Here is a 56006-nt window from a genome sequence, read left to right as displayed (position 1 = left end):
GTGGAGACCTATGGCGGGATGATTGTGAACAGCTGGCTGGACCGCGACCTCGGCCTGGCGGGTCGAGCGGCGCTGCGTTCCGGCAGCGGCACACAGACCCAGCTGTTCCGGGTGGACGACCCGATCCTGCGCATCTCGCGGCTTGCCGTCCATCTGGACCGCGGAATCAGGGACAAGGGCGAACAGCTCAACGCGCAGCAGCATCTTGCGCCGCACTGGGGGCTGGGCGACCAGCCCGGCGACTTCCGCGGGTTCCTGGCCGAGCAGCTCGACGTCCCGGCCGCCGACGTGCTGGCCTGGGACGCGATGACCTTCGACCTGCAGGCTCCTGCACGGATCGGACGCGATCGGGAGCTGGTAGCCAGTGCGCGACTCGACAACCTCGCCACCAGCTTTGCCGCGACACGGGCGCTGATCGATGCCGTCCAGGCGCCGCCCGCCACACCGCATACCCAGGTCATCGCCCTCTTCGACCACGAGGAGATCGGCAGCATGTCGCAGCGTGGCGCGTTCTCGGCGCTGCTCATGACGACGCTGGAGCGCATCACCCGCTCGCTGGGCGGGGATCGGGAGCAGCTGCATCGGGCACTCGCGGCCAGCGTGATCGCCTCAGGGGACATGGCGCACGCCACCCACCCGCACTATGCCGACCGGCACGAGCCGCAGCACCAGGTCGTCATGAACGGCGGGCCGGTGCTCAAGATCAACACCAACCTGCGCTATGCGACGGACTCCGTTGGTGCCGCGGCTTTCCGTATCGCCTGTGAGCAGGCAGATGTGCCGTGCCAGAACTTCGTGATGCGCAGCGACCTGCCCTGTGGGTCGACCGTAGGCCCGATGACGTCTGCGCTCACCGGAGTCACGACGGTTGACTTCGGCGCACCCACCCTGTCCATGCACTCGGTGCGTGAGCTGGCCGGTGCGCAGGACCAGCGGATGTATGCCGCGGCGCTGACCGCGTTCCTCTCCCCCGCCTGACCGGCCGGAGCCCGGCCGATCAGCGAGCGTGCTCGATGCTCGACGAGGACCCGGCGCCGGCGGGCCGACTGGACCCCGCCGCGTCCGGCCCGGCTTCCGGCGGTTGCTGTCCCGCTGCAGCCTGCGCCCGGTCGGCCTTGGGGTGCCCGGAGCCGGTCAGGCGATAGACGTCGAACACCCCGTCGACCTTGCGGATCGCCTTGATGAGGTGCTGCAGGTGGCTGGTGTCGCCCATCTCGAAGGTGAACTTCGACACGGCCACCCGATCGCGCGAGGTGGACACGGTCGCGGACAGGATGTCGACGTGCTGGTCGGACAGCACCCGGGTGACGTCGGACAGCAACCGGTTGCGGTCGAGCGCCTCCACCTGCAGCTGCACCAGGAAGACACTGGCCGACGACGGTGCCCAGGCGACGTTCAGCAGCCGCTCGGGCTGCTTGAGCAGCGCCGCGGCGTTCGTGCAGTCGCGCCGGTGCACCGAGACCCCGTTGCCGGTGGTGACGAACCCGATGATGTCGTCGCCGGGCACCGGCGTGCAGCAGCGGGCGAGCTTGACCCAGACATCGTCGGTGCCCACGACGGTCACCCCTGGGTCCGACACGCGCTTGCGAACCTCGCGGGGCGTGGTGGCCTCGGCCAGCTCCTCGCCGGTGCCCGCCTCACCGCCGAAGAGGGTCACCAGCTGTTTGACCACCCGCTCGGGGGACACGTGCCCGTCGCCCACCGCGGCATACAAGGCATCGATGTCGTGGTAGTTCAGCTGCGCGGCGACCTCGGTGAGCGACTCATGACTCATCAGGCGCTTGACCCCGAGCCCGCGCTTGCGCAGCTGACGGGCCAACGAGTCCTTACCGGTCTCGATGGCCTCCTCCCGGCGCTCCTTGGAGAACCACTGCTTGATCTTGTTGCGCGCACGGGGACTCTTGACGAAGTTCAACCAGTCCCGGCTCGGGCCGGCGCCATCGGCCTTGGAGGTGAGCACCTCGACGACGTCACCGTTCTCGAGACCGCTCTCCAGCGGCACGAGTCGACCGTTGACCCGGGCGCCGATCGTGTGATGCCCGACCTCCGTATGCACCGAGTAAGCGAAGTCGATGGCCGTTGATCCCGCCGGAAGCCCGATGATGGCGCCCTTGGGTGTGAATACGTAGACCTCGCGCGACCCGATGTCGAAACGCAGCGACTCCAGGAACTCCCCCGGGTCGGTGGTCTCGCGCTGCCACTCGAGCAGTTGGCGCAGCCACGCCATGTCGTTGATCGGCCCGGTCGACCCCTCCTGCGCGAGTGCATCGCCGTTCGCGTCCTGCTTGTACTTCCAGTGCGATGCGACGCCGTATTCCGCACGACGGTGCATCTGGAAGGTGCGGATCTGGATCTCGACCGGCTTGCCCTCGGGTCCGATGACCGTCGTGTGCAAGGACTGGTACATGTTGAACTTCGGCGTGGCGATGTAGTCCTTGAACCGTCCCGGCAACGGGCTCCATCGGGTATGCAACGTGCCGAGCACCGCGTAGCAGTCGCGGACCGACTCCACCAGGACGCGCACGGCCACCAGGTCGTAGATCTCGTCGAAGTCACGTCCCCGCAGAATCATCTTCTGGTAGACGGAGTAGTAGTGCTTGGGGCGGCCGGTCACGGTGGCCTTGATCTTGGCGCTGCGCAGGTCGGCGCCGACCTGGTCGCGCACTCCCCGCAGGTACTCCTCGCGCGCCGGGGCCCGCTCCGCGACCAGGCGGGCGATCTCGTCGTACACCTTCGGATAGAGGGTTGCGAAGGACAGGTCCTCCAGCTCCCACTTGATCGTGTTCATCCCCAGCCGGTGGGCCAGCGGTGCGTAGATCTCGAGGGTCTCGGTGGCCTTGCGCTGCGCCGACTCGACCGAGACATAGCGCCAGGTGCGCGCGTTGTGCAGTCGGTCGGCCAGCTTGATGACCAGCACTCGGATGTCTCGGGCCATGGCGATGACCATCTTGCGCACGGTCTCGGCCTGCGCCGCGTCACCATAGGTGACCTTGTCCAGCTTCGTGACGCCGTCGACGAGCATCGCGACCTCGTCGCCGAACTCCTCGCGCAGCTTGCCCAGCGAGTATTCGGTGTCCTCGACCGTGTCGTGCAGCAGCGCCGCGGCCAGGGTGGGCGGCGTCATGCCGAGCTCCGCGAGGATGGTGCTCACCGCAAGCGGGTGGGTGATGTACGGGTCACCACTCTTGCGCATCTGCCCGCGGTGGAACCGCTCCGCGACGACGTAGGCGCGCTCGATAACGCTCAGGTCGGCCTTCGGGTGGGTGGCGCGCACCGAACGCAGCAACGGCTCAAGGACGCGGTTGCCGCTTGGCCGTGGTCCGCCGAGGCGCACAAGCCTGGCCCGCATCCGAGACGTCGCCGGACCCGACGGCGTGCCCGTGCGCTCTTCCTGGCTCATGACCAGAGTCTAGTCGGGGCCTCGCGAAGTATCGGTGGCGAGGCAACGGGCGGAGAACTTCGTGGGGTGGCTCCAGGGCGCATCCGCCGTCAGGCCGGCACGGCCTGCCCGGAGAGGTGGGTCACACACAGCGACGGGGTGACCAGCGGGTCCAGCCGATCAGCTGTCAGGGATGTGTTGAGCTCCCCGAGCGCTCCGCGCATCAGACCGAGGTGCACGGCACACACGACCTCTTGATTCTCCTTGGCGGCCTCCAGGAATGGACAGTGATGCAGCAGCACCTTGCGGTCCCGCACCTCGTCGGATCGCTCGGGTGCGAAACCCAGCTCGTCCAAGGTCTTGACCAGCGTGGTGGTCGCAGTGTCCTCGTCGGTCTTGGTGAAGGGTCTGGGCCGCTCCACCAGAAAATGACCCCAGGCCTCCCCCGCCTCGAGCGCCGCTCGGCCCGGATGGGGGGTGTGCGAGGTGAGATAGCTGCTCAGGATCTGTGCCAGCAACTGATAGCTGCGGCGCCCGGTGCCGATGCTTGCCGGGCCGGCGGTGTAGAGCCAGCGTGGTCGGCCGGGCACATCGCGCTCCTCCCGAGTCCGCTCGGCAAGCGCGGACTCGGTCAGCGCGTCCAGGTGGAAGCGCGCCGTATTGGGGTGCAGCCCCACGAGCCCGGCCACATCACCTACGCCGAGTGGCTCATCCGCAGCCTGGAGGGTCTCGAGCACCCGCCTGCGGCTCTCTCCGACATAAGGCTCATGCTGCAGATCTTGACTAGCCATAACTCCATATTTTCACAATCGGCTGGTGGAAACAATCACCTCGGACAATCACCTCAGGCAATCTGCTGCTCCTTGACCGGCCCGAGGATCTCGTGCATGCCGACCAGCATCCTACCGAGATCCAGCTGCGCGCGGTCCAGTGCCGGCAGCAGCAGGTCATCCTCCTTTGCCACGTGCAGAGCAAAGACCTCCCGCGCCGAACTGGCCGCCGCGGCGATCTCGACCGTGGACGAAGCCACGCCCAGCCGAGCGACGAGCGACACCAGTGCCCGATGCTCCTCGGTCATACCGGCCACCAGAAGGCAGGTGGCCTCCAGGCTCCGGCCGGCCGCATAGAGGACATGCTCCTCCGCGACGATGTGCGGGATCAGCTCGGTGCGGTACCACCGGCACAGACCGTCTCGCTGCCGATCGCCTCCGCCGCGCCGCGCCGCGTCGACGACGGCGTCCGTGCGGCCGCTCAGCTGCGCGGCCAGGACGCCATGATGCTCGAGGGCTGCTCGCATGACCTGGCGGTTCATCACGCCGGCTCCACCCGACCGATGCGGACGCGCCAGACCTCTGGGCCTTCCTCGAGGTATTCCCACGAGTACGAGCCCGCGTGCTCCGCCTCGAACTGGTAGTACAGCGGCTTCGGGTCGTGGTCGTTGACGAGCACGTAGGCCGACCCCGGTGTCAGATCGGTGAAGGTCTCGAAGATGAGCTCGTGACGGCGCTTCGGGATCTCGGTGCGGACGTCAAGGATGCGATCGTCGGACATGGTGTGGTTCCTCTCCTAGTGATGGAGATCCGGTCGGTTGCCCGACCAGATCGGGGGTCTGCTCAAGTCGTGCGATGTAGTGCATCGCACCATCCAGCCGTAACGCCTGCCGCGGATGCTCGAGCCGCAGAGCGACCCAGCCGTCTGCCGCCAATTGCCCCGCCTGCTGCGGAAACCCGGCGTCACCGAGTGCGCGGCAGGCGCGCGCCAGGACGTGGGTCAGCGCGTCGAGAGCCTCGTCAGTGGGCACGAGTGATGGAGATCCGCCACTGCTGCGGACCGGACTCGAGGTAGGTCCACTCGAAAGTGTCCGGCCACAGCGCCGAGGCCTGGTAGCGCAGCGGTTTCGGATCGTGGTCGTTGACGATCACCAGCGACTCGCCGGCGGCCAGGGCCTCCAGTCGTCCGAAGATGACGGTGTGCCGGTCGGCGTGCGGTAGCAGCCGCACGTCCAGGTCACCACCCGCCTCGTCTACTCCGGTCGACCGGGACTCGTCGTGCTCTGACATGGTCTGCTCCTCATGGATTGTCCGATGCAAACTCCGTAGTCTTGTTTTTACATCATTATTGGTGCAAACTAAAACCATGAGTTCCGGGCCGCTGTCGATCACGTCTCTGCTGGACCCCGGGAGCGAGGCCGATCAGCTGCGTGAACAGCTCCACGAGGTCATCGATCCCGAGCTCGGGGTCGACATCGTGTCGCTCGGTCTGCTCTACGGCCTGGAGCTGCATGAACGGGTCGCCGCGGTGCTCATCACCACCACGACGCCGGCGTGCCCGATGGGCTCGTACCTCACCGAGGAGGTCGAGCGGGTGCTGCTGGCGTCCGGGTCGGTGGACCGCGTCATGGTCGAGATGACGCACTATCCGCCGTGGACCCCGGAGATGATGTCGGCCGACACCAAGGCGAAGTTCGGCTGGTAATGCCGCTGCCCACCCTGGCTATGCCCACCCCGGTGGGAGTGGCTCAGACGCGCGCCATCGAGCGGATCGGGCGGTCGGTGAGCCTGCTGCGGCCGTTCAAGAAGGTGAGCTCGAGGAGCATCTCGATCCCGGCCACGGTTGCCCCGGTCGCCTCGACCAGCTCACAGGCCGCGGCGGCCGTGCCACCGGTCGCGAGCACATCGTCCACGAGCAGGACCCGCTGACCGGCGCCGAAGGCATTCGCCTGCACCTCGATGGTCGCCTCGCCGTATTCCAGGGCATAGCTGCGGGACAGCACGTCCCCGGGCAGCTTGCCGGCCTTGCGCACCGGAATGAAACCGACGCCGAGGGCCAGCGCAACGGGCACGGCGACGATGAAGCCACGAGCCTCGATGCCGGCCACGACATCGACCCTTCCGCGGTTGCGTTCGGCAATGTCCCTGGTGACCTCGGCGAAGGCGGCCGCGCTCGTGAACAGCGGCGTGAGGTCCTTGAACAGCACGCCCGGGCTCGGGAAGTCCGGCACGTCGCGGACATGAGCGAGCAGCGTGTCCCGCACGGTCATGGGAGCTGGACCCGTCGAGGACTTCCTGTCGTGCTCAGTTTCGGGGTCCCCGCGAAGTACCGAGCGCAGCGAGGACTTCGTGGGGTGCTCACTCGTCGTCTCGTCGGGCGAGCGGGTGGATCTCGCGCTTGCGGACCTTGGTCGCGTGTGCGCTGGCCGCCGCCTTGGCGAGCTCCGGCGCGACCACCCCGGAGGCCGACTCGCCCGGGGTGTGGGCCACCGTGCCGGACTCCGCAAGAATGGAGCTCTGCGAGCCCTGGTAGACGGCCGCGCGCCGTTCTAGGTCCTTCATCGCGGGCTCGTTCTTGCGGAAGGTCGCCAGTAGCGGTGTCGCGATGAAGATCGAGGAGTAGGTGCCGACGCTGATACCGACGAACAGTGCCAGTGCGAGGTCGAGCAATGTGCCCGGTCCGAGCAGGGTGAAGCCGACCACGAGGATCGAGGCGATCGGCAGCAGCGCGACAACCGAGGTGTTGATCGAGCGGACCAGGGTCTGGTTCAACCCGTAGTTCGCAGCCTGAAGGTAGTTGCGCTGCCCGGTGGCGATGGCCTCCTCGGTGTTCTCCTTCACCTTGTCGAAGACGACCACGGTGTCATAGAGCGAATATCCGAGGATGGTCAGGAAGCCGATCATCGAGGCCGGGGAGATCTGGATGCCGGTCAGGGCATAGATCCCGACGGTGAAGAACAGGTCGTGCAGCAGGGCTATCAGCGCTGCCAGCGACATCTTCCAGGTGCGGAAGTAGGCAGCCAGGACCAACGACACCAGCAGCAAGAAGACGATCAACGCAGTGATCGCCTTGTGCGTCACCGTCGAGCCCCAGGAGGGCCCGATGAATGAGGTGGTCACCGCGTCCCGGTTGACGTGGAACTCCTTGGCCAGCGCGGTGCTGACGTTGTCGGTTGCCGCCGCCGTGCCGTTGCCGAGCTTCTCGGACTGGACACTGACGGTGTCGCTGCCGACCTTGGTCACCACCAGGTTGGCGTCACTGCCGGTCACCGAACGCACCGCGGATCTGGCGTTCTGGTCGAAGTTGCTCATGTTGTGCACACCGGCGACGCTCAGCTCGGACCCGCCGGTGAACTCCAGGCTGAAGGTCAGCCCTCGCCCGACGAGCCCAACGGCCGCAATGATCAGCAGGACCCCAGTGATCGAGAACCACAGGCGGCGCCGCCCGACAAAGTTGATCTGCCGCCGACCGGTGAACAGGTCGTTGCCGAACTGCGAAAAACTGGCCATCAGATCTGCGCTCCTTCGGCTGCCTTACGGTCGGCGATCGTCACGCGGCCTCGACCGGCATACGTCACGCCCTTGGCACCGAGTCGCTCCGGGTCGAACCCGGACCAGCGGTGGCCGTTGCCGAAGAACTCGGTGCGCGCCAGCAGGGTCAGGACGGGGTGGGTGAACGTCATCACCACCAGCACGTCGAGCACCGTGGTCAGCCCCAGGGTGAAGGCGAAGGCCTTGACGTCGCTCGTCGACAGGAAGTAGAGCACGGCTGCGGACAGGAAGTTCACCGCGTCCGAGATGATGATCGTCCGCTTGGCCCGCGCCCATCCGGTCTGGACGGCCGCGCCCAGGGGTCTGCCAGATCTCACCTCGTCTCGCACGCGTTCGAAGTAGACGATGAAGCTGTCCGCGGTCACACCGATCGCCACGATCAGACCGGTCACCCCCGCCATGGACAGGCGGAAGTTGTTCGCGTACCCGAGGAAGGTGACTGCGCCATAGGTGAGAGAACCGGAGATGAGCAGCGAGAAGACGGTCACGAAGCCGAGAGCTCGATACTGCAGCAGGGAGTAGATCACCACGAGCAGCAGGCCGATCGCGCCCGCGATCATGCCTTTTTGCAGCTGGTCGGCGCCGACCTGCGGACTGATCTGGTCGGACGTCAGCTCCTTGAAGGAAAAGGGCAGCGCCCCGAACTTCAGCTGGTTGGACAGTGACTTGGCGGAGGCCTGGGTGAAGTTGCCGGTGATCTGGGCCTGACCGTTGGTGATTGCCGCCTGCGTCGTCGGGGCCGAGATGATGTTGCCGTCCACGGTGATCGCGAACCGGTTCTGGTCGCCCTTGAGGGCCACGAGGCGCTGGGTGACGTTGGCGAAGGCCGTGGTGCCCTTGCCGTTGAAGGTCAGGTTGACGGCGATCTCGCCGGTCTGAGTCCCCTGGGAGTTGCTGACCTGACCCCAGGTCGCGTTTGTGACCATCGCGCCGTTGACCTCGGACGGGCCCATGAGGTACTTCGCCTGGGCGTCGCAGCCGACATCCGGCTCGTTCAACGGTGCCTGAGCCGCCACCTCTCGCCACTGCTGCGCCGTCGGTCCGGCCTTCGCGTCGGTGTTGTTGCAGGAGTACGCCGTGAACAGACTCTGGTAGGTCTCGCCCTTCTTGGCGAGGCCGTTGGTGATCCAGGTCTGCGAGACCGGCTGGGTGGCCCAGGCCAGGTCACTGGCGTTCTTGGGCTTGTTGGCCGCGGCGGCTGTCTCCGTGGCTTTGGCGGTGCCTGCGGCGAACGCCTGCGGGAACGCGGCGTTCGCGCCGCTCTTGGTCGACTTGGGCGTCGCGCTCTTGCTCGGGCCAGCCGTGCTGGACGAGGGTGCAGTGGTCGGCTTCGGCGTGGCCGGAGCGGTCTGCGGCATCGGCAGGGTCGGCTGAGTCTGCGGCGTCGTGGCCTGAGGTTGGATCGCAGCGGTCTTCAGCACCGCCCGAAAGGCGAGCTGGGAGGACTGCGCAAGCGACCGCAGGGTCGCCTCGGACGGGTCACCGGGCAGGGCCACGACAATGTTGTCGGAGCCGAGGGTGCTCACGTCGGCCTCGGACACCCCGCTGCCGTCAACGCGCTGCCGAATGATGTCGACGGCCTGGTTGACCTGGCCGGAGTTGATCGACTTGCCCTTGGGCAGCTGGGCTTGCAAAGTGATCTGTCGGCCGCCCTCGAGGTCCAGTCCGAGCTTGGGGGTCCATTGCCCATGTGGGCTCCCCCAGGCCGCCGTGGCCCCGATTCCCGCATAGAGCGCGGCAAAGATCAGGACAAGGATCACCAACGCCCGGCGGGGATGACCCGTGGACGATCGTCGTGCGCGTGTTGCCACCTGGTTCAGGCCTTCGTGTCGGTGTGTGAGGCGGAATCCTTCGAGGCAGAGCTGCCGGAGGTGTTGCCTCTGCGGTCTGGTCGGGTTGCCGCGATGGTCCTGCTGGGAACGATCGCGCGCCGGTCGAACTTCAGCCACACGCCCTCGGCGGCCTCGAGGATCGCGTGATTGTCATCGAGCGAGACCAAGGTGCCGTACAGGCCCGACGTCGTGCTGACCTCCTCGCCCACCTCCAGCGAGGACTGGCCCTTCTGAAAGGTCCGCTGTCGCTTGATGTAGGACCAGAACATGAACGCCAGCAGCAGGACGGGGATGGCGAAGATGAGAGTGCCGACCCAGCTGCTCGATCCACTCGAGCTCGCAGCTGCCAGTGCAGACATCCGTTTGGTTCCTTACGGGTTGTTCGGCTTGGTCGACGGCGTGCAGGGCTGCGTCGGACACAGACCGCCGTCGGGAGAGTCTAGGTGAGGAACGTCGGAGACGGGGCGGCGGGTTCCGAGGCCTTGGTCAATCTTCGGCAAAGCTACTGATTGAACCGTCCAGGGCCGTCCCCGAGTGGCAGCTGCTGACCGGGCGTGCCAGGAGGCGCCACCAGTCCCAGGTGCTCCCACGCCATCATTGACGCGGCGCGACCTCTCGGGGTACGCACCATGTACCCCTCCCGCACCAGGTAGGGCTCGGAGACCGTCTCGACGGTGTCCGGTTCCTCCCCTACCGCGACTGCGAGGGTGGACAGGCCTACCGGCCCCCCGTCGAAACGGCGGCACAGCGCCTCCAGCACTGCGCGGTCCAGTCGGTCCAGCCCGCGCGCGTCGACGTCGAACAGCTCGAGAGCGGCTCGGGCCGCACTCAGGTCGACTACACCCTCACCGTGCACCTGCGCATAGTCACGCACCCGCCGCAGCAGCCGGTTGGCGATGCGTGGTGTGCCGCGGGACCGGCCGGAGATCTCCTCGATGCCCTGCCGGGTGGAGTCGACATCCAGCAGCACGGTGTTGCGGGTGAGGATCTGCGCCAGGTCGGAGGCCGGGTAGTAGTCGAGATGGGCGGTGAAACCGAATCGGTCCCGCAGCGGGGCCGGGAGCAGACCGGACCGAGTCGTGGCGCCGACCACGGTGAACGGCGGCAGCTCCAATGGTATTGCGGTGGCGCCCGGCCCCTTGCCGACGATGACGTCGACCCGGAAGTCCTCCATCGCGAGGTAGAGCATCTCCTCCGCGGGGCGCGCCATCCGGTGGATCTCGTCCACGAACAGCACCTCCCCCTCGGCGAGCGACGACAGGATCGCGGCAAGGTCGCCCGCGTGCTGGATGGCCGGTCCGCTGGTGATCCGGATCGGCACCTCCAGCTCCGCGGCGATGATCATCGCCAGCGTGGTCTTGCCCAGGCCGGGAGGTCCGGACATCAGCATGTGGTCTGGTGGCACTCCGCGGCGACGGGCCGCTTCGAGAACCAGGCTCAGCTGGTCCTTGACGCGCGGCTGACCCGCGATGTCGGCCAGGCGGCGGGGGCGCAGCGCGGCATCGAACCGCCGGTCCTCGGCATCACCACCGGGGTCGATGATCCGCGCGGTCGCATCGTAGGAACCGTCGCCCTCGGGGGCACCGGAAAGGTTCTCGCTCATCGACTACCGCCCCAGCTCACGCAGCGCCAGGCGGAGCAGCGCCGACACCTCACGGGTGCCCGGCTCCGCCGCGGACACCGCGTCGACCGCCTCGGTCGCCTGCTTTGCCGACCAGCCCAGGCCGACCAGCGCCTCGGTGACCTGCTCGTGCTCAGCCGCCACCGGCGTGGTCGGCGCCGACGAACCGGCGCCTGCCTCGACGGGGCCGATCTTGTCCTTCAGCTCCAGCACGATCCGCTCGGCGCCCTTCTTGCCGATGCCGGGCACCTTGACCAGCGCCGCAAGGTCGCCGCCGGCGATGGCCGCCCGCAGCGGAGTGGGTGCGTGCACGGCCAGCATGGCCAGCGCCAGGCGAGGACCCACCCCACTGACGGTCTGCACCTGCTCGAAAAGGTCGCGCTGTGCGGTCTCGGCAAAGCCGTAGAGCGTGAGGGACTCCTCGCGGACGACCAGGGTCGTCGAGAGCCTGGCCGTTGCTCCCGGGCGCAGCGCGGCGGCCTCGGCCGGTGTCGTATGCACGAGCAGGCCGACGCCACCCACCTCGACGACGACATGGTCGAGACCTACGGCACCGACCGTGCCGGACAGACTGGAGATCACCGGGCCACCCGCTGCTGGCGCGCGATGGCCTCCTGTATGCGGTTCTGAGCTCCGCCACGCCATACGTGGCAGATCGCCAGCGCAAGAGCGTCCGCCGCGTCGGCGGGGCGAGGGGCCACCTGCAGCCTCAGGATGCGCGTCACCATCGCCGTCACCTGCGCCTTGTCGGCTCGGCCGTTGCCGGTGACCGCGGCCTTCACCTCTGACGGTGTGTGCAGGGCCAGCGGCAGGCCGCGTCGCGCCGCCGCAAGCATCGGGACCGCCGAGGCCTGGGCCGTGCCCATGATCCCCTTGATGTTGGCCTTGGCGAAGACTCGTTCCACCGCTACCGCGTCGGGCGTGTACTGCTGCATCCACTCATCGATCTCGGTCTGCAACGACAGCAGCCGCAACGCGGGCTCGTCGTCCACGGGTGTGCGGATCACACCGACCGCGATCATCCGCAGCGGCTGACCGATGCCGCCTTCCACGACGCCCAGACCACAACGGGTCAATCCCGGGTCCACTCCGAGGACACGCACGCATCGGCTCCTTGCTCGGTTCGCACTGCGGTGACCGTACACATGTTCGGTCTCCACCGAGGCTACCCGCTGGGCCCGTGGATCACGGCCAGGGCGCATCGGCGCGCCGGATCAGTCCTCGCCGATCAGTCCTCGCCGTCGAGCTGGGCGAGGACCTCGTCGGAGACGTCACCGTTCGCATAGACGTTCTGCACGTCGTCGCTGTCCTCCAGCGCGTCGATGATGCGGAACATCTTCTTGGCGCCCGCGGCGTCCAGCGGCACCTCGACCGTCGGGAGCCACGAGGCCTCCGCCGAGTCGTAGTCGACGTCGGCGCCCTGCAGCGCCTCGCGAATCGTGACGAAGTCCGTCGCCTCGCTGACGATCTCGAAGGACTCGCCCACGTCGTTGATCTCCTCGGCGCCTGCCTCGAGGACGATCTCCAGCAGGTCGTCCTCGGTCTTGTCGGCCTTCGGGACGATGACGATGCCCTTGCGGTTGAACAGGTAGGCCACCGAGCCGCTCTCGGCCATCGACCCGCCGTTCTTCTGCAGGGCGGTGCGCACCTCGGCGACGGCGCGATTCTTGTTGTCGGTGAGGCACTCGATCAGGACGGCGACACCGCCGGGTGCGTAGCCCTCATACGTCAGCGCCGTGTATTCGGCGGCGCCGGCCTCCTGACCGGACCCGCGCTTGAGTGCCCGGTCGATGTTGTCGTTGGGGACCGAGTTCTTCTTGGCCTTCTGGATGGCGTCGTAGAGCGTCGGGTTCCCGACCGGGTCGCCGCCGCCCGAGCGGGCCGCGACCTCGATGTTCTTGATCAGCTTGGCGAACAGCTTCCCGCGCTTGGCATCGATCGCTGCCTTCTTGTGCTTGGTCGTCGCCCACTTGGAGTGACCGCTCATATCTCCCTCAATGGTTGATGGTCGTGCTGGCAGTGACCCAGAGGGCCACCGTCGATCTTAGCCAGCGCGCCGGCGCACCATGTCGGCGAAGTACTCGTGCACCCGGTCGTCGCCGGTCATCTCCGGGTGGAACGAGGTGGCCAGCAGCACGCCCTGCCGGACGGCGACCACCCGGCCGGCCGCCGGACCGGTCGTCACGCTCGCAAGCACGTCGACGCTCGGTCCCACGGCTTCGACCCACGGCGCCCGGATGAAGATCGCGCGGTAGGGATGCTCCTCACCGTCGCGGAGGACCGCGAAGGGCAGATTCTCCTCGAAGGAGTCCACCTGTCGTCCGAAGGCGTTGCGTCGCACCGTGATATCCAGACCGCCGAGCGTCTGCTGGTCGACCTGCCCGTCCATGATGCGGTCCGCGAGCAGGATCATCCCGGCGCAGGAACCATAGACGGGCATCCCGCCGGCGATGCGCTCGCGCATGGGTGCCTGCAGCTCGAAGATTCGCAGCAGCTTGTCCATCGTGGTCGACTCGCCACCGGGCAGCACCATGCCCTGCACCTGCGCCAGCTCGGAGGCTCGACGCACCGGCACCGCCTTGGCACCGACACTCTCGAGGGCGCGCAGGTGCTCACGCACATCCCCTTGCACCGCAAGGACACCGATAACTGGCTGGTTCATGGTCCTGAGGCTATCGACCGGCCGTCGGCACGATCTACGCAAGGTCCGTTCGTGGGGTGCGGGTCAGCCGGCCGCCCAGGAGCCACGCCAGCCGCCCCATCCGCCATACGTCGTGCCGCGGGCACCGGTGCGTGAGCCCAGGTAGCCGCCCACGACCTCGGCGCCGAGCGAGTCCAGTTCGGGGGCAATGACCCGGCCGCCTGCTCGGCGGGCCAGGTTGTCCAGGAATTGAGCCAGCCCCGGGTCCTCGCCGAGTCGGAAGATCGTGGTCTGGGCGCCCAGCCGGGTGGCCTTGTCGAGCTCGCGAACGCTGTAGGCGATCGTCAGCGGGTGGGGCGGGTAGGAGAACCACGCCTCCCCGTCGGGCTCGAGGTGGGAGGTCGGCTCACCGTCGGTGACGATCAGCAGCACCGGCTGGGCGTTGGGGTGTCGACGGAAGTGCTGGTTTGCGAGCAGCAGGGCGTGATGCAGGTTGGTCCCCTTGTCCCACTCCGGAGCCAGCGAGGTCAGCTCCTCGATGCTCATCGACTGCGCGAGTCGCCCGAAGCCGATCAGGGCCAGGTGGTCGCCGCGGAACCTGGTGCTCACCAGCTGGTGCAGGGCCAGCGCGGTGCGTTTCATCGGCACCCAGCGACCGTCCATCGCCATCGAGAAGGAGGTGTCGACCAGCAATGCGACCGCCGCCTGGGTGCGTGCTTCGGTCTCCTGCACCTCCACGTCACCTATGCGCAGCCGCCGGTCGTCGCCGCCGGCCCGACGGATCGCGCCATTGAGCAGCGTGCGGGTCACGTCCCAGGGCTCGGTGTCGCCGAACTGCCACTCCCGGGTTGCGCCGCTCGGCTCACCTGCCGCCCCGGCGAGGCGGGCATCTCGCTGACCCTGCCGACCGGACAGCCGGGTGCTCACATCGCGCAGGGTGCGGCCGAGCTCTCGCATGGCGCGCGGGGACAGCCGCAGATCCCCCTCCGGGCCACGCTGCAGGTAGTCGCGGTCGCGCAGGGCTCGCTCCAGCTCGGCCAGGGTGCGGGCGCTCACTGCTGCCTCGTCCCCGAGCTGGCGGGCCAGCGCGTCGAGGTCGACGTCGTCCATCCGTGCCCCGGAGTACTGCTGGGACAGCTGCTCGGACAGCGCGTCGAGGTCGGAGAGGTCCTGCAGCACGCCGGTCCCGTCGCCCAGTCCGAGACCCTGGTCGCCCTCGAGCTGCTGCGACCCGCCCCAGTCCTCGCCGGGCCGCATGGACTGCAGGTTGGCGTCGAGGCGGCTCAGCTGGTCCATCAGGTCGGCTGAACCGAAGGCCTGCTGCGCCAGCTGGTCGAGCTCGTCGCGCTGCTCCTGGGTCATGGAGTTGCGCATCCGCTGGGCGGCGGCGGCCCGCCTCGCCAGGGCATCCAGCAGCTGATCGATGGACTGCGGGTGCTCCGGGAAGTAGTCGCCGTGCTTGTCCATGAACTCGGAGAACTGCTGGTCGGTGTCCTCTCCTCGAGCGTGCGCCTCCAGCAGATCGTTCAGATCCTGGAGCATCTCGCGCACGCCCTGCCGGTCCGCGTCCGTGGCGTTCTCCAGCGCCTGCTTCATGCCGGCAAAGCGCTGGTCCAGCATCTCCCGACCGAGCAGATCCTTGATCTGCTCGTAGTCCTCCCGTGCTTCCTGGCTGCGCCACTGGTAGTCGCTCAGCTCACTGACCGCAGCGGCCGTCGAGGGTGACAAGCCCTCGATCCGCATCTCGGCGAATCGCGCATCGTCGTCCAGGTCTCGGGCGAGCTGCTTGCGCTCTGCCAGGACGGCCTTGTCCAGCAGCTCCTTGACCTGCTGGAACGTGCCGTCCAGGTTGTGTCGCTGCAACAGCTCTCGCCGTCGGTCGGCCACCTTCTTCGCCAGGTCGTCCAAACCCGCACGGTTGCGTCCACCCCGTCGGAGGAACTCGCGCAGTGCGTGCTCCGGCGAGTAGCCGGCCATGACGTCTTCACCAATCGCGTCGAGCGCCTCGCCGAGGTCGACGGGAGGCGCAAGCGGATCCGGCCCGCCCGCATACCTGCCGTAGCGAGAATGTCGAGATGAATTGCCAGTCAAGGGTGCTCGCCTCAGCCGTAGGTTGTGTGGCCGGTGTCGTCGGTGTCCTTGCTGACGCGTTGGGCCAGGAAGAGGCCCTCCAGCGCCAGCTCGATCGCGCTCGCCCGCTCGCCGATCGTGTGTGCGTCCAGCCGGTCCGCGACCTTGTCGTAGAGGTCTGACTCCCCGAGGACCGGCAGCTCGTCCAGCAGCTCCTGCCCGGTGACGTCCCCTCCCGTGGTCACCTGCATGCCCTCGTCGAGGGCATCAACCAGCAGGGCCAGGTCGATGCCGCGCAGCAGATGCCGCACAGCCTCTGCGGTCGAGGTCCGCAGGAGGTGCTCCAGGACCGGTCGTTCGCGGCCCTCGTGGCCGGACTCGAACTCGATCTTGCCGCCCATGACGTCGACCGCTGTGCCCAGATCGATGATCCGAGCCACCGGCTCGCCCTCCCCGCGGACCGTGCCACGGTGCAGCGCGGCGGCCGCGATCGTCTCGGCGGCCGCGATCGCGAATCGTGCGGACACACCGGATCGCTGGTCCACCGCACTTGACTCGCGAAGGGCTCGGGTGAATCTGGCCAGGATCTCCAGGATGAAGTCGGGGACCTTGGCGACCAGCTTGGCCTCCTGGTGGATCACGGCGACTTCCCCGGCGACCTCCATCGGATAGTGTGTGCGAATCTGGGCGCCAAAGCGGTCCTTCAGGGGCGTGATGATGCGCCCCCGGTTGGTGTAGTCCTCGGGGTTGGCGCTGGCGACCACGAGCACGTCCAGGGGCAGCCGCAGCGTGTATCCGCGGACCTGGATGTCGCGCTCCTCCATCACGTTCAGCATGGACACCTGGATTCGCTCCGCGAGGTCCGGCAGCTCGTTGATGGCGATGATGCCCCGGTGGGCCCGCGGGATCAGGCCGAAGTGGATCGTCTCGGGGTCTCCCAGACTGCGGCCCTCGGCGACCTTCATCGGGTCGATGTCACCGACCAGGTCGCCGACCGAGGTGTCCGGGGTGGCCAGCTTCTCGGCATACCTCTGGCTGCGGTGGCGCCAGGCGACCGGTAGGTCGTCGCCGAGCTCGGCAGCACGGCGGATGGAGGCGGGCGTGATCGGCTCGTAGGGATGCTCCCCGAGCTCCGAGCCGTCGATGACCGGTGTCCACTCGTCCAGCAGGCCCACGAGGGTCCGCAGCACGCGCGTCTTGCCCTGGCCGCGCTCCCCCAGCAGGACGATGTCGTGACCTGCGAGAAGGGCGCGTTCGAGTTGCGGGATGACCGTGTCCTCGAAGCCTTGGATGCCGCTCCAGGGGTCGCGTCCTGCGCTGAGCGCATCGATCAGGTTGCGGCGGATCTCGTCCCGGATGCTGTGCTGCTCGTGACCCGAGGCACGCAGGTCACCCAGCGTGCGGATGGTGGGAGCAGTCGAATTTGCCGTCACCACCTCACGCTACGTCAGAGATCTCTGCCCGTCTGCCCTCATCGGGTCTTGACTTCTGGCGCTGAACGGTGTGGCGCCCACCGGCTGCTGTGCATCTTCAGGATCAGGCGACTGCTGGAGCCTCGACGGCCATCTCCTCGGCAGACATGGTCTCGCGACCATAGAGGAAGAGACTCAGCAACGCCGCGACCGCGCCGCCGACCAGCGGCGCGAGGATGAACAGCCACAGCTGGCTCAGTGCATCTCCCCCGACGAAGACGGCCGGACCGATGCTGCGCGCGGGATTGACCGAGGTGCCGGTCAGCGGGACCCCGATGAGGTGCACGGTTGCCAGGGCCAGGCCGATGGCGACCCCGCCAAGCTGTGGCCAGGCGGCCGTGCGAGTGACCACCAGCACCACCAGCACGAACAGGAACGTCAGCACGGCTTCGGCCAGAAAGGCGCCGCCCGCCCCGAGATGGACCATGGACGCATCGCCGAATCCGTCCGCGCCCAGCCCGATCTTGGAGGTCGAGTATCCACCGGCGCCGGCAAACATGCCGCGAAGTACCGCGGCTCCGACAATCCCACCGACGATCTGAGCGACCCAGTAGCCAACCGCTTCGATCGGTGCGATCCGGCCAGACACCAGGAAACCCAGGGTCACCGCTGGGTTGATGTGGGCACCGGAGATGGGCCCAAGCGCATAGGCGAGCACCAGCATGACCAGCCCGAAGGCCAACGCGGTCTCGACAACCCCGGCCGAGGTGCTGGAACCGGTGAGCTTGAAACCGAAGCACAGGGTGGCGACTCCGGCCCCGACGAAGACGAGCAACGCAGTGCCGATCGCTTCACTGACAAGTTTGCGAATGTCCATCACTTGACCTCCGATTGGCGACGGACCACGTCATCGCGGCCCCCTGGACAACGTGCCTCAGTATGGTGGAGATCCGTGGCAACCGGTGGAACCCCACGCGGTCAAATCATGAACGGCCGTATCGTGTGGGCGTGAATCAGGTGAACATCCGTCCTCGCCAGGACACCGATATCCCCATGCTCGCGGACATCCTCGAGCGTCAGCAGTCGGAGACGGAGTATCCGTTCGAGTGGCCGATGCCCTACCCCACTGAACAGTTCATCCACCGGCCGAGCGAACTGCGCTCGTGGGTCGCCGAGCTGAATGAGACAGTCGTTGGACACGTCGCGGTACAAACCGTCCAGGACGATGACCTCGGGCGTATGTGGGCCGACGCGCACGATGTGCCGATCCGGCAGTTGCGTTGCATCAGTGTGCTCTTCGCTGATCGACGGTATGCCGGCCAAGGCATTGGCTCCGCGCTGCTTCGAACGGCGACGGAGTCGGCCCTCGCCGATGGCGGCGCACCAGTGCTCGACGTGGTCGCACACCACGCCGCCCCTCTCAACCTCTATCGCCGGCGCGGGTGGCAGGAGATCGGCCGCTATCGCACCGACTGGCTACCGGACGATGTGGAGCCGGTCTACGTCATGATCCTGCCCCGCGATCAGACCGTTGTGCCGCCGGAAGCCACCGCCTGACCGCCATACCGCCGATTTCGATACGGGCTCGCACGTTCGCCCTACTCAATCCAAGGGTTGGGCGGCCCAGCGAACGACCATCCCGCTGGCCGCTGGCCGCTGGTTGAGCCGTCGAGCGCGAAGCGCGAGGCGCGTCGAAACCCGGTGACACACAACAGATCTGGTCTCGATGCCCGGGTTGTGGGCGGAGTTCTCCCCTGGGAGGGTCAGGCGGTTTGCGCGTGGTCCGGTGGTGCGCCGGGCCGGCGGGTCAGCGGGTCGTCCGGGGGTAGGGGTTGGGTCGGCATTCGCCCGGGTACCAGGTCCCACACCACCTGCGTTTCCCGATCTCCCCCGCCTCGCTTCGCTCCGTGCGGGCGGTACCCCCACCCAGGGCGTCCGCGCGGCGCTTACCCGGCGACCGCTGATCCACCCCATGCGTGCGAGCCGGCTTCCCATCCACCGTCGTGGCGTCCTCCGGCACCACATCTCCGTCACTGGTGGTGCCCGGTCGTGGTTTCGCCAACGCTTCGACCGCGTGCGCGAAGACCGCCGCATCCCCCGGTGACAAATCGGCTCTCACCCGGGTCATCCCCCCGGGCAGCTCGACCCAGGACAACGACTCGAGCTTGCGGGCCGCCACCTCATCCGCGGGCGCCTTCTCACCCCTGTACGCGGCGATGATCTCCTTCGACAAGTCCCGCAGCGTGCTCGTCGGGCAGTGATCCGCCAACACCAGGTAAGTACCCCAACAGCTGCTCCCACGACGCGTCCGGCAACACCACCCGCACCCGCCTGGCCTCCCGCACACTGGCCTGCACCCCACGCACCGTGACCCGACCCGCCACCAGGACACCACGCAGGCACGCATTCACCGGATCCGTGATGATCCGCGCGACCCGGGACGCCTGCCCCGGCTCCAGGCACGGCGCCACATCCGTCAACCACTGCACCGGAGACCCCGCATCCGACCCGTCGACCACCCCCCGGGTGATCACATCCGCGAGGACGACCACCTGCGCCCGCTCCGCGGACTCGCCGACCTGCAACAGGTCACCCATCACCCCAGTCAGTTGCTCCCCGCACAACTGGTACGACGCCCGACCCGCCACGCTGACCGTGTCCTTGACCTCACCGGCAAGCCGCACGGCCGCCTCCGGACCCACCCCCGGCGCCACCGCGTCCTCACCGCCCGCGCCACTACGCCCCGGGCCGGCCAACACCCCCGCATCCGCCGCGGACCGATACTCCGACACATCCAGGGGACATAACCTGGCGTCCAACGCCTCCCGCGCTGCCCTCTTGAAGACTTCCCCCACCACCCATACTCGATCACACGTCCTATCGAACACATGTGTCAAGATGCGGCGGGTCGAGGCACCTGTTCAGATTGCTCGCCGACAGATTGGATCATGCACGCCAGAGATCGACTGCGATCTCTCGCATCTGCTCGCTGAACTTGCCGATGGGACTCACCCTGGAGAGCAGTTGCCGTAGGTCGTGTTCGAACTGGCCCGCGAGCTGTCCGAAGAGGTGCGGCGCGGCATACGACAGGGAGAACACGCTCGCCACAACATCGTCGACGGTCCGATTTTCGACCCAGCCTGGGATCTCGCGTCGGGTGGGACCCGTGAAGCCGGCGGCCTGGATGATCCGCGCCTCGAGCCGTCCTCGTTCGTCTTCGCTGACCACGTCAATGTTCCGGTATCCGCTGCCCGCTCGGCGCCGCTCCCCCAAGTAGTCGGCAACCAGCGCATCGATCTGGGGCCGGGGTGGTCGGGGATGCGGCAGGGGCACCGTCCCGACAACACCCTCGTGGGTCGTGGCATGAACGAAGGCAACGACACCGCCAGATACGAGCAGACCGTGGAAAAGGCCTGCGACGCGATCTCGATCCATCCAATGGAACGACTGGGCCATGGTCGCCACATTGAACCGTCCGAGCTCGCCGGACAGATCCTCCGCTCGGCGATGGATCCACTCGACGTTGACGACACTAGCGCGCCTCGCCTGGCGCTCGCCCTCGGCCAGCATCTGCCGGTCGGCATCGACTCCCACGGCGTGACCGACGTGCGACGCGAGCGGCAGAGTCAGCGAGCCGGGACCACACCCGATGTCCAGCAGACGACCACGGCCATCAAGCCCGAGATCGGCGACCAGCAGATCGATCAACGCCGCGGGGTAGGCCGCTCGGCCACGTGCGTAGTAGGCGGCGCTGCCCGAATATAGCGACGAGTCCCAATGCCACCGGCCGTCATCTGTATTACCCACCCGTACATTGTGGGACACAGCGAGCCGTCCGGGCCGTCAGATCGACACGGGGCGCCACTCGAGGAGGCTCACCGGCGACCCGTGGTTCGGGTCGGGCGCTGCAACGCCGGCCACGGCGAACTCGTCCGAAATCATCAACCGAGCGCCACCGATGATCAACTCGACGTGCCCAAGGTCGCCATCGTCCATGAAAATTGGCTCACAACCGACCGTTGCGCCGAAAACCTTCTGATACCAATCGATCGCGGCCTTGGTGGCTGCCACGCAGAGGTATGCGGTGAGCTCACTCATCGATGTCTCCTCCGTCATCGTCCAGCTCAGTCATGAAGGACCAGAGACCTCCCTCGTTGTCGCGAACGTCGTACTCGCGCACTCCGTAGTCCATATCTCGAGGTGGACACTCGATCAGTGCACCGGCGGCCATCACCCGCTCGTAGTGGGCATCCACGTCGTCCACGAATACGGCCATGCAGTGGGTTGCGGCGCCGAGCGAGCGCGGTGAGGCCAAGTGCGCCTCGGTCGATGTCGGATGCAGCCAGACCAAGCCATCACCAGCCACGATGACACCGTGGACGCAACGGCCCGCCTCGTCGTACGTCAGCGGGCCCCGCCCCAGACCGAAGACGGTGACGAGGAAGTCGTGCGCGGCCTCCAGATCCTCATAGACCAGCAGTGTCAGCCGCCGGCGGACGCCGCGATCGAGATCGCTCATACCATCCAGGAGGGCAAGCAGATCCTGGTCGCTGACTGTCGCGCCGCTTCGCACGGTCAGGTCGACCTGCGCGACCTTCTCTCGGAGTCTCGCCAGAGCGGCGAGGCGCTCGTCCAGGTCGCCCAGCTGCCGGGTCACTGCCGTCTCGAGCGATTCCACAGGATGATCGAGCGCAGAACGAATCTGCGACAGCGGGGTTCCGAGCTGGCGGAGGAGGCAGATCCGATACAGCCGCAGCAGGTCGTCGCGCGAATAGACGCGGTGCCCGCCCGTAAGTCTCTCGGCCGGCCCGAGCAGCCCCAGCTGTTCGTAGTAGCGCAGGGCGCGCCGAGTCAGCCCGGTGCGGCGGGCGACCTCACCGATCTTGAGCCGCGACTGCTGCATACAGTCCACGCTAGGACCTGACGTCGCGGCAGCTTCAATACTCGCCGGTCATCGCTTCGAGAGAGCAGCATCCTGCGGTCACAGACGACACCGAGGTGCGAGGCGAGTCGACCTCACAGGATTCGCAATGTCTGACACGGGTAGTACAATCAGGGACATGCGGACGACCAGCAAGCGCGAGCTCAATCAGCAGACCGCCGCCGTACTCGACAAGGTCACCGACACCGACGACGTGGTCGTGACCGAGCGGGGCAAGCCGCGCTGGAAGGTGAGCGCCTTCCGGAAATCGGAGACGGCACTGGCGCGGCTGGAGCGTGAGGGGCGCTACACCCCGCCTGCATCCGAGCCCGCACCGTGGCCAGCGTCCCCCGGTGGACCGAAGTATGCGCCAGATGAGGCCGAAGCGCTGATAGACGAGATGCGAGGGGACCACTGAGACGTGCCGGGTCCCCTGATCTACCTCGACTCCTCGGTTGGCCTCCGCACGATCCTGGACGTCCCGGAGCGCGAACGGCTGCAGTCCTGGATGCAGGAGGCCGGCACGATCGTCTCGTCCCGCCTCCTGCGTACGGAGGTGATCCGCGTCCTGCGACGCGACGACCGGCCGGTCATCGAGGGCGCACCACTCCTTGATCGCGTCGGCATGCTCGAGATCAGCCGTGAGACCCACACCGTCGCCGAATCCATCGAGCGCCACGTCAAGACGCTCGACGCCCTGCACCTGGCGACGGCGCTGCTCATCGGAGAGCCAGTCACGGTGGCGACGCACGACCAGACAATGAAGACCGCCGCCGGTCATCTTGGCCTGGACATCACCGATCCCGTCGAGTCACCTTCTCGCTGAGGTTCTCAGACGTGGACATCTCAACTGACGAGCCGGCCACCGGCTTGCGAAGGGCAACTCCAACCTCGGCCGCGACGGCTTCGACCATTCTGGTGAGGTTGGCTGTGCGACCCCGGCATCGAGTGCCGGCAACTCTGGATCACCTCGATTACCAGCCGCACTCGAGGATCGCGTCGACATTGATGCCGTGGCCCAGAACGGGCACCCATCGAACATCGGCCGGAGCCCTCGAGTGGGACAAACGTCCATCGACGAAGCGGCGCTCGTTAACGAGGAGGTCACAGTCACGCCGAGCGCCACGGTCTTGGTCGACACCAGTCGGACCGTCAAATTCAGGCGGCTGGTGCCCGCCCATGCGCATTCATGGACCGGCCCACGCCGCAAACCTGGGCAGCGTGGGCCACGAATCACCTGTGGTTACCAGCCGCGCTCGGCGAGCCGGTGGCCGACTGGCACGTCGTCGACGTTGATGCCGACCATTGCCTCACCCAGGCCGCGCGACACCTTGGCGATGACGTCGGGGTCGTCGTAGAAGGTGGTGGCCTTCACGATTGCCTCGGCACGCTGGGCCGGGTTGCCGCTCTTGAAGATTCCGGATCCGACGAAGACTCCCTCGGCGCCCAGCTGCATCATCATGGCGGCGTCGGCCGGGGTGGCGATCCCGCCCGCGGTGAAGAGCACCACCGGCAGCTTGCCGAGCTGGGCGACCTCCTTCACGAGCTCGTAGGGGGCCTGCAACTCCTTGGCGGCGACGTAGAGCTCGTCCTCGGGCAGGTTCTGCAGGTGGCGGATCTGCTGACGGATCTGCCGCATGTGGGTGGTGGCGTTGGACACGTCACCCGTGCCGGCCTCGCCCTTGGAGCGGATCATCGCGGCGCCCTCGGTGATGCGGCGCAGCGCCTCGCCCAGGTTGGTCGCACCGCACACGAAGGGAACGGTGAACTCCCACTTGTCGATGTGGTTCGCGTAGTCAGCCGGGGTCAGGACCTCGGACTCGTCGACGTAGTCCACGCCGAGGGACTGCAGCACCTGCGCCTCGACGAAGTGGCCGATGCGGGCCTTGGCCATCACCGGGATGGAGACCTGCGCAATGATCCGATCGATCATGTCGGGGTCGCTGGCCCGAGATACGCCACCCTGGGCGCGGATGTCGGCGGGCACTCGCTCCAGCGCCATCACGGCCACCGCACCGGCGTCCTCGGCGATCTTCGCCTGCTCGGCGGTGACGACGTCCATGATCACGCCGCCCTTGAGCATCTCGGCCATACCGCGCTTGACTCGCGCGGTGCCGACCTGAGCTTCTTCGGTCACGAGGGGTCTCCTTACATCTCGGGGGGTTCGCTCCCAGGATACGGCCCGCAGGCGGCACCAAGATGCCAGGTATCAAGTCTTGTCAGGAATCGGACACGACACGTTCGGGACAGCGGGCACAGTGCTCACACGTCCACCGGCACCTCGTCCTCGAACTCGACCAGGTGCGGCAGGGAGGTGTGGCCCGCCAGTCGGAAGAGCCGGGCCACCGGCTTGGCCCGCACCCGGCGCACGTCGTGGACGGCGTCGTTGTGGAAGCGTCGGGACAGCTGCACCCGTTCGCCGGCCTCGCGCAGCCGCACCAGCTCGTCTCGGGCGTCCCCTCGCTCCGCCACCACGGACGCGATGACCGAGGGCGTCAGGGTGGCCCGCAGCGTGTGCGTCAGCTCGGTCTCGACCCTGGCACGGCGGGCGTCGACCCCGTGCTCCTGCACCTCCGACTGCACCGCGGCCGCATCCGAGGTGTCCAGGGAGGTGGTGGCGGCCTCCGCGAGCAGCATGGAGCTCGCCGGGTCGAGCAGCTGCGCGTTCGCCAGCTCCAGGCTGACCTCCGCGCGCCGCACGATCTGCGCGTCGAGGGAGGCGAGGCTGCCCTCGACGCGTGCGTGCAGCCGGTCCAGTCGAGCCGCGTTGTACGACAGGTACCAGGCGACCAACGCGATCACGGCCACCGCAACGACGATCCAGTCCCACCTATGCATCAGCTACCGCCTCTCCGCCTGCGCGACGACCTACGAGCCGCCGGCACGGTCGCCGGCACGGGCAGGTTAGCCGCGATCACCGTCTCATAGACGGATACGATCTGCGCCGCGACGCGCGACCAGTCGAACTCGCGCGCACGAGCATCGCCGACCTGCCTCAGGTGCCGCCGCCGGGCCGGGTCGTTCAACAACGCCAGCAGCTGGTTTGCCAGGTCTTCGGCATCCCCGCCCCGAAAGAGCGCACCGGTGCGCCCTTCGTCGAGTACGGCACTGAACGCGGGCAGGTCACTGGCCAGCACCGGTGCCCCTGAGCTCATCGCCTCGATCAGGATGATGCCGAAGCTCTCGCCGCCGGTGTTCGGCGCGACGTAGATGTCGCCGGACGACAGCAGCCGGGCCTTGTCCTCCTCGCTCACCGCGCCGAGGAACTCGCACGCGGCGGCAACCGCAGGGTCCACCGGACCGAGCACCTCGCGTGGGTCACCGGGCCCGGCGATCAGCAGGCGTAGGCCGGGCCGGGCGGCGAGCAGCCGGGGCATCGCCTCGAGCAGCACGGGCAGCCCCTTCCGGGGTTCCTCGATGCGGCCGAGAAACACCACCGTCGGCCGCTGCGGGATGCCCTGCCATCGAAGCCGGGGCGCAGCCTGGGCGAAGGTGTCGACGTAGACGCCGTTCGGGATGACGGCCGCATCACCGCCGAGATGGGTGCGCACCGTCGCCCGAGCCTCCGCCGACACCGCGATCCGGCCACCGATCTTCTCCAGCCCGGCCTGCAGCAACGGCCTGGCGGCGTGCAGCACCCGGGAGCGCACGTTCGAGGTGTGAAAGGTGGCGACAAGCGGCCCTTCGCAGGCCCACATCGCGAGCATCGACAGGCTGGGGCTGACCGGCTCGTGCACGTGCACGACATCGAACCGACCGTGCTCGATCCACCGCCCGACCCGCGCCGCCGTCACCGGGCCGAAGAGCAGCCTGGCCACCGAGCCGTTATAGGGCACCGGCACCGCCTTGCCGGCGCCCACGACATACGGCGGCAGCGGCGTGTCGTCGTCGGCCGGTGCCAGGACGCTGACGTAGTGACCCTGCCGGATGAGGTACTCGGCCAGGTCACGGACATGCAGCTGGACGCCTCCGGGCACGTCGAACGAGTAGGGACTGACCAGTCCGATCCTCATTGGTCCACTCGGGGAGTGTCGGTCATCGGTTCGAAGACTTTTTGCATCATGTGCCAGTCCTGCGTGTGCGCGGTGATGATCTCGCCCAGGTAGTCCACGCACTGCTGGGTCATGACACGGGTCCGTTCGGCGGCGCTGCCCTCCTGCGGCACCTGAACCCGCGGTCCGAAGTGCGCCACCACGCGCTGCCACGGCTTGCCGGGCACGGGTTCGTAGGTGATGGCCAGCGTATGCAGCGCCGCACCGGTCTCGAGGGCGAGCCGAGCCGGCCCGACCGCGACACGTGCCGGATGACCGCACATGGTCACGCTGACGCCGCGCCGGGTCAGATCTCGGTCGGCCAGCAGCGGCACGAACCCGCCCGCCTCGATAGCAGCCCGCAGCTCCGGGAAGGGATTGGCGCGGCCCGTCAGCGGCAGGATCCGCATACCGAGCGACTCCCGGAACTCGACGAACTCGTTGAAGAGCTCCTCCGGCTTCAACCGTTCGGCGACCGTGGTGACCTTGGCGAAGTAGGCGGTCGACCATGCACCGCACAGATCCCAGTTGCCCATGTGCCCGAGGAAGAGCACGATCGGCTCGCCGCGTGCCACGATCTCGGGCGGCTCCTTGTCGCCGGTCAGCCGGATCCGTTCCGGCAGGGCGTCGATCGGGATCACCGGCAGCCGGAACGCGTCGCAGAAGTAGCGCAGATAGGACCGGACGCCGGCTCGGACCAGGTCCTCCAGCTGCGCTGTCGACAGCTCCGGGCGCACCAGCGCGTAGTTGTCCCGCATCCGCTGCACCGACGTGCCGTCCCGTCGCCACATCGCATCCGCGGCCCGATCGAACATCGCGTAGGCCGCCCGCTCGGGTATCCGTCGGACCATCGACCAGCCGGCGCGGTAGCCGACCAGCGCGAGCCGGTCCCCAACGCTCATGCGGGGCCGATCACTCCGCGGCGGCTGCCAGCGCCTGCTTGCGCACGGTCAGCATCCGCTGGAAGACCGTGATCAGGCTGAAGACCGCGAGCAGCGCCAGGACCACACCGAGCACGATCTGCGGCAGGCCCAGCCCAACAAGCCCCGTGGTCACCAGAGTCGCGACCAACCGGTCGGCGCGTTCTGCGATGCCCACATTTGCCGTCATCCCAAGGCCTTCGGCGCGCGCCTTCGAGTAGGAGACCACGCTGCCCAGCACCAGGCAGGCCAGCGCAAGCGCGGCCATGACGTTGTCGTCGCCCTTGCCGGCGTAGTACATGATCAGGCCCGCGAAGACCGCACCATCCCCCACGCGATCCAGGGTCGAGTCGAGGTAGGCACCCCAGGTGCTGGAGCGCCCGGACATCCGCGCCATCACACCGTCGATCGTGTCGGAGAACACGAAGCAGGTGATGATCACGGTGCCCCAGAAGAACGACCCACGTGGGTAGAACACGAGGGCGCCAAAGGCCACGCCGAGCGTGCCGACAATGGTGACAACGTCGGGGCTGATGCCCATCCGCAGAAAGATCTTCGCCACAGGGGTGAAGATCTTGGTGAACAGGGCGCGCGCGAATCGGTTGAGCATGGTGCGGACAGACTACTGGCCCGTATGGGTCAGCTTGTCGACCAGGCTGCCGCAAGTCGTGCCCGGGTGTCCTCGAGCAGCTCGGGTAGGGCCTTCGTCTGGGCCACCACGGGGAGGAAGTTCGAGTCACCGGTCCACCGCGGCACGATGTGCTGGTGCAGGTGCGCGGCGACCCCGGCGCCGGCGACCTCCCCCTGATTCATGCCGAGGTTGAAACCGGCAGGGGCCGACACCTCCGTCAGCGTTCGCAGGGCCCGTTTGGTGAGCAGGGTGAACTCCACGGTCTCCTCGTCGGTCAGATCCAGATAGGCAGCCACGTGACGATACGGGCACACCAGTAGATGCCCGGGGTTGTAGGGGAACAGGTTCATCACCACGAAGCAGAACCGGCCCCGGTGGACGACCAGCCCCTCCTCGTCCGGGCGGCCGGGAGCTCGGCAGAAGGGGCACGAGCCGTTGTCGTCCTGCTCGGGCTTGTCGCCGAGGATGTAGACCATCCGATGCGGCGTCCACAGGCGCTGAAAACCGTCCGGCACCCGCGCGAAGTCTTCCTCGGCCTCCGTCTGCTCACCCATGGCCCCTGATCCTAGAGGTCGTGGACTCCGGCCCTGGTGGCACGATGGGGATATGTCATTGAATGGTGAGTTCGCAGAGGAGAAGACCGGCTGGGTCAAGGCTCAGCTGGAGAAGGTCGACGCGGCCGGCACGACGGAGGTCGTCGACATCAACGGCATGTCGGTGGTGATCTACACGATCCGCGGCGCCAAGAGCGGCAAGCTGCGGCGGGTGCCGCTGATGCGCGTCGAGCACGATGGGACGTATGCCGCGGTGGCGTCGAAGGGCGGCGCTCCCCAGCATCCGGCGTGGTACCACAACATCAAGGCGCACCCTGAAGTTGAGGTTCAGGACGGTTCGTCGCACGCGGACGCGGTCGCCCGTGAGATCGATGGCGCCGAGCGGGATGAGTGGTGGCAGCGTGCGGTGAAGGCCTACCCGCCCTATGCGGAGTACCAGACCAAGACCGACCGGCAGATCCCGGTCTTCCTGATCGAGCCCGCCCAGGCAGCAACCTCAGCCTGAAGGTTGAACCTTGACGCGCGCTGCTAGCGCCCGAAGGGCCGGATGGCGGGGTCCGATGGCGTGAGCAGCTCCATCATCCGGTCGGTCGGTGCGCTGAATCCCAGCCGCTCGTAAAGGGTGCGGGCCTCGGGCACCGCGTTCAGTTGGTAGCGCTCGACTCCATTGCTGCTGCCCCAGGCGATCATCCGGTGCAGCATGCGCTCCGCGACGCCTTGTCCGCGTTCGGTCTCGCGCACATAGACCAGCGACACGTGGATCCACGAGGTCGTCGATCGGCGAAGTGACGGCATCTTGTGGATCAGTCCGGCCTGCACCAGCCCGATCGCCGTGTTGTCTGGTAGGGACGCCAGCCAGGTCGGACGGTGGTCGAAGTCGGCCAGCCAGGCGTCGGCATACTCGCGCAGGAAGCCGGCACGCGCCGGCTCCCCCGCCGCGCGATCCATCTGCAGCACGAGTGCCGCGACGATGAACGCATCGTCGCGGTTCGCCAGGTGGACCCGGATCTCGCTCACGAGTGCAGTGAAGCACATCCCGGCGTGGTGCAGCCCCGGGACGGATCAGGTCCCAGGGCTACAACCAGGTTAAACGGGTCTATACCTGACGGCGTTCCGTTATGGCGCTGAGAATCTCGGCGGCTGCCTGTGCGATCGGTATGCCGTTCTTCTGCGAGCCATCGCGGTAGCGGAACGACACCGCGCCGCCGGCACGATCGTCCTCGCCGGCGATCAGCACGAAGGGCACCTTGGACTTGCTGGCGTTGCGGATCTTCTTGGGGAACCGGTCGTCGCTGTCATCGAGCTCGACGCGAACACCGTTGCCCTTCAGCTGCTTCAGCACGTCCCACAGGTAGTCGGCGTATTCCTCGGCGACGGGCACGCCGAGGACCTGCACCGGTGACAGCCAGGCCGGGAAGGCCCCGGCGTAGTGCTCGACGAGCACCCCGATGAACCGCTCGATCGAACCGAACTTGGCCGAGTGGATCATGACCGGCTGCTTGCGGCTGCCGTCGGCGGCCTGATATTCCAGTCCGAATCGCTCGGGCTGATTGAAGTCGTACTGGATGGTCGACAACTGCCAGGTGCGGCCGATCGCATCCTTGGCCTGCACGGAGATCTTCGGTCCGTAGAAGGCCGCGCCGCCCGGGTCGTCGACCAGGTCGAGCCCGGTCTCGCGGGCCGCCCGCTCGAGGATCGAGGTGGCCTCCTCCCACTGCTCGTTGCTACCGATGAACTTGGCGGCCTTGTCCCCCTCGGTCTCCCGGGTGGACAGCTCGAGGTAGAAGTCATCGAGACCGAAGTCACGCAGCAGCGAGAGCACAAAGCTCAGCAGATGCTTGATCTCGTCGGGTGCCTGCTCGGCGGTGACGTAGGAGTGGGAGTCGTCCTGCGTCATACCGCGCACTCGGGTCAGCCCGTGCACGACACCCGACTTCTCGTAGCGGTAGACCGAGCCGAACTCGAAGAACCGCAGCGGCAGCTCGCGGTAGGACCGACCGCGCGAGGAGAAGATCAGGTTGTGCATCGGGCAGTTCATCGCCTTGAGGCGGTACTCCGCGCCCTCCAGCTCCATGGGCGGAAACATCGTGTCCGCGTAGTAGGGCAGGTGCCCGGAGGTGTGGAAGAGACCGGCCTTGGAGATGTGCGGGGTGCCGACGTAGTCGAAGCCCTCCTCGATGTGCCGGCGACGGACGTAGTCCTCCATCTCCCGCTTGATGACACCACCCTTGGGGTGGAAGACGACCAGCCCCGAACCGATCTCGTCCGGGAAGGAGTAGAGGTCCAGCTCGCGGCCAAGCTTGCGGTGGTCGCGCTTCTCGGCCTCGGCGAGCCGGTCCAGGTAGGCCTTGAGATCCGTCTTGCTCGGCCAGGCGGTGCCGTAGATGCGCTGCAGCTGCGGGTTCTTCTCCGACCCGCGCCAGTAGGCGCCGCCGGAGCGCAGCAGCTTGAAGGCGTTGCCGATCAGCTTGGTCGAGGGCAGGTGCGGGCCACGGCACAGGTCGCCCCAGGCGCGGGTGCCGTCCTTGTGCACGTTGTCATAGATGGTCAGACCACCGTCGCCGACCTCGGCCTCGGCACCCTCGGCAGCTTCGGAGGCGTTGCTCTTGAGTCCGATCAGTTCGAGCTTGTAGGGCTCGGAAGCCAGTTCGTCGCGTGCAGCGTCATCGGTGACGGCCCGGCGATCGAACGTCTGGCCCTCGTTGATGATCTTCTGCATGGCCTTTTCGAGGGCCTTGAGGTCCTCGGGCGCGAACGGCTGCTCGACGTCGAAGTCGTAGTAGAAGCCGTCGGTGATCGGCGGGCCGATGCCCAGCTTGGCCTGCGGGTTGACCTCCTGGACCGCCTGCGCGAGGACGTGCGCGGCGGAGTGGCGCAGCACGTTCAGGCCGTCGACTGAGTCGATGGCGACCGGTTCGACGACGGCGCCGCCCGGAACCTCCCGGAAGAGGTCCTGCAGCTGCCCGTCGACCGTCATCGCAACAATCGTGCGGTCCTCGCCGAACAGGTCCGTGCCGGTAGTCCCCTGCTGCACCGATCGCTGCATTCCGGCGATGGTCAGGGCGAGCTGCGCAGACACGGTGTCTCCTCGTAGGTCAGGTGAGGTGTGCCGGCGCGTCCGCGCGCGGCATACCCGCCGGTCGTCGTCGACCGGGCGGCTATCAGGTTATCGGTCGCCTCCGCCCGCTCGCACCTTGGTTAACGGCGCCGTCGGGAGTTGGCGAAAAGCCACCCTATGGCGCGACGATTGGCCAACTCGGCGAGGTATCACCTCCGCGTCCTGCGACCTCCTTGCTACTGAACCCGACGATCACGCCGGATCGAAGACAGGGAGCAGGACTATGTGGACCTCAGAGGGCTTTCCAGGCTCGCAGCATGTGCCGTGGCAGCTGCTGATTCGGGCGCGCTACCTGCAGGAGATCGACGCGGTGATCGCTGCCAGCATCATCGATCAGGTGGCCCGGTTCGCCTCCGAGCGGGCCACTGAGCGGCTTGTCCTCGAGGCCGACAAGGTGGTCCGGGAGGGTGGTGGCACCGAAGCGAGCCGCGAGCAGGTGTTCGCGGCGCTGGCAGCAGCCGCAGACTACGACGAGAGGTGCGGTTCGTACCCGCACCACGTCGTGCCGATTCACTTCGGTCCGTCCAGCCCGATGGTCGGCATTGTCGCGGAGCATGCACTCGCGTTCGTTCGGGCCGGTGGCAGCTCGACGCTGCAGGAGGCCTTTGGCGGTGTGCTTGCCGAGGGCGGCCGCCTCGAGGCTGCCTGAGCTGGAGTGCGGTGACTGCGTCCGCAATAACCGACGCAGTCACTGCACTCGATCCTCAAGCGGTATGCAGCTCGTCGTCTATGTAGGTCCGTTTGGCCACCAGCAGCCCGGCGCCGGTCATCACGACACCGCTGAGCGCGAGCAGGATCACGACCGCGCTCCAGCCGCCGGTGAGCTCGTGGATCACTCCGACGAGCAGCGGTCCGACGGCGGCGAGCACGTAGCCGACCGGTTGCACGAAGCCGGACACCTGCCCGGTGACCTGCGGGTCACGCGTGCGCGCGGTGATCATGGCGATGGCGCCGGGGAAGGTCCACCCGGCGATGCCGAGCAGCGCCGCCCACAGCCACGGCGTGCTGGCGGGCGCCAGCCACAGGCCGAGGTAGCCGAGCACCATGCAGACGCCGAGCAGCAGCACGGCCCACGACATGTTCGACGACCGAGCGATCAGCATGGGCATCAGCAGGCCACCGACGACGCCAAGCCCGGTGAGCATCGCGAGCAGCGAGCCGGCCTCCCCCACCGACAACCCGGCATCGCGATAGATCTGCGGCAGCCAACCGAACTGCACATACGCGTTCATCGCCTGCACGCCGAAGTAGACGCATAGTGCGACTGCGGTGCGCGACGAGGTCATTCGACCGACGTGCGCGACCCTCGGCATCCGGTGGTCGGCCGGGTCTTTGCGCTCCCGCCGACTGATGACCGCCCAGGGCACCACCGCCACGAGGGCGGTCAACGCCCATACGCCGAGTGCCGAGCGCCAGCCGTCCGGAGCGTGATCGATCAGCGGCGCGACGAACAGCGAACCCACTGCACCACCCAGCGTCAGGCCCATGCTGTAGATGGTCATGAGCCGTTCGCCGCCGTCGGTCGCGTGCCGTTTGATCCACGCCGGGACGAGGACGTTGCCCACGGCCATGCCGGCCAGCGCAACGAGGGTGAGTAGCAGGAAGACCCACACCGAGCCGGTCAGGACCCGCAGCACCAGTCCGCCGATGATCGCCAGCAGGCCGAGTGCGATGCCGCCGGTGAGTCCGAGCCGCTGGGCCAGCCGGACCGCGAGCGCGCCAACAACGCCGAAACACAGCCCGGGCAGCGCCGTCATCACCCCGGCGAGCGTCGCGCTCATGCCGAGTCCGTGCTGGATCTCTTCCAGGGCCGGACCGACGGACGTCGCACCCGGTCGCAGGTTGACCGAAACCACCACGATGGCGGTCATGGCGAGCGCGCCGCTCATCAGCGGGCGTATGCCGCGGCCGCCCTCGCCATCGTTGGTCACCTGCGTGTCCTATCACGGACCCGTGCTCAAGACGCTTCGCCGCCACGATGCGGAGCGGCATTTTGTGCCGCGGCGCCGGGCGACCAGAGCGGCCGCGATGAGCAGACCCCACAGCAGAAACCAGGGGTCCCACAGGTAGGCGTGCCACGCCAACGCGCGGTAATCGGCCGTGCGGGATACCCGCACGATGCCTGCCTGGATCAACAGGCCGACCGTGGTCAGAACGCCGCCGTAGATGACCAGGACTCCCGCCTCGAACCCGGCCAGCAGCCACACCGTGCGTCTCCGGGGCCGGTCGACCGGTCGACACACAGCCAGGATCGGCAAGAGCGCGGCGATCGCCTTGACGGCTGCGGCCAGCAGAACGGCAACCGCGAGGGTGGCGTCGTTCCCGTTGGCCCGTGTCGCCAGTGAGTCGCCGACCGTTGACAGGAGCCAGGGTCCGCCGACGGCCCAGTAGAAGCTCAGCGCAGCGTAGACGCTCCCCACGACAAAGGACGCCTTCGCCAACCTGGACCCGGAGGGTGGCGCCGTCACTTGGCCGACCCTGCCGCGAGAGGTGCCGTCGGCTCTGCGGGTGTGATCCGGGCGGCGCGAACGGCGAGTGAAGCAGTGCGCGCCACCACCATGATGATGGCCATGAAGATCAGGCCGTCGGTCACCGCGGCGATGCTCACGTCATGAGCGATCGCCCAGTTCACCAGCGGCAGCGTGAACCAGTGGGCGGCACCGTAGGAGAACGCTGTCCGCGCGCCAATGATCAGAACCCACACCGCGGCATACCCTGACCCGGCGCGGCTGACCGGGGCGCCGGTGATCGGGTGTCGGTAGACGTGCATCAAGGCGCCGACCACGACACCCGCGAGTAGTCCGGCTGCTGCGCCGGCGAGCTCGACGGTCAGGCCGGTACCGTGGCCGACGGGTTGTTTGACGAACAGCGGGATGATCACTGCGGCGGCGATCAGCGGCCGAAGTATCCTCATCCGTCCGATCTTGCGGTCGGGGCCCAGGTCACTGGCCAGCACGGTGATCAAAACGACCCCGTTGACGATCAGCGCTTTGGTGAGTTCGGACGTCATGGCATTCTCCTGGTCGTGATGGCGTTGCCATGTCCCACGATCGTGCGGAGTCCACGCGAGCGGATCGCCGCACGGACCGAAACGAGGGTGGGCGTTGCGGTGACCGGGTAGTACCGCGAGGTATGAGCGGAGTTCCCCCTGTGGTCCGATACGTGGGTCTGCGCCCGGGGCGATAATGGGCTCATGCTGGGCAGGGTCAACTGGCTGGCCCGCACCGCCGGGTTTGCCTGGATCGGTGTGGTGGCCTTCGCGATGTTCCCGCCGCGCGGCGGCTATGCCGTGCCCGCTCGGGCGGGCGGCTACGCCGTGCTCGGCCTCAGCCTGCTGGCCTGGGCGGTCCTGGATGCCCGCACGGCCCGCGACCTCGACTCCCCAGGGATGCTTGCGGTGGTGCTTGCGGTCATGGCCGTAGGTGCCGGACTGGGTTCGGGCGCGGGTCCGGGTCCGGGCGGCCTGCCGATGGTCGCGTTCTCCTTCGTCGCCGCGATGATCGCCGGCAGTGAGCTCGGCGGGGCCGGCGCCCTGGCCGTGACCGTTGCGGGCATCGCGGCGACCGTGGGCAGCGGATTGCTCTCCGGCGCGGGGAACCCGGCGTTGCTCGGCCTGCCCCCGCTCGTGCTCGCCGGCCTGCTGATCGGCCGCAACCGCGGTGCCTACCGGGTGCAGGCTCAGCAGGCCGATGCCATGCTCGCCCAACGCGAACAGCTCGGCGCCGCGCAACGGCGGGCCGACCAGTTCGACGAGCGAACCCGCATCGCCCGCGAGATCCACGACGTCCTCGCGCACTCGCTGGGCGCCCTCAGCATCCAGATCCAGGCCGCCCGTGCGGTCCTCACCGACAGTGCCGACATCGCCAAGGCAGGCGAGTTGCTGGCCGGCGCACAACAGCTGGCCGCCGAGGGGCTGACCGAGACCGGCCGGGCCGTCCACGCACTGCGCAGCGATCCACGACCAACCGTCGAGCGGCTCGCCCAGATCTGCCAGAACTACGCGCATCGCTATCAGGTTCAGGTCAAGTTCGACACCGTTGGAGAGCCGACACAATTACCGCCCGACGCCGCGCTCGCCCTGGTCCGTGTCACCCAAGAAGGACTCGTCAATGCCGCCAAGCACGCCGCCGGCCAGCGGGTCGGCGTTCGCCTCGACTACGGCGACGGCCAGATCCGACTCACCGTGCAAAACCCCGTGCCTGACGTCCCGGCCGGTCAAGCCGGGTTCGGCACCGTCAACGGTCACTACGGCCTGGCCGGTATGCGGGAACGATTGGGGCTGCTCGGCGGCACACTGTGGGCCGGGCAACGCGACGGTGCCTGGATCGTCACCGCCGAGCTGCCCCGCGCTGAGACGATGACGCCATGACCGAAGCCGTCCGAGCACTACGCATCGTCATCGCCGACGATCAGGCCAGCGTTCGAGAAGGGCTGGTGCTGCTACTCGGAGGTCTACCCGACATCGACGTGGTCGGCTCGGCCGCCGACGGGGAACAGGCACTGGCCCTGGTTGCGGAGCACCAACCCGACGCGGTCCTGCTCGACTTGCACATGCCCGTCCTGGACGGCATCGAAACGACCCGCCGCTTGACCGATCAGCACCCCGCGGTGGCGGTCATCGTCCTCACCACCTACGCCGACGAGGCCTCGGTGCGCGACGCACTGGACGCGGGCGCCCGCAGCTACCTCACCAAGGACGCCGACCGCGCCGACATCTCCCGGGCTCTCCATGCCGCTGCCGGCGGGCTGACCGTGCTCGATCACCGGGTCAAGGCAGCACTCCTCGCCCCCGCGCTCCTGCGCCCGGACGTGACCCCGCCAGACGAGCTCACCGACCGCGAGGCAGAGGTCCTCGCACTGATCGCCCACGGCCTGACCAACCCGGAGATCGCCGCGCGGCTGTACCTGAGCAGTCACACCATCAAGACCCACATCAACCGGATCTTCACCAAGACGGGCTCACGGGATCGGGCCGCCGCCATCGGCTATGCCCATCGCCACCACATCACCTGATCGCCAAGAAGCACATCACTGTGGAAGAACCTGTCGCCACTCGCCTAATGACGTTAGGCTAGTTGAACAACGTTCAAATACGCCAGCAAGGTGGTGGGTGGTGCTCGGCAAGCAGGTACGGCATCGGCGGGCACGCGAGGAGATCCTCGAGGCGTGCTGGGATCTCGCCCGGCACAAGGGGCTCGCGGGATTCTCGTTGCGCGAGGTTGCGCAGGCCGTCGGGGTCCAGGCGCCCAGCCTCTACTCCTACTTCCTGTCAAAGAACGCGATGTATGACGCGATGTTCGCGGACGGCAACCGCGCTTTCGTCGAGCGGATGCGGCAGGTGCCCACGCCGGGGTCGGCGCGGGAGGTCCTGCTGGCGGCCGCCACAGCGTTCGTCGGGTTCTGCGTGGAGGATCCGGCACGACATCAGCTCCTCTTCCAGCGGACGGTGCCCGGCTTCGAGCCGTCCGACGAGTCCTACGCGATCGCAGTCGAGGCCATCACTCTGATGCGAGAGTCATTCGCGCCGTTGGGTATCACCGACCCCGCTGACCTCGATATCTGGACCGCGCTGCTCTGCGGTCTGGCTGCGCAGCAGCTGGCGAACGATCCAGGAGGAGACCGCTGGACCGATCTGGTCCCCGCGGCCGTCGACATGTATGTCCACGCCGTCTGCAAGGAGACGCCATGAAGTATGCACACTGGATGACCCTGGCCGCCGACGAGTACGCCCTGATCCTCGAGCTGCTCGGCGAACTCGATCAGAACGACTGGTCCAGGCCGACAGGCTGCGCGCCCTGGACGGTGCGCGACGTCGTTGCGCACCTGGCGGGTGCGGCCGAGGCAACCGCATCCGTCCGGGAGCAGATGCGCCAGCAGCGCGCGGGCAAGCTCGCGCAAGCCGGTCGTGACCGCATGACCGCCGTGAACGAGCTGCAGATCCGTGAACGCCTCGACCTCACGCCGACGCAGCTGAGCTCTGCTCTGGCGGATGCCGCCCGTCGTGGCGTCGCCGCGAGGGCCAAGATCCCGGCACCGGTGCGAGCGCCGAAGTTCCGCTTCCCTGCTCCCCTGGGCTGGGCGTCTCTTGGTCACTTGAATGGAGCGATCTACACGCGCGATGCGTGGATGCACCGCATCGACCTGTGTGAGGCCACGGGTCATAAGCCCGTGCTGACCGCCGATCATGACGGTGCAATCGTCGCTGACGTCGTCAGTGAGTGGAATCTGACGCGCCGTAATTCGCTCGATCTCACCGGACCCGCTGGTGGCCGATTCGGCGCCGAGGCGCCGCCCGCTTCCTACGATGCGGTCGACTTCTGCCGGGCACTGGCCGGCCGAGGGAACATCGATGGTGTCGAGCCGGCTCTGGCCCTCTTCTGATCCAGGGAATTGAGTCGGCAAGTGATGTGGGCCGGTGTAGCACGGTCACCTAGGTCTTCACCGCAGACCGTTCCACGCTCGGGACGCGGTGAAGGCTCCTCGGCCGGTTGTTCGCGCGTAACGTGCTCCATCGGCCACTTCCGCACCCCGCAGGTGGGTGGCGACGCCGGGACTTTTCCGTTCAGTTGTATCAAGTGCCGAGGCTGCGCGGCACTAGTGTGAGGGCATGGCCTCAACGACGCTGCCGGTGTCCCTGGATGATGTGCGCGCTGCGCAGACCCTGCTCGGGGGCGTGGTGCGCGCGACGCCGCTGGAGCTCAGCCGGGCGGTGTCCAATCGCGTTGGGGAAGAGGTCTTTCTGAAGTGCGAGAACCTTCAGCGGGCCGGGTCGTTCAAGATCCGTGGCGCCTACAACCGGATGTCGCACCTCACCGACGAGGGGAAGGCTCGCGGCGTCGTGGCGGCCAGCGCGGGCAACCACGCTCAGGGAGTCGCACTCGCGGCGCAGCTGCTGGGGATCAGCTCGACGGTCTTCATGCCTGTCGGCGCACCGATCCCCAAGCTGCTCGCGACCCGAGGCTATGGTGCGACGGTCCAGCTGACCGGAGAGACAATCGACGACTGTCTCGTGCGCGCAAAGGAGTTCGAGGCCGAGACAGGCGCGGTGCTGATCCATCCCTTCGACCATCCGGCCATCGTGGCGGGGGCAGGCACCTGCGGTTTGGAGATCCTGGAGCAGTGCCCGGACGTCAAGACGATCCTTGTCAGCACCGGCGGCGGCGGGTTGCTGTCCGGCATCAGCGTCGCGGTCAAGGCGCTGCGCCCCGAGGTCCAGATCATCGGAGTGCAAGCGCAGCAGGCGGCTGCCTACCCGCCGTCGCTCGCGGCCGGCCACCCCGTGCCTGTCGGCAAGATGTCCACGATGGCCGATGGCATTGCCGTTGGCTGTCCCGGCGAGGTGCCCTACGAGATCATTGCGGCGCTCGTCGACCACATCGAGACCGTCTCCGAGGAGAGCCTCAGCCAGGCGCTGCTCTTCCTGCTGGAGCGTGCCAAGCTGGTGGTCGAACCGGCCGGAGCGGCAGCGGTTGCGCACCTGCTCGACTCGGGCATGGGCGCGTATCCGGGGCCCGTGGTCGCCGTCCTGTCCGGCGGCAACATCGACCCCCTGCTGCTGCTGCGGATCATCCGCCACGGACTCTCCGCGGCCGGCCGCTACCTGCAGTTCCGGGTGCGGGTGCCGGACCGACCGGGATCGCTGGCCCGACTGCTGGCGGACCTGGCCGCAGAGGATGCCAACATCCTCAACGTCGAACACGCCCGCACCGGAAGCGCATTGCGGGTGGACGAGGTCGAGATCGGCGTACAGGTGGAGACCAAGAGTGCCGACCACCGCGAAGACGTGCTCCACGCGCTACGCGCCAAGGACTACCACCTGCTCTTCGACTGACGGGTCGGCGTGCCTGGTGCCTTCCGGCTAATCGGTCTCGGTGGAGATGACGTCGATTATGGTGATCCCGGTGGCCGGTGCGTCAGACATCTCCGGGAAAAGTGCAGGTGCGTCCGCAAGCCGAACGCGCCGGGTCACCAAACGTTGCGGCTGCAGGCGACCGGCTGCGACGGCTGCCAGCATCGCCGGGTAGTCATGGGCCGCCATGCCGTGGCTCCCGACGATCTCCAGCTCGTGAGCGACGACGAGATCCATCGGCAGCGGCGGCACGCCCAGCGCGGAAGGCAGCAGCCCCACCTGCACATGTCTGCCCTGCCGGGTCAAGGAGTGCACCGACGCCGATGACGTGGTCAGGCTGCCGAGCGCATCGATGGACAGCGCCACCCCACCACCGGTGAGCTCCTTGACCGCCGCCCCCACCTGCACCGGGTCCTGCCCGAAGGAGACGACGTTCAGGCACAGGTCTGCGCCCAGCTCGAACGCGAGTCCGAGTGCCTTGTCGGCGATGTCGAGCGCGACGATCCGGGCGCCGGCAGCAGCGGCGATCATCACGGCGGACAGCCCTACCCCTCCGCAGCCATGGATCGCCACCCACCCGCCAGGTCGCACCCCACCCTGCAGCACGACGGCGCGGTATGCCGTGGCGAAGCGGCAGCCGAGTGCGGCTGCGGCGTCGAACGGCAGGTCCTCGGGCAGCGCCACCAGGTTGACGTCGGCATGGTGCACGACCAGCCTCTCGGCGAACGCACCCTCGTGAGTGAACCCGGGCTGAGTCTGCTGCGCGCAGACCTGCTGCCGGCCTGCCGCACAGAGCTCGCAACGACCGCAGCCGCAGACGAACGGTGCCGTCACCCGTTCTCCCCCGGACCACCGGTGCACCTGGTCTCCCACTGCGCGCACGGTCCCCGCCCACTCATGGCCGGGGATCTGAGGCAACGTGATGTCCGGATCATGACCCACCCAGCCGTGCCAGTCACTGCGACACATCCCGGCGGCGGCAACCTCGATGAGTGCCCCGTGCGGCGGCAGCGTGGGCTCGGGTACCTCGGTCAGTTCCAGTGGACCGGAAAAGGATTGGTACTGCACAGCCCTCATCATGGGTCTGCCTTCCAGGTTTATGACGCGCCGAACTGGCGACGCAGGGGTCCCTTGAGCACTTTTCCGCTGGCGTTGCGGGGCAGCTCATCGATCGTCTCGAGCGCAGTGGGCAGCTTGTAGCGTGCGAGGCGTTCTCCGGCCCAGCTGCGCAGCTCCTCCAGCCGCAGCGTCGCGCCGGGGCGAAGGACGGCAACTGCCACCGGGGTCTCGCCCCACTTCTCGTCCGCGCGACCGATGACCTGCACCTCGACGATGTCCGGATGGTCTGCCAGGACGTTCTCGACCTCGAGACAGTAGATGTTCTCCCCGCCCGAGATGATCAGGTCCTTGCTGCGGTCCACGACGTAGACGAATCCTTCGTCGTCGACGCGGACGAGGTCACCCGAATGGAACCAGCCACCTGCCATTGCCGCGGCCGTCGCGTCCGGCTTGCCCCAGTAGCCGAGCATCTGGGTCGGGCCACGGTAGATGATCTCCCCCACCTCCCCAGGTGCCACATCTCGACCGCCTGGGCCGACCACCCGGGTGGCCAGGCTCGGGATCGGTCGACCGACCGAGCCCAGCTTGCGCAGCGAGTCCTCCTGCTGCAGCACACACGTGATCGGACTCATCTCGGTCTGCCCGAAGACGGCTACGCTCTGCGCGTCCGGGAAGACCTTCGCCATCTCTCGTAGGAGGTGCTCCGTCGCGGGAGCGGCGCCCCAGCTGAGCACGCGCAGTCGAAGGTCACGTGGTGCGGCCGACTGCGCCGCGCACAGAGCCTGCCACTGGGCCGGGACCATGAACGTTCCGGTGACGGCTTCATCCGCCATCAGGTCCAATGTGGCGTCGGCGTCGAACAGGCCGGTGGGTTGCAGCACCACAGTGGTTCCGAGGAGCATTGTGCCGGTGAAAACGCCGATCCCGCCGATGTGAAACAGGGGCGTTGCCACCAGGGTGATGTCGTCGAGGTGGCTGGTCCAGGCCTGCGTGCAGGTGTCTCCGTTGCAGTGGAAGTTCAGGTGGCTGAGCACGGCGCCCTTGGGGCGTCCCGTCGTGCCGGAGGTGTACATGATGAAGGCGGCAGCGTTCTCGTCGACGTCGACTACCGGATGCTCATCGTGATCTGCGACGAAGCTCTCGTAGGAATCGAGGGAGTCGGCAGCACCTCCGGTCACGATCACGCGAGGTCGAGTCGTCGTCGCGTCGAGGGCAGCGCGCACTCCCCCGGCGAGCGACTCGTCCACGACCACGACTGCCGGCTCGGAGTCATCGATCACGTAGGTGAGCTCGGCCGCCACGAGCCGAAAGTTCACCGGGACGACGATCGCGCCAAGGCGATGCGCCCCGATCGTCGCGTAGAGGAACTCCGGGCGGTTCATCATGACGAGCATGACCCGGTCGCCACGGCCTACCCCGGAGGCGTGCAGCGCCGCGGCGAACCGCGAGGCTGCATCGGCAAACTCGCGCCAGGTGATAGTGCTTCCCAGCCATCGCAGGGCGGCACCGGCTGAGTCCTGGAAAGCGTGTCGGTCGAGCAGGTTCGGCCAGTGCAGGCGCCGCAGGGCACGAGTGCTGTCGTCGAGATCCGGCACATCTGTGCGAGTGGACATCGGTCATCCTTCTGCTCGACGGACCATCTCGACACATCGTGGCACAGCTCCACAACGACGGGCAGCAGGCGGGTCAGGCCTTCGTCAGGTTCAGCTCGGTGGGTAGGCCGTCGGCGCACTGGACGGTGACCGACGTGGTGCCGTGGCCGGCCCGGGTGGTGACACCCTGGGTGGCACAGGTCCACCCGCCCTCCAGCTCCACGGTGATTGTGCTGCCCTGACCGGGCGAGTCTCGCCATGGCACGTCGTACGGTGAGGCGGTGGGTGCGGACTTGTCCGGGCCGGTGTAGAACCGCAGGTCCGGGTCGGTGACCGACAGGGCCAGCCCGTTCGAGGTCGGCTGCACGAGCACGACCGAGGGAGTGTCGACCGCCCGCACCAGCCCATCAGTCAGCCGGTGCGATCGCTCGAAGACCGCGCACCCGGTGATCCCGGTGGCCCGGTCACTGACCACGTGGGCGGTGGTGTCGTGCCGCAGCACCGTATACGGGGCCGTGGACGGATCCTGCATGTCCGCCGCGAACGTCGTCATCGTCTCCGCCGTCGCCCCGACCACCAGCGCGTACTCGTAGGAGCCTCCGCGCGGTTTGGTCCCGTGATCCAGCACCGCGGTCGCGTACGGCTGCGAGGCCGTGGTGGTGTTGCCCTGGTCCGGGGCGGTCTGCACCGCGCGAGAGACCACCAGCTGCTGACCCTTGGGCACGTAGTACCCATTGCTCTGCGGGTCGATCAGCCAGACCGCGCTGCGGGTCTTGCTCGCGTTGCTGTACGGCAGGGTAGTGATCGACCCGTTGCGCGAGTCCACCGTCGGCACACTGGTGTCGGCCAGGTAGCACTGGAACAGTGTGGTCTCGGTGTGATTCGACCGGTCGTTGTTCACGATGCCCTCGCCCAGGAGGATGACCCGGTTGTCGAAGAGGAACACCGACTTGCGGGCGTAGAACGACCCGTTGTACTCCGCGTTCTCGTGCAACGACATCAAGAACGCGCCGTTCTGCCCACCGATCGACCCCGCACCGCCGAGGCGCTGATCGGTCAGCAGCATCTCCTGTCCCGTCGCAGACAGGTTGGCGATCAGCTGGTCGTAAGGCAGGTGGATCGTCGTGGTGCCCGGGTACCGGTTCCAGTCCCACCCGGGCTGGTTGAATCCCGAGCCCAGGTTGCTTACCGGGTCTCCCCCGGCCATCACCTGCACGTGACCATAGGTCACGTATCGCCCGAAGTCGTTGCTGCCCGCGTAGATCTCGGTCGACCACAGGTAGCGGTTGTGCCCACGCACCGAGACCAGCCAGTTGTCCCGCCGATGCGAGACCAGCGCCGAGTGGTTCATCACCTGAGAACCGGTCGGAGATGCCTCAGCGATCACCCCCTGCGCTGCCAGCGCCTTGGCCAGGTTCCGCTGCGCTGAGTATTCCTTGAATGCTGGCATCAGCCGCAGGAACGCCGCACCCATCACCGGGTCCAGCGCCTTCGTGCCGTCCGGACTGCCCAGCTGAGTCATCGTCTGGTACGGGTTGAGGGCCAGGCCAGTCACACCCGTGGGGTGCCGACCGGTCAGGGCGAGTGGCCAATTGACCTCATTGGCGTAGAACCGCATCGCCAGCAGGGCATCCCTCCACCGCTGATGCGTCTCCTGGGAGACCGCGAAGCTCGTCCCCGACAGCACCAGCAGCGCCGGCGACCCGCCAGAGAAACCGTCGACGGAATAGTCCGGGTAATGACCCATGTGGTGGAAGGTCGCCAGATCCGGCTTGAACCCGCCCTCGGTACCGGCCGAGAACTTCGTCCCGTTATTGATCCACTGCGTCACCAGTGCCACCCTGGCAACCTTCTCCGCGTCGCTGTCGCACAGCAGCGCACTGCCCAGCATCCCGACCAGCGTCGTGTTGAAGATGTCCATGATGCCGTTGTAGAACCGTTTCACATCCCTTGTCGACTCGCGCGTTCGGCCGATGCCCACCATCCAGGCGAGCGTCGCACGCACGTCGTCGAGTCGGCCCTGGGCCGCCAGGAAACTGCGCATCAGCCACGTTGACTTGTAGAACCCCCGTGCTTGGTAGCCCAGGTGGTGGATCGTGCCTTGAGCGCTGCCGTCGGTCCATCCCTGGTCATACAAGAAGTCGAGCAGCCGCAGGTACAGGCCGCCGAGCTGACCCTGCAGGGTTGTGTCAGTGGTCGAGGCGTAGGCCTCGGCAACGGTGAACATCTCGTCGGTATAGGTCTTCAACGCAGTGGTTGGCGCGAGCTGTGCCAGGTCGGCCGCTATCGCCGGCGGGTCGATGGAGTTCTGGTAGCCCACGAGCGGTGTGCCGCTACCCAGAACTCCGGCCGCAGGTACCCCCATCCTGTCGATGGCCGCCGCGATCGCGACCACCGACGCAGTGGTCACCGTCACCTTGCCGCCCACGGCTCTGGTGTATGCCTGCTCGATCGTGGCCAGGTCGGCCAGCTGGGCCGCGGTCGGAGTCGGTATCGCCAACGGCCTGGCATCCTGCTGCGAGAACCACAGCAGGTCCAGCCAGTGCTCGTTGTCTCCGGTGGAGACTTCGGGATCGACGAACGGTACCTGCCGGTCCGGCGTCGGCAGGCTCGACTGCAGCGGCTGGTTGACGATGAGGTAGTCCAGGTACATCGTGCCGGCCGAGGGCGGGGCGATGAAGCGCAACGTGTCCAGGTCTGCGCGCAGCTTTCCCTTCATGTCCTCATACCTGATCCATGCCGTGCGCCATCCGGTGAAGTCCAGACCCATGTCGCACCAGACGTCGGTGTGTGAACCGCGTCCCGCCTCGATGCGCATCGTGCTCGATGATCCCTCGGACTGGTAGATCCAGAACCCCAGAGTGGACGAGTCCCCGCCGGAGGGACCGGCGGCCAGCAGAGGCGCGCTGACCTCAAGGACGGATCGTGCCGTGTAGTCCCATTGCAGGCTCGAGCTGCCGGTGTGGGCCACGGTGCTGCTGATACTCATCGTCGCACCGTGCGAGGTGCTGAACTGCCTGGGCACCGCAGTCTCCAGCAGGAACACCGGAGGTTTGAGGGCCAGGGCCCGGGCCTCCAGCTCGGGCATGGTCGACGAGGTCGGCGCCGCGCCCGTCAGCGGGCTCGCGGGGGGCGCCGCACTCGCACGTGGTAGCAGAGCAACGGTCGCCGCACCTGCAGCGGCTACCGTCAGGAGAGTGCGACGACTGAAGTCGTGGGACGCGAGTGGCATTGAGTCTTCTTCCTGAGGAGCGACCGGGATTGGAAGTAAACCGCTGTGCTGCAGAACCATTCAATGACGAATCGGCGACACCCAATAGAATTGGGTAAACGCTTACCAACTCCTCACAAAAGTGGGACCGTCGTTGCATGCCGTTTCGGGTCCGTGACTCGTATTCGGATCCACGGCCAGGTGATGAGCGCCCATACGGCTGCGACAAGTGCGACCTCCACGAGCACATACCACGGCCATGGGCCGAGTAGGTCCAGCACAGAGTGGGTCGCCGGCTTGCCGTTGAGGTAGCCATAGTTGCTGCCGAAGGGGGTGTTGAGACTCATCATCACGGCCGCCCATACCGCCGTCACCGCGACCACGAAGCGGTAGTCCCGCCAGGACGGGCCGATCCGCGCTCCGACGAGGTAGACCGCCGCCCAGACCGGCAGGAGGTGCCGCAGCCAGAACCCGAAGAACTGTGGATCGAGCAAGACGTGGTCGAGGTCCGGTGTGAGCACTCCCTGCAGGGACAAGGTCAGCCCCCAGTAGTAGTGGAGTGCCGACCGGCGTGCTCCACGCGTCAACAGGGCGATTCCGGCGATCAACCACGCGACGTCACAGATCTGCAGCGGGAGCGATGTGCGCGGGTGCTGCACACCGATGATCAGATCGACCAGCTCGATCGGCGCACAGGTCACGATGATCAAGGTCCCGGCAACCCGGTTCACCATCGACGAGTGCCAGGACGAGTGCGAAGCCGGTCGCCAAGGACGAAGACCAGAATGCATCCGGTCGCGAAGATCCCCAGCACCAGGAGGTGCTGTGGCCCGAACACCACGAGTCGGTGGGCCACCATCGGAGGCATGCCGTCATTGTTCCACCGGCAGCGGTAGCCCTGATCGGGCTAAACTCGGCCCGTCCACTGCCGTGCAACCGCAGGCCATCACCGACCTGCGCTGCTGCACGATCCAATCCCCGGGAGATGAGCCGATGAGTCCGTTCGATGTCGTCGAGGCCACCATCAGCGAGCTGCGCGACGCCCTCGAATCGGGTCGGGTCACCAGTGCGCAGCTGGTCGACGCCTATCACGCACGGATGGACGCCTACGACCGCTCCGGTCCCCGGCTCAATGCCATGGTGGTCATGAACGAACATGCCCGCGAGGAGGCGCTGACCAGCGACGAGCGCCGCGCGCGCGGCGAAGTGCTCGGCCCGCTTGATGGCATTCCGTATACGGCCAAGGACAGTTATCTCGCCCGTGGCCTGACCGCGGCCGCCGGCTCGCACGCGTTCGAGCACCTGGTGGCTCAACGGGACGCGTTCGCGATCGAGCGATTGCGGGCCGGTGGGGCGATCCTGCTCGGGCTGACGAACATGCCCCCGATGGCCAACGGCGGGATGCAGCGCGGGGTGTACGGACGCGCGGAGAGCCCCTACAACGAGCACTACCTGACGTCGGCGTTCGGCTCGGGGTCGTCCAACGGCTCCGGCACGGCGACCGCGGCGAGCTTCGCTGCGTTCGGGCTGGGTGAGGAGACCTGGTCCAGCGGCCGCGCCCCGGCGTCGAACAACGGACTGTGCGCCTACACACCGTCCCGCGGAGTGATCTCGACGCGCGGCAACTGGCCCCTCGTCCCCACGATGGACGTCGTGGTGCCGCACACGCGCACGATGGCCGACATGCTCGAGCTCTTGGAGGTGCTCGTCGTCGCCGACTCGGACACCCGCGGAGACTTCTGGCGCGCGCAGCCGTGGATCACGCTGCCCGATGTCACCACTGTGCGCCCGGACTCGTTCCAGGAGCTGGCAGCGACCGGTGTCGACGCGAGCCGGGCTGCGCTGGCCGGTAAGAGGTTCGGCGTGCCGCGGATGTATGTCAACGCTGACCCGCAGGCCGGCACCGGCGAGCACCCGGGCATCGGTGGAGCGACCGGTCAGCGGGTCGACACCCGCGCGTCGGTGGTGGCCCTCTGGGAGGCGGCCCGGAAGGATCTTGAGGCGGCAGGCGCCACGGTTGTCGAGGTCGACTTCCCGGCGGTGACCAACTATGAGGGCGACCGGCCAGGTGCACCGACGATCTTCACCCGGGGGCTGGTGAGCAAGGCGTATCTCGACCGGGAGATCCTCGACCTGTCGGCCTGGTCGTGGGACGACTTCCTGCGGATGAACGACGACCCCCAGCTGAACCGGCTCGCGGACGTCGACGGTTCCCGCGTCTGGGTGAACGCGCCGGGCGCGCTGCCGGACCGCACGGATGGGTTCGACGACGACATCAACACCTACCCCGAACACGTGCGGGCCCACCCCCTGTCGTCGTTCACCGACATCCCGCACCTGGAGGAGGGACTGCGCGGGTTGGAGGAGACGCGGCGGGTCGACCTGGAGGAGTGGATGGACGGGCTGGGACTGGACGCGGTCGTGTTTCCGGCGCTGGCCGATGTGGGACCGGCCGACATGGACGTGAACCCGGCCTCGGCCGAGCTCGGCTGGCGCAATGGTGTGTGGGTGGCCAACGGCAACCTGGTGCCGCGGCATCTCGGCATCCCGACGGTCACCGTGCCCATGGGCACCATGGCGGACACCCGAATGCCGGTGGGGCTCACCTTCGCCGGCCGCGCGTATGCGGATGCCGGGCTGCTCCGCCTCGCCGCCGCCTTCGAGGCGAGCGGGTCGCGTCGCACCGAACCACCGCGAACCCCGCGCCTGGACTGACCGCCGACCTCAGCCTGCCCAGGACAATGGGTCAGTGCGCAACGTACACCGTGTTGGTCGACTCACCGCCGGTGAGGAAGTTCGCGAAGGTGACGATCTGGGTCTCCGAGTGCTCGAAGACCTGCGTCAGTAGGGCGTTGAAGTCGTCGTCCGGTGGGTCATCGGACCAGAGGGCGAAGACGCCACCTGGGCGCAGATGCCCCTTCAGCCGGCGAAGACCGTCGACGCTGTAGAACGTGGCGTGGCTGGGGTGCAGCACGTGCCGCGGCGTGTGGTCGATGTCGAGCAGGACGGCGTCGAAGCGGCGGCCCGGCGAGTCCGGGTCGAAGCCGCCGTCGGAGGCGGCCACCGCGAAGAAGTCATCGAGCACGAGCCGGGTGCGCGGGTCCTGCACGAGCTCGGCGGCACCGGGCAGCAGCTCCCGCTCGTGCCAGTCGATCACCTCGGCCATCGCGTCGACGACGACCATCGAACGCACCCGGGGATCTTCGAGCGCGGCCCGGGCCGTGTAGCCGAGTCCCAGGCCGCCGACCACGACGTCCAGCTCCGTGCCGGGTGCCTGGGCGAGGCCGAGTCGGGCCAGCTCGATCTCGGCGACGGTGAACAGGCTCGACATCAGGAACTCATCATCGAGCTTCACCTCATAGACGTCGACCTTGAGCGTCGGCTCCAACCGTCGGCGCAGACTGATCGTGCCGCGTGGGGTCTGACTCCAGGCAAGCTCCTCGAACCGTGCGCTCACCAGGTCGACTCCTTCAACACCGTCATTGGGCGGCCGGGTAGGCACCGCTCGTCCAACGTAGCCGCCGCATTCAAAACTCGGAACCGCTGGTCGCACGGTGGCGAAACAGTGGGCCATAACGGGCCCGGATCCCGGCGGGGGTTGGTATGGTCAAATGTGCGTGGCGCGTGACGCAGTGAGATGTCTGGTGACCGACCGTCGTGGAGGCGAATGATGAGCGCTGGCAAGACTTTTCTTTCTTGGCCGGTGCTACGACAGGTCACCGGGTCCGACCGGCTCGGCCGGGGCGCCGCGGCCAAGTCGGGCGAGGACTGGACCGCGCGCACGCGCACCGCCGACAAGGTTGTGCAGTCCGTGTGCCCGTACTGTGCCGTCGGCTGCGGCCAGAAGGTCTATGCCAAGGATGGCAAGGTCATCCAGATCGAGGGCGACCCGGACTCGCCAATCTCTCGGGGTCGGCTGTGCCCCAAAGGGTCCGCCAGTGAGCAACTGGTCAACTCCCCCACCCGGCAGACCACAGTCCTCTACCGACGGCCGCACTCCACCGAGTGGGAGCACCTCGACCTGGACACCGCAACTGACATGATCGCCGACCGTGTCGTGGAGTCCCGCCGGCGCACCTGGCAGGACACCGACGAGCAGGGCCGGATCCTGCGGCGCACGCTCGGGTTCGCGCACCTGGGCGGTGCGACGCTGGACAATGAGGAGAACTACCTCATCAAGAAGCTGTTCACCGCGCTCGGGGCGATACAGATCGAGAATCAGGCGCGTATTTGACACAGTGCCACCGTCCCCAGTTTGGGGACCTCCTTCGGTCGTGGCGGTGCCACGGGCTTTCAGCAGGATCTGAGCAACGCTGACTGCATCGTCATTCAGGGATCCAACATGGCCGAGTGCCACCCCGTCGGGTTCCAGTGGGTGATGGAGGCCAAGCGCAAGGGTGCACGCATCATCCACATCGACCCGCGCTTCACCCGTACCTCCGCGGTCGCCGACCAGCACGTGGCGCTACGGGCGGGCAGCGACATCGTCTTTCTCGGCGGCATCATCCGCTACATCCTGGAGCAGGAGAAGTACTTCCGCGAGTACGTCGTCGCCTACACCAATGCGGCGACCCTTGTGCGCGACGACTTCCGTGACACCGACGAGCTGGACGGCCTGTTCTCCGGGTACGACCCGGAAACCGGCACCTACGACCCGGCGAGCTGGGCCTACAAGGGAGTCGAGGAGTACGCCGCGGCCGGCAACGCTCGCAAGCCGTCGGCAGACCAGTCAGCGCACACGGACCGGGCCGCCGGTGACACCCACGGCGCCGCGGGCGCCGTCGGCCACGGCCATTCCCAGACGACACGGGACGAGACCCTGCAGGACCCACGGTGCGTTCTTCAGGTCCTCAAGCGACACTTTGCGCGTTACACCCCCGAGATGGTCGAGCAGGTATGCGGTGTCTCTCCGCAGGACTTCCTGTCGGTCTGCGAGGCGGTCACCGCGAACAGCGGCCGGGACCTGACCACCGCGTGGGTGTACTCCGTCGGCTGGACGCAGCACGCCGTGGGCGTGCAGTACATTCGCTCGGCGGCGATCATCCAGCTGCTGCTGGGCAACATGGGCCGCCCCGGCGGCGGAATCATGGCGCTGCGCGGGCACGCGAGCATCCAGGGCTCGACCGACATTCCGACGCTGTTCAACATCCTGCCCGGCTATTTGCCGATGCCGTCCGTGGACGACCACCCCGACATGACGGCCTACCTGAAGACCGTGACCAGCGACACCCAGAAGGGCTACTGGACGCACGCCGGCGCCTACACCGCCAGCCTGCTGAAGTCGTGGTGGGGCAAGACCGCCACCAGTGACAACGACTACTGCTTCTCCTACCTGCCGAAGATCAGCGGCGACCACGGCACCTACAACACGGTGACGCGGATGCTGGACGACCAGGTGGAGGGCTATTTCATCATGGGCGAGAACCCGGCGGTCGGCTCCGCGCACGGGCGGATGCAGCGCCTGGGCATGTCGCACCTGAAGTGGCTGGTCGTGCGGGACTTTCAGCTCATCGAGTCGGCCACCTGGTGGAAGGACGGCCCCGAGGTCCGCTCCGGCGAGCTGAAGACCGAGGACATCGACACCGAGGTGTTCTTCCTGCCCGCAGCCAGCCACGTGGAGAAGGACGGCACGTTCACCCAGACCCAGCGGATGCTGCAGTGGCACCACAAGGCGGTCGACCCGCCGCAGGATGCCCGTAGCGAGCTGCACTTCATGTGGCACCTGGGCAACAAGATCCGGGCGCGCTTGGCCGAGTCCACGGATGACCGCGACCGACCGCTGCTGGACCTGACCTGGGACTACGGTCAGGACGGCACCGACGAGCCCTCGGCGGACAAGGTGCTGCGGGAGATCAACGGCTGGCAGGTGAAGCCGGACGGCACTCCGGGGCCGCTGCTGTCCAGCTACACGCAGATGAAGGACGACGGCTCCACCGCCGGCGGTTGCTGGATCTACACCGGCGTGTATGCGGACGGGGTGAACCAGTCCGCGCGGCGCAAACCCGGGTCACAGCAGTCCTGGGTGGCACCCGAGTGGGGCTGGGCGTGGCCGTCGAACCGGCGGATTCTCTACAACCGCGCCTCTGCCGACCCGCAGGGTCGCCCGTGGAGCGAGCGCAAGGCGTACGTGTGGTGGGACGAGGAGGCCGGCTCCTGGACCGGGCACGACGTGCCGGACTTCCCCGCCGATCGGGCGCCCGATTTCCGGCCGGAGCCGGGAACCGCCGGCCCGGAAGGGATCGCCGGAGATGACCCGTTCATCATGCAGTCCGACGGCAAGGGCTGGCTGTTCGCGCCCACCGGACTGCTGGACGGTCCGCTGCCCGCGCACTACGAGCCGCAGGAGTCCCCGATCCGCAACCCGTTGTACTCCCAGCAGTCCAACCCGACGCGGCAGGTGCTCAAGCGCAAGGACAACCTGTCGAACCCGTCCGCCGACGCACCCGGTGCGCAGGACTTCCCGTACGTGTTCACCACCTACCGGCTCACCGAGCACCACACCGCCGGCGGGATGAGCCGGTGGCTGCCGTACCTCTCGGAGCTGCAGCCGCAGTTCTTCTGTGAGGTGTCCCCGGCGCTGGCCGCCGAGCGCGGCCTGGTCAACGGCGACTGGGCGACCATCGTCACCGCGCGCAGCGCCGTCGAGGCACGAGTGCTGGTGACCGACCGGATCAGACCGTTGACGGTGAACGGGCGAACGGTGCATCAGGTCGGCCTGCCCTACCACTGGGGCCAGGGCGGCAAGGGCGCCGTCGTCGAGGGCGACAGCGCCAACGATCTCATCGGCCTGACTCTGGACCCGAATGTGCACATCCAGGAGGCCAAGGCGGCAACCTGCGACATCCGGCCCGGGCGCAGACCCGCCGACCATCAGGTGCGGGGCATGGTCGAGGACTACATCTCGCGCGCCGGTATCACCGTGGAGACCGGCAACACACTGCACGAGAAAGGTGACCAGTCGTGAGCTCGCACAGCCTGTTCGGCCCACTCGACCCGGCCGTGGACGCCGGCTGGGAGCAGGCACCGGGGCGCAAGGGATTCCTCACTGACACGTCGGTGTGCATCGGGTGCAAGGCGTGCGAGGTCGCGTGCAAGGAGTGGAACGCCATCCCGTCGGACCTCGGCGACGGGATCACCGGCGAGTCCTACGACAACACCAGCGCGCTCGGTGCCAACACCTGGCGGCACGTCGCGTTCGTCGAGCAGTCCACGCCACCCGCCCCGGCCGCGCCGCCGGCGGTCGACCTGGGAATGCCCACACTTCGCGCGCCGGATGCGGACGCCAAGCCGGAGTTCCGGTGGCTGATGTCCTCCGATGTCTGCAAGCACTGCACTCACGCCGCGTGCTTGGACGTCTGCCCGACCGGTTCGCTCTTTCGCACCGAGTTCGGCACCGTGGTCGTGCAGGACGACATCTGCAACGGCTGCGGATACTGTGTGCCCGCCTGCCCGTACGGAGTGATCGAACGGCGCGCAGAGGCGCCAGGGGACAAGACCAAGAATGCCGGCATCGCCCAGAAGTGCACCCTGTGCTACGACCGGATCAGTGACGGTGACCTGCCCGCGTGTGCCAAGGCCTGCCCGACCGAGTCGATCATGTTCGGCGACGTGGACGAGCTGCGGGAGCGCGGACAGCAACGGGTCGCCGAGCTGCAGGAGCAGGGTGTGACCGGTGCCCGGATGTATGGCGACGACCCTCACGACGGGGTCGGCGGCACCGGCGCGATGTTCCTGCTGCTGGACGAGCCGGAGGTGTACGGGATGCCGCCGGACCCGGTTGTCACCACTCGCGATCTGCCACGGATGTGGAAGCGCGCCGGCCTTGCGGCCGCCGGACTGGCGGCCGGTGCGGCACTGAGCCTGCTGGGAGGCTCGTGATGAGCACGCCCGGGCAGGCCGAGAACCGCTACGGTCGCTGGCCTGATGACGAGCGGCCGCGGGGCCGACGTGGACGGCCTCTGGACGGCATGCGCCGGGCGGCCCGACGTCGCGGCGGGCGACAAGGTGGGGAGCGGGCGATGGTGCCCGAGGCCGAGTTCACCTCGTACTACGGTCGTCCCGTCGTCAAGGAGTCCCCGTGGCAGGCCGACATCCCCGCCTACCTCTTCACCGGCGGGCTGGCCGGCGCCTCGTCACTGCTGGCCGCCGGAGCCGGGGCCACCGGTCGATCGACTCTGGCCCGCAACTCGCGCGTGGGAGCGCTGGCCGCGATCGGTGCCAGCACCTTCTTCCTGATTCACGACCTGGGCAAGCCGAGTCGGTTCCTCAACATGATGCGGGTGTTCCGGCCGACCTCCCCGATGTCGATGGGCACCTGGCTGCTGGCGGCGTACGGTCCGCTTACGGGACTTGCTGCGGCGCACGAGATCGTCGGTGCGCTGCCGGTCGGGACACGGAAGGTGCTGCCGTCCGTGTTCACGCGTGCGCTGCAGGCCACCGGGCGACCGGCAGGTTGGGGTGCGGCACTGGTCGGCCCGGCCGTGGCGACCTATACCGCCGTGCTGATCGGCGACACGGCCACGCCCACCTGGCACGACGCATCGGGCCAGCTGCCCTTCGTGTTCGCGGGTTCCGCGGCCACTGCAGCCGGTGGCCTGGGAATGCTGACCACGCCTGTCCCCCAAAGCGGCCCGGCTCGACGGATGGCGGTCGGCGGCGTGATCGCCGAGCAGCTGGCGCAGGCCTGGATGACGCGGTCGATGGGGTTGTCGGTGCAGACCCTGCACGAGGACCGCGCCGGGACGCTGCTGCGCCTGGCAACAGTGCTGTCGACCGCCGGCGGGATCGGTGTGGTGCTGGCCGGTGCGGTCTCCCGTAAGCCCCGAGGAGCCACGGGCGCTCAGCTGCTGTCCGCCGTATCGGGGACCGCGCTCATGGCAGCTTCGGCGTGCACCCGCTTCGGGATCTTTCACGCCGGGCAGGCTTCCGCCCGGGACCCGCGCTACACGGTGGTGCCACAGCGCGAACGAGTCGACGCCGGACATCCCGTCCGCTCGGACCGCACGCCACCGGGCGGCGGCTGACGATTCGGCGGTTCACCCGGCCGGGCGGCGAGATCGCACGACCTCTCGGTGGCCGGCATCCAGCCGCCTGGTCCAGCCGCGTCCATCGAGGTGCTCCAGCAGCGGGATGGCCGTGCGCCGAGTCGTGCCGAGCGCCTGCCTCGCCGCGCTGGTCGTGAAAGGCTGGTCCAGCCGAGCCAGCTCGCGCATGGCCAGTGCCGGCGCACTCGGCAGCAGCACGACACCGTCCCTCAGCCGCAGCACCCGCCCGGACCGCTCGGCCGCGGCGAGGACTCGCACGTTCAGCGCCAGCGCGGCCAGGTCGTCCGCCTCCGGAGCCTGGAAGGGGTGGGCGCCCAGGCGTCGTTCGAGCTCCGCCACCGAGGCCTCGGCTGCCCCGAGGTCATCTCGACTGCCCGCGAGCCGCACCAGGCCGCCGTCGAGCTCCAGCCCCTCGGCGCGAGCCACCGGGTCCAACAGTGCCGGGTCCGGTAGGCCGAGCAAGCCGCCCGCCGCACCCCGCGACAGTCCGCCGGCAAGCGGATCGGCGCCATGCCGCTCCGTGACCGCGACTCGCAGCCGCTGACGCCAGATCACGAAGGTGGCCTGGTGCACCCACCAGTCGTCGATGACGAGAACCCCGCTCGGCGGGCTTCCGTCGACCGGGATCCCCAGCTGTCGCAGATGCGCCACCGTGACCGCGCCGCGCCGGACGACCTCGGCAAGCGCGTCGCCATGGGGGTTCAGACCGGTGAGCGCCTCCGTTCGCCTTCTCGCGGCACCGCGCTGACGCAGCTGCGGCGGGTCGGCGTCCAGGACCATCGCACCGGCGAGCACCCGCCGACTGCCAGGGTTGCGCAGCACGACCCGGTCCCCGAGGACCAGCGGCAGCGACCGTTCCACAGTCAGACGTCCGTGCTCCGGCCCGAACGGTCGCAGCCGCGCCGGCACCGCAATGGTCCCGGCGTGCAAGGTCAGATACGTCGGAGCGTCCTCGAAGCTCACCCCGGTGGTGCGCCGAACGTCGAGCGTGCGCGTCGGAATCCAGGCATCGGGTGTGACCAGGACGTCGCCGCGCCGAACCGATGGTGACGCAACACCCCTCAGGTTGACGGCGACCCGGCTGACCGGCGAGACCCGCTGCTGCTGCAGACCGCAGCTCTCGAGCCCACGGACCACCGCATCGTGCGGTCCGGAGTCGGTGAGCAGCTGCAGCCGGTCGCCAACGGTGATCGAGCCGGAGGGCAGGGTGCCCGTCACGACTGTGCCGGCGCCGGTGATGCTGAATGATCGGTCGATCCACAGCCGCACCCGGCCACCTCCCGGTGCTACGGGCAGCGCGGCCAGCACGTCGTCGAGGGTGCGGCGAAGTTGCTCGAGCCTATCGCCGGTTACGGCGGACACCGCGACGACGGGGGCGTCGTGCAGCCCGGTGTCCGCGAGCTCTTCACGAGCCTGCGCGATCGTTTGCTCTACCCTCTCGGGTGCCCGGTCGCAGCAGGTCACGACCAGCAGCCCGTGCTGGATGCCGAGTGCTGCTAGAGCGTCTCGATGATCACTGGACTGCGCCTGCCAGCCTTCGTCCGCCGCGACGACGAAGCACACGACGGGAACGGGACCGAGGCCCGCCAGCATGTTGCCCAGAAACCGCTCGTGCCCCGGCACGTCGACGAAGGCGACGTCACGACCGGATGGCAAGGCGGTCCAGGCGAACCCGAGGTCGATGGTGAGCCCTCGCCGGCGCTCCTCCGCCCAGCGGTCCGGCTCCATACCGGTCAGGGAGCGCACCAGTGTGCTCTTGCCGTGATCGACGTGACCGGCCGTGGCGACGACGAACATGT

At 67.8% G+C, this 56006-nt stretch carries 57 protein-coding genes (2 of these 57 cut by a window edge); 16 read left to right on the top strand and 41 right to left on the bottom strand.

What is annotated here, in order from left to right:
* Nucleotides 1–978: the 3' portion of a M18 family aminopeptidase gene (locus FGL98_RS09495; protein ID WP_246136466.1), read on the top strand. 306 nt of this gene lie to the left of the window's left edge; the window shows 978 of its 1284 coding nt (coding positions 307–1284); its start codon lies beyond the left edge, outside the window; the stop codon is at nt 976–978.
* 19 nt (nt 979–997) lie between these two features.
* Here FGL98_RS09495 and FGL98_RS09490 read toward each other — a convergent pair whose 3' ends face one another.
* The 5 genes from FGL98_RS09490 to FGL98_RS09470 all read right to left on the bottom strand — a co-directional run bounded on the left by FGL98_RS09490 (nt 998) and on the right by FGL98_RS09470 (nt 5439).
* Nucleotides 998–3400, bottom strand: a complete 2403-nt coding sequence (locus tag FGL98_RS09490; RefSeq protein WP_146316520.1) for a RelA/SpoT family protein — start codon at nt 3398–3400, stop codon at nt 998–1000.
* An 89-nt stretch (nt 3401–3489) separates the two neighbouring features.
* Entirely contained in the window at nt 3490–4170 is a 681-nt protein-coding gene (locus FGL98_RS09485; RefSeq protein WP_146316519.1) for a helix-turn-helix transcriptional regulator, read from the bottom strand.
* Between the two features lie 53 nt (nt 4171–4223).
* Nucleotides 4224–4691, bottom strand: a complete 468-nt coding sequence (locus FGL98_RS09480) for a hemerythrin domain-containing protein (RefSeq protein WP_146316518.1) — start codon at nt 4689–4691, stop codon at nt 4224–4226.
* Nucleotides 4691–4930 carry a DUF2249 domain-containing protein gene (locus FGL98_RS09475; protein WP_146316517.1) on the bottom strand — a complete coding sequence of 80 codons (240 nt, stop codon included), beginning with the start codon at nt 4928–4930 and terminating at the stop codon, nt 4691–4693. The genes FGL98_RS09480 and FGL98_RS09475 overlap by 1 nt, the downstream gene beginning before the upstream one ends.
* Before the next feature lie 239 nt (nt 4931–5169).
* On the bottom strand, nt 5170–5439 hold the full coding sequence (locus FGL98_RS09470; RefSeq protein ID WP_186526078.1) for a DUF2249 domain-containing protein: 270 nt from the start codon (nt 5437–5439) through the stop codon (nt 5170–5172).
* Between the two features lie 76 nt (nt 5440–5515).
* Between FGL98_RS09470 and FGL98_RS09465 the strand changes: the two genes are divergently transcribed.
* A complete protein-coding gene (locus tag FGL98_RS09465) occupies nt 5516–5854 on the top strand; it encodes a metal-sulfur cluster assembly factor (protein ID WP_186526077.1) in 339 nt (112 codons plus the stop codon).
* Nucleotides 5855–5897: 43 nt separating this feature from the next.
* Here FGL98_RS09465 and FGL98_RS09460 read toward each other — a convergent pair whose 3' ends face one another.
* From FGL98_RS09460 to FGL98_RS09405, 12 genes are all read right to left on the bottom strand, one after another.
* Nucleotides 5898–6419, bottom strand: a complete 522-nt coding sequence (locus tag FGL98_RS09460) for an adenine phosphoribosyltransferase (protein ID WP_146316514.1) — start codon at nt 6417–6419, stop codon at nt 5898–5900.
* An 88-nt stretch (nt 6420–6507) separates the two neighbouring features.
* A complete protein-coding gene (gene secF, locus FGL98_RS09455) occupies nt 6508–7659 on the bottom strand; it encodes a protein translocase subunit SecF (protein ID WP_146316513.1) in 1152 nt (383 codons plus the stop codon).
* Nucleotides 7659–9512 carry a protein translocase subunit SecD gene (gene secD / locus FGL98_RS09450; protein WP_246136465.1) on the bottom strand — a complete coding sequence of 618 codons (1854 nt, stop codon included), beginning with the start codon at nt 9510–9512 and terminating at the stop codon, nt 7659–7661. Before secD ends, secF begins: the two co-directional genes overlap by 1 nt.
* 5 nt (nt 9513–9517) lie before the next feature.
* Nucleotides 9518–9892, bottom strand: a complete 375-nt coding sequence (locus FGL98_RS09445; RefSeq protein ID WP_146316512.1) for a preprotein translocase subunit YajC — start codon at nt 9890–9892, stop codon at nt 9518–9520.
* Between the two features lie 143 nt (nt 9893–10035).
* Nucleotides 10036–11136: a Holliday junction branch migration DNA helicase RuvB gene (ruvB, locus tag FGL98_RS09440; RefSeq protein WP_146316511.1), complete on the bottom strand. Its 1101-nt coding sequence runs from the start codon at nt 11134–11136 to the stop codon at nt 10036–10038.
* Between the two features lie 3 nt (nt 11137–11139).
* A complete protein-coding gene (gene ruvA, locus FGL98_RS09435; protein WP_146316510.1) occupies nt 11140–11736 on the bottom strand; it encodes a Holliday junction branch migration protein RuvA in 597 nt (198 codons plus the stop codon).
* Nucleotides 11733–12257 carry a crossover junction endodeoxyribonuclease RuvC gene (gene ruvC / locus FGL98_RS09430; RefSeq protein ID WP_146316509.1) on the bottom strand — a complete coding sequence of 175 codons (525 nt, stop codon included), beginning with the start codon at nt 12255–12257 and terminating at the stop codon, nt 11733–11735. The genes ruvA and ruvC overlap by 4 nt, the downstream gene beginning before the upstream one ends.
* A gap of 125 nt (nt 12258–12382) precedes the next feature.
* Nucleotides 12383–13141: a YebC/PmpR family DNA-binding transcriptional regulator gene (locus tag FGL98_RS09425; protein WP_146316508.1), complete on the bottom strand. Its 759-nt coding sequence runs from the start codon at nt 13139–13141 to the stop codon at nt 12383–12385.
* A 57-nt stretch (nt 13142–13198) separates the two neighbouring features.
* Nucleotides 13199–13816, bottom strand: a complete 618-nt coding sequence (gene pdxT / locus FGL98_RS09420) for a pyridoxal 5'-phosphate synthase glutaminase subunit PdxT (protein ID WP_146316507.1) — start codon at nt 13814–13816, stop codon at nt 13199–13201.
* Between the two features lie 63 nt (nt 13817–13879).
* Complete coding sequence (locus FGL98_RS09415; protein WP_146316506.1) at nt 13880–15886, bottom strand: vWA domain-containing protein; 2007 nt, start codon at nt 15884–15886, stop codon at nt 13880–13882.
* 11 nt (nt 15887–15897) lie between these two features.
* The gene (locus FGL98_RS09410) at nt 15898–17298 is read right to left on the bottom strand and encodes a sigma 54-interacting transcriptional regulator (protein ID WP_222432087.1); all 1401 of its coding nucleotides are present in this window, start codon (nt 17296–17298) and stop codon (nt 15898–15900) included.
* Nucleotides 17299–17401: 103 nt separating this feature from the next.
* Entirely contained in the window at nt 17402–18154 is a 753-nt protein-coding gene (locus tag FGL98_RS09405; RefSeq protein ID WP_146316504.1) for an aquaporin, read from the bottom strand.
* Between the two features lie 131 nt (nt 18155–18285).
* Between FGL98_RS09405 and FGL98_RS09400 the strand changes: the two genes are divergently transcribed.
* Nucleotides 18286–18834: a GNAT family N-acetyltransferase gene (locus FGL98_RS09400; protein ID WP_186526076.1), complete on the top strand. Its 549-nt coding sequence runs from the start codon at nt 18286–18288 to the stop codon at nt 18832–18834.
* A 250-nt stretch (nt 18835–19084) separates the two neighbouring features.
* Here the strand turns inward: FGL98_RS09400 and FGL98_RS09395 are convergent, their stop codons facing one another.
* The 5 genes from FGL98_RS09395 to FGL98_RS09380 form a co-directional block, all read right to left on the bottom strand.
* Nucleotides 19085–19510: a DUF222 domain-containing protein gene (locus tag FGL98_RS09395; protein WP_186526075.1), complete on the bottom strand. Its 426-nt coding sequence runs from the start codon at nt 19508–19510 to the stop codon at nt 19085–19087.
* A complete protein-coding gene (locus FGL98_RS25365; protein WP_186526074.1) occupies nt 19476–20132 on the bottom strand; it encodes a hypothetical protein in 657 nt (218 codons plus the stop codon). The genes FGL98_RS09395 and FGL98_RS25365 overlap by 35 nt, the downstream gene beginning before the upstream one ends.
* Before the next feature lie 91 nt (nt 20133–20223).
* Nucleotides 20224–21084, bottom strand: a complete 861-nt coding sequence (locus tag FGL98_RS09390; protein ID WP_146316501.1) for a class I SAM-dependent methyltransferase — start codon at nt 21082–21084, stop codon at nt 20224–20226.
* Nucleotides 21085–21120: 36 nt separating this feature from the next.
* Entirely contained in the window at nt 21121–21375 is a 255-nt protein-coding gene (locus tag FGL98_RS09385) for a VOC family protein (RefSeq protein WP_146316500.1), read from the bottom strand.
* On the bottom strand, nt 21368–22180 hold the full coding sequence (locus tag FGL98_RS09380; protein ID WP_146316499.1) for a MerR family transcriptional regulator: 813 nt from the start codon (nt 22178–22180) through the stop codon (nt 21368–21370). Before FGL98_RS09380 ends, FGL98_RS09385 begins: the two co-directional genes overlap by 8 nt.
* Before the next feature lie 157 nt (nt 22181–22337).
* Here FGL98_RS09380 and FGL98_RS09375 point away from each other — a divergent pair, with 157 nt between their 5' ends.
* Both FGL98_RS09375 and FGL98_RS09370 read left to right on the top strand, forming a co-directional pair.
* Nucleotides 22338–22616: a type II toxin-antitoxin system prevent-host-death family antitoxin gene (locus FGL98_RS09375; RefSeq protein WP_146316498.1), complete on the top strand. Its 279-nt coding sequence runs from the start codon at nt 22338–22340 to the stop codon at nt 22614–22616.
* Nucleotides 22617–22619: 3 nt separating this feature from the next.
* The gene (locus tag FGL98_RS09370; RefSeq protein WP_146316497.1) at nt 22620–23024 is read left to right on the top strand and encodes a type II toxin-antitoxin system VapC family toxin; all 405 of its coding nucleotides are present in this window, start codon (nt 22620–22622) and stop codon (nt 23022–23024) included.
* A gap of 417 nt (nt 23025–23441) precedes the next feature.
* Here FGL98_RS09370 and pdxS read toward each other — a convergent pair whose 3' ends face one another.
* The 6 genes from pdxS to FGL98_RS09340 form a co-directional block, all read right to left on the bottom strand.
* Entirely contained in the window at nt 23442–24335 is an 894-nt protein-coding gene (pdxS, locus tag FGL98_RS09365) for a pyridoxal 5'-phosphate synthase lyase subunit PdxS (protein WP_146316496.1), read from the bottom strand.
* Between the two features lie 125 nt (nt 24336–24460).
* On the bottom strand, nt 24461–25036 hold the full coding sequence (locus tag FGL98_RS09360) for a hypothetical protein (RefSeq protein WP_146316495.1): 576 nt from the start codon (nt 25034–25036) through the stop codon (nt 24461–24463).
* The gene (locus tag FGL98_RS09355; protein ID WP_146316494.1) at nt 25036–26211 is read right to left on the bottom strand and encodes a glycosyltransferase family 4 protein; all 1176 of its coding nucleotides are present in this window, start codon (nt 26209–26211) and stop codon (nt 25036–25038) included. Before FGL98_RS09355 ends, FGL98_RS09360 begins: the two co-directional genes overlap by 1 nt.
* A complete protein-coding gene (locus FGL98_RS09350; RefSeq protein ID WP_146316493.1) occupies nt 26208–27131 on the bottom strand; it encodes a phosphatidylinositol mannoside acyltransferase in 924 nt (307 codons plus the stop codon). Before FGL98_RS09350 ends, FGL98_RS09355 begins: the two co-directional genes overlap by 4 nt.
* Nucleotides 27132–27141: 10 nt before the next feature.
* Nucleotides 27142–27759 carry a phosphatidylinositol phosphate synthase gene (gene pgsA, locus FGL98_RS09345; protein WP_146316492.1) on the bottom strand — a complete coding sequence of 206 codons (618 nt, stop codon included), beginning with the start codon at nt 27757–27759 and terminating at the stop codon, nt 27142–27144.
* 29 nt (nt 27760–27788) lie between these two features.
* Nucleotides 27789–28334, bottom strand: coding sequence for an HIT family protein (locus FGL98_RS09340; protein ID WP_146316491.1), 546 nt, complete (start codon nt 28332–28334; stop codon nt 27789–27791).
* 52 nt (nt 28335–28386) lie between these two features.
* Between FGL98_RS09340 and FGL98_RS09335 the strand changes: the two genes are divergently transcribed.
* On the top strand, nt 28387–28839 hold the full coding sequence (locus tag FGL98_RS09335) for a nitroreductase family deazaflavin-dependent oxidoreductase (protein WP_146316490.1): 453 nt from the start codon (nt 28387–28389) through the stop codon (nt 28837–28839).
* Between the two features lie 23 nt (nt 28840–28862).
* On the opposite strand, the gene FGL98_RS09330 is transcribed toward FGL98_RS09335, so the two are convergent.
* A complete protein-coding gene (locus tag FGL98_RS09330; RefSeq protein WP_186526073.1) occupies nt 28863–29351 on the bottom strand; it encodes a GNAT family N-acetyltransferase in 489 nt (162 codons plus the stop codon).
* 79 nt (nt 29352–29430) lie between these two features.
* Nucleotides 29431–31413, bottom strand: a complete 1983-nt coding sequence (gene thrS / locus FGL98_RS09325) for a threonine--tRNA ligase (RefSeq protein WP_146316488.1) — start codon at nt 31411–31413, stop codon at nt 29431–29433.
* 262 nt (nt 31414–31675) lie between these two features.
* Between thrS and FGL98_RS09320 the strand changes: the two genes are divergently transcribed.
* Nucleotides 31676–32101 (top strand): hypothetical protein, encoded by a 426-nt coding sequence (locus FGL98_RS09320; protein WP_146316487.1) that lies wholly within the window; start codon nt 31676–31678, stop codon nt 32099–32101.
* 55 nt (nt 32102–32156) lie between these two features.
* Here FGL98_RS09320 and FGL98_RS09315 read toward each other — a convergent pair whose 3' ends face one another.
* The 3 genes from FGL98_RS09315 to FGL98_RS09305 are packed head-to-tail and all read right to left on the bottom strand — an operon-like array spanning nt 32157 to nt 34462.
* A complete protein-coding gene (locus FGL98_RS09315) occupies nt 32157–33383 on the bottom strand; it encodes a CynX/NimT family MFS transporter (RefSeq protein WP_246136464.1) in 1227 nt (408 codons plus the stop codon).
* A 12-nt stretch (nt 33384–33395) separates the two neighbouring features.
* A complete protein-coding gene (locus tag FGL98_RS09310) occupies nt 33396–33920 on the bottom strand; it encodes a DUF3995 domain-containing protein (protein ID WP_146316486.1) in 525 nt (174 codons plus the stop codon).
* Nucleotides 33917–34462, bottom strand: coding sequence for a hypothetical protein (locus FGL98_RS09305; protein ID WP_146316485.1), 546 nt, complete (start codon nt 34460–34462; stop codon nt 33917–33919). The genes FGL98_RS09310 and FGL98_RS09305 overlap by 4 nt, the downstream gene beginning before the upstream one ends.
* Before the next feature lie 183 nt (nt 34463–34645).
* Between FGL98_RS09305 and FGL98_RS09300 the strand changes: the two genes are divergently transcribed.
* From FGL98_RS09300 to ilvA, 5 genes are all read left to right on the top strand, one after another.
* Complete coding sequence (locus tag FGL98_RS09300) at nt 34646–35821, top strand: sensor histidine kinase (protein ID WP_146316484.1); 1176 nt, start codon at nt 34646–34648, stop codon at nt 35819–35821.
* A complete protein-coding gene (locus FGL98_RS09295; protein WP_146316483.1) occupies nt 35818–36465 on the top strand; it encodes a response regulator transcription factor in 648 nt (215 codons plus the stop codon). The genes FGL98_RS09300 and FGL98_RS09295 overlap by 4 nt, the downstream gene beginning before the upstream one ends.
* Nucleotides 36466–36565: 100 nt before the next feature.
* Nucleotides 36566–37141: a TetR/AcrR family transcriptional regulator gene (locus FGL98_RS09290; RefSeq protein WP_222432086.1), complete on the top strand. Its 576-nt coding sequence runs from the start codon at nt 36566–36568 to the stop codon at nt 37139–37141.
* Nucleotides 37138–37833, top strand: coding sequence for a maleylpyruvate isomerase family mycothiol-dependent enzyme (locus tag FGL98_RS09285; protein WP_146316481.1), 696 nt, complete (start codon nt 37138–37140; stop codon nt 37831–37833). The genes FGL98_RS09290 and FGL98_RS09285 overlap by 4 nt, the downstream gene beginning before the upstream one ends.
* Before the next feature lie 226 nt (nt 37834–38059).
* Entirely contained in the window at nt 38060–39283 is a 1224-nt protein-coding gene (gene ilvA / locus FGL98_RS09280; protein ID WP_146316480.1) for a threonine ammonia-lyase, read from the top strand.
* A gap of 27 nt (nt 39284–39310) precedes the next feature.
* On the opposite strand, the gene FGL98_RS09275 is transcribed toward ilvA, so the two are convergent.
* The 5 genes from FGL98_RS09275 to FGL98_RS25360 form a co-directional block, all read right to left on the bottom strand.
* Nucleotides 39311–40378 carry a zinc-dependent alcohol dehydrogenase family protein gene (locus FGL98_RS09275; protein WP_146316540.1) on the bottom strand — a complete coding sequence of 356 codons (1068 nt, stop codon included), beginning with the start codon at nt 40376–40378 and terminating at the stop codon, nt 39311–39313.
* Between the two features lie 20 nt (nt 40379–40398).
* Nucleotides 40399–41973: a long-chain-fatty-acid--CoA ligase gene (locus tag FGL98_RS09270; RefSeq protein WP_146316479.1), complete on the bottom strand. Its 1575-nt coding sequence runs from the start codon at nt 41971–41973 to the stop codon at nt 40399–40401.
* 73 nt (nt 41974–42046) lie between these two features.
* A complete protein-coding gene (locus FGL98_RS09265) occupies nt 42047–45184 on the bottom strand; it encodes a chondroitinase family polysaccharide lyase (RefSeq protein WP_186526072.1) in 3138 nt (1045 codons plus the stop codon).
* A gap of 113 nt (nt 45185–45297) precedes the next feature.
* The gene (locus tag FGL98_RS09260; RefSeq protein WP_186526071.1) at nt 45298–45897 is read right to left on the bottom strand and encodes a YwaF family protein; all 600 of its coding nucleotides are present in this window, start codon (nt 45895–45897) and stop codon (nt 45298–45300) included.
* Entirely contained in the window at nt 45891–46031 is a 141-nt protein-coding gene (locus FGL98_RS25360; RefSeq protein WP_186526070.1) for a hypothetical protein, read from the bottom strand. The genes FGL98_RS09260 and FGL98_RS25360 overlap by 7 nt, the downstream gene beginning before the upstream one ends.
* Before the next feature lie 125 nt (nt 46032–46156).
* On the opposite strand from FGL98_RS25360, the gene FGL98_RS09255 reads away from it, so the two are divergent.
* Nucleotides 46157–47878 (top strand): amidase, encoded by a 1722-nt coding sequence (locus FGL98_RS09255; RefSeq protein ID WP_146316477.1) that lies wholly within the window; start codon nt 46157–46159, stop codon nt 47876–47878.
* 31 nt (nt 47879–47909) lie between these two features.
* On the opposite strand, the gene FGL98_RS09250 is transcribed toward FGL98_RS09255, so the two are convergent.
* Nucleotides 47910–48620 carry a polyamine aminopropyltransferase gene (locus FGL98_RS09250; protein WP_146316476.1) on the bottom strand — a complete coding sequence of 237 codons (711 nt, stop codon included), beginning with the start codon at nt 48618–48620 and terminating at the stop codon, nt 47910–47912.
* Between the two features lie 213 nt (nt 48621–48833).
* Between FGL98_RS09250 and fdh the strand changes: the two genes are divergently transcribed.
* Genes fdh through nrfD form a run of 3 tightly spaced genes read left to right on the top strand, consistent with a single transcriptional unit; the run spans nt 48834 to nt 54186 of the window.
* On the top strand, nt 48834–52127 hold the full coding sequence (gene fdh / locus FGL98_RS09240) for a formate dehydrogenase (RefSeq protein ID WP_186526069.1): 3294 nt from the start codon (nt 48834–48836) through the stop codon (nt 52125–52127).
* On the top strand, nt 52124–53041 hold the full coding sequence (locus tag FGL98_RS09235) for a 4Fe-4S dicluster domain-containing protein (RefSeq protein ID WP_146316474.1): 918 nt from the start codon (nt 52124–52126) through the stop codon (nt 53039–53041). The genes fdh and FGL98_RS09235 overlap by 4 nt, the downstream gene beginning before the upstream one ends.
* A complete protein-coding gene (nrfD, locus tag FGL98_RS09230; RefSeq protein ID WP_246136463.1) occupies nt 53041–54186 on the top strand; it encodes an NrfD/PsrC family molybdoenzyme membrane anchor subunit in 1146 nt (381 codons plus the stop codon). The genes FGL98_RS09235 and nrfD overlap by 1 nt, the downstream gene beginning before the upstream one ends.
* 12 nt (nt 54187–54198) lie before the next feature.
* Here the strand turns inward: nrfD and selB are convergent, their stop codons facing one another.
* Nucleotides 54199–56004: a selenocysteine-specific translation elongation factor gene (gene selB / locus FGL98_RS09225; protein ID WP_146316473.1), complete on the bottom strand. Its 1806-nt coding sequence runs from the start codon at nt 56002–56004 to the stop codon at nt 54199–54201.
* Nucleotide 56005: 1 nt separating this feature from the next.
* Nucleotide 56006, bottom strand: a 1-nt sliver of a protein-coding gene (selA, locus tag FGL98_RS09220) for an L-seryl-tRNA(Sec) selenium transferase (RefSeq protein WP_146316472.1). The gene runs 1310 nt beyond the window's last position; just 1 of its 1311 coding nucleotides falls inside the window; the start codon falls outside the window, past its right edge; only part of the stop codon is in view: it crosses the right edge, with 1 base visible at nt 56006.

This window comes from Leekyejoonella antrihumi, from assembly GCF_007845645.1.
Taxonomy (GTDB): Bacteria; Actinomycetota; Actinomycetes; order Actinomycetales; family Dermatophilaceae; genus Leekyejoonella; species Leekyejoonella antrihumi.
The sequence above is the reverse complement of the archived record's forward strand: the minus strand, read 5'-3'. Positions and strand labels throughout refer to the sequence as shown.

What these genes read in the sequence shown, in the direction of transcription:
- FGL98_RS09490 (WP_146316520.1), bottom strand. Translation starts at nt 3,400, where the DNA reads ATGAGCCAGGAAGAGCGCACGGGCACGCCGTCGGGTCCGGCGACGTCT.
- FGL98_RS09485 (WP_146316519.1), bottom strand. Translation starts at nt 4,170, where the DNA reads ATGGCTAGTCAAGATCTGCAGCATGAGCCTTATGTCGGAGAGAGCCGC.
- FGL98_RS09480 (WP_146316518.1), bottom strand. Translation starts at nt 4,691, where the DNA reads ATGAACCGCCAGGTCATGCGAGCAGCCCTCGAGCATCATGGCGTCCTG.
- FGL98_RS09475 (WP_146316517.1), bottom strand. Translation starts at nt 4,930, where the DNA reads ATGTCCGACGATCGCATCCTTGACGTCCGCACCGAGATCCCGAAGCGC.
- FGL98_RS09470 (WP_186526078.1), bottom strand. Translation starts at nt 5,439, where the DNA reads ATGTCAGAGCACGACGAGTCCCGGTCGACCGGAGTAGACGAGGCGGGT.
- FGL98_RS09465 (WP_186526077.1), top strand. Translation starts at nt 5,516, where the DNA reads ATGAGTTCCGGGCCGCTGTCGATCACGTCTCTGCTGGACCCCGGGAGC.
- FGL98_RS09460 (WP_146316514.1), bottom strand. Translation starts at nt 6,419, where the DNA reads ATGACCGTGCGGGACACGCTGCTCGCTCATGTCCGCGACGTGCCGGAC.
- secF (WP_146316513.1), bottom strand. Translation starts at nt 7,659, where the DNA reads ATGGCCAGTTTTTCGCAGTTCGGCAACGACCTGTTCACCGGTCGGCGG.
- FGL98_RS09445 (WP_146316512.1), bottom strand. Translation starts at nt 9,892, where the DNA reads ATGTCTGCACTGGCAGCTGCGAGCTCGAGTGGATCGAGCAGCTGGGTC.
- ruvB (WP_146316511.1), bottom strand. Translation starts at nt 11,136, where the DNA reads ATGAGCGAGAACCTTTCCGGTGCCCCCGAGGGCGACGGTTCCTACGAT.
- FGL98_RS09425 (WP_146316508.1), bottom strand. Translation starts at nt 13,141, where the DNA reads ATGAGCGGTCACTCCAAGTGGGCGACGACCAAGCACAAGAAGGCAGCG.
- pdxT (WP_146316507.1), bottom strand. Translation starts at nt 13,816, where the DNA reads ATGAACCAGCCAGTTATCGGTGTCCTTGCGGTGCAAGGGGATGTGCGT.
- FGL98_RS09405 (WP_146316504.1), bottom strand. Translation starts at nt 18,154, where the DNA reads ATGGACATTCGCAAACTTGTCAGTGAAGCGATCGGCACTGCGTTGCTC.
- FGL98_RS09385 (WP_146316500.1), bottom strand. Translation starts at nt 21,375, where the DNA reads ATGAGTGAGCTCACCGCATACCTCTGCGTGGCAGCCACCAAGGCCGCG.
- FGL98_RS09380 (WP_146316499.1), bottom strand. Translation starts at nt 22,180, where the DNA reads ATGCAGCAGTCGCGGCTCAAGATCGGTGAGGTCGCCCGCCGCACCGGG.
- FGL98_RS09375 (WP_146316498.1), top strand. Translation starts at nt 22,338, where the DNA reads ATGCGGACGACCAGCAAGCGCGAGCTCAATCAGCAGACCGCCGCCGTA.
- FGL98_RS09360 (WP_146316495.1), bottom strand. Translation starts at nt 25,036, where the DNA reads ATGCATAGGTGGGACTGGATCGTCGTTGCGGTGGCCGTGATCGCGTTG.
- FGL98_RS09355 (WP_146316494.1), bottom strand. Translation starts at nt 26,211, where the DNA reads ATGAGGATCGGACTGGTCAGTCCCTACTCGTTCGACGTGCCCGGAGGC.
- FGL98_RS09350 (WP_146316493.1), bottom strand. Translation starts at nt 27,131, where the DNA reads ATGAGCGTTGGGGACCGGCTCGCGCTGGTCGGCTACCGCGCCGGCTGG.
- pgsA (WP_146316492.1), bottom strand. Translation starts at nt 27,759, where the DNA reads ATGCTCAACCGATTCGCGCGCGCCCTGTTCACCAAGATCTTCACCCCT.
- FGL98_RS09340 (WP_146316491.1), bottom strand. Translation starts at nt 28,334, where the DNA reads ATGGGTGAGCAGACGGAGGCCGAGGAAGACTTCGCGCGGGTGCCGGAC.
- FGL98_RS09335 (WP_146316490.1), top strand. Translation starts at nt 28,387, where the DNA reads ATGTCATTGAATGGTGAGTTCGCAGAGGAGAAGACCGGCTGGGTCAAG.
- FGL98_RS09320 (WP_146316487.1), top strand. Translation starts at nt 31,676, where the DNA reads ATGTGGACCTCAGAGGGCTTTCCAGGCTCGCAGCATGTGCCGTGGCAG.
- FGL98_RS09305 (WP_146316485.1), bottom strand. Translation starts at nt 34,462, where the DNA reads ATGACGTCCGAACTCACCAAAGCGCTGATCGTCAACGGGGTCGTTTTG.
- FGL98_RS09300 (WP_146316484.1), top strand. Translation starts at nt 34,646, where the DNA reads ATGCTGGGCAGGGTCAACTGGCTGGCCCGCACCGCCGGGTTTGCCTGG.
- FGL98_RS09295 (WP_146316483.1), top strand. Translation starts at nt 35,818, where the DNA reads ATGACCGAAGCCGTCCGAGCACTACGCATCGTCATCGCCGACGATCAG.
- FGL98_RS09285 (WP_146316481.1), top strand. Translation starts at nt 37,138, where the DNA reads ATGAAGTATGCACACTGGATGACCCTGGCCGCCGACGAGTACGCCCTG.
- ilvA (WP_146316480.1), top strand. Translation starts at nt 38,060, where the DNA reads ATGGCCTCAACGACGCTGCCGGTGTCCCTGGATGATGTGCGCGCTGCG.
- FGL98_RS09275 (WP_146316540.1), bottom strand. Translation starts at nt 40,378, where the DNA reads ATGAGGGCTGTGCAGTACCAATCCTTTTCCGGTCCACTGGAACTGACC.
- FGL98_RS09270 (WP_146316479.1), bottom strand. Translation starts at nt 41,973, where the DNA reads ATGTCCACTCGCACAGATGTGCCGGATCTCGACGACAGCACTCGTGCC.
- FGL98_RS09265 (WP_186526072.1), bottom strand. Translation starts at nt 45,184, where the DNA reads ATGCCACTCGCGTCCCACGACTTCAGTCGTCGCACTCTCCTGACGGTA.
- FGL98_RS09260 (WP_186526071.1), bottom strand. Translation starts at nt 45,897, where the DNA reads ATGGTGAACCGGGTTGCCGGGACCTTGATCATCGTGACCTGTGCGCCG.
- FGL98_RS25360 (WP_186526070.1), bottom strand. Translation starts at nt 46,031, where the DNA reads ATGCCTCCGATGGTGGCCCACCGACTCGTGGTGTTCGGGCCACAGCAC.
- FGL98_RS09255 (WP_146316477.1), top strand. Translation starts at nt 46,157, where the DNA reads ATGAGTCCGTTCGATGTCGTCGAGGCCACCATCAGCGAGCTGCGCGAC.
- nrfD (WP_246136463.1), top strand. Translation starts at nt 53,041, where the DNA reads ATGAGCACGCCCGGGCAGGCCGAGAACCGCTACGGTCGCTGGCCTGAT.
- selB (WP_146316473.1), bottom strand. Translation starts at nt 56,004, where the DNA reads ATGTTCGTCGTCGCCACGGCCGGTCACGTCGATCACGGCAAGAGCACA.